Origin of the sequence: Streptomyces sp. NPDC097640 (genome assembly GCF_040302705.1) — a bacterium.
GTDB lineage: Bacteria > Actinomycetota > Actinomycetes > Streptomycetales > Streptomycetaceae > Streptomyces.
Window position 1 is genome coordinate 170,809 of the sequence record NZ_JBEOSB010000019.1, and the last position, 51,670, is coordinate 222,478.

Annotated in this window: 45 protein-coding genes (1 of these 45 cut by a window edge); 19 read left to right on the top strand and 26 right to left on the bottom strand. The window is 72.0% G+C overall.

The genetic code is table 11. The features are described from left to right. From ABTY62_RS28415 to ABTY62_RS28460, 10 genes are all read right to left on the bottom strand, one after another. On the bottom strand, window positions 1-233 hold the 5' portion of the coding sequence (locus ABTY62_RS28415) for an aminopeptidase P family protein (RefSeq protein WP_352132248.1). Its footprint begins 1,300 nt before the window's first position; the window shows 233 of its 1,533 coding nt (coding positions 1-233); its start codon is at window positions 231-233; its stop codon lies beyond the left edge, outside the window. Further along, a complete protein-coding gene (locus tag ABTY62_RS28420; protein WP_352132249.1) occupies window positions 230-1,183 on the bottom strand; it encodes an ATP-binding cassette domain-containing protein in 954 nt (317 codons plus the stop codon). Before ABTY62_RS28420 ends, ABTY62_RS28415 begins: the two co-directional genes overlap by 4 nt. Continuing rightward, a complete protein-coding gene (locus ABTY62_RS28425; RefSeq protein WP_352132250.1) occupies window positions 1,180-2,082 on the bottom strand; it encodes an ABC transporter ATP-binding protein in 903 nt (300 codons plus the stop codon). The genes ABTY62_RS28420 and ABTY62_RS28425 overlap by 4 nt, the downstream gene beginning before the upstream one ends. Next, complete coding sequence (locus tag ABTY62_RS28430; RefSeq protein WP_352132251.1) at window positions 2,079-3,074, bottom strand: ABC transporter permease; 996 nt, start codon at window positions 3,072-3,074, stop codon at window positions 2,079-2,081. The genes ABTY62_RS28425 and ABTY62_RS28430 overlap by 4 nt, the downstream gene beginning before the upstream one ends. Continuing rightward, a complete protein-coding gene (locus ABTY62_RS28435) occupies window positions 3,074-4,033 on the bottom strand; it encodes an ABC transporter permease (protein ID WP_352132252.1) in 960 nt (319 codons plus the stop codon). The genes ABTY62_RS28430 and ABTY62_RS28435 overlap by 1 nt, the downstream gene beginning before the upstream one ends. A gap of 5 nt (window positions 4,034-4,038) precedes the next feature. Next, a complete protein-coding gene (locus tag ABTY62_RS28440) occupies window positions 4,039-5,736 on the bottom strand; it encodes an ABC transporter substrate-binding protein (protein WP_352132253.1) in 1,698 nt (565 codons plus the stop codon). 149 nt (window positions 5,737-5,885) lie between these two features. Continuing rightward, the gene (locus ABTY62_RS28445; protein ID WP_352132254.1) at window positions 5,886-7,919 is read right to left on the bottom strand and encodes a glycoside hydrolase family 127 protein; all 2,034 of its coding nucleotides are present in this window, start codon (window positions 7,917-7,919) and stop codon (window positions 5,886-5,888) included. Between the two features lie 142 nt (window positions 7,920-8,061). Then, a complete protein-coding gene (locus ABTY62_RS28450) occupies window positions 8,062-8,784 on the bottom strand; it encodes a maleylpyruvate isomerase family mycothiol-dependent enzyme (RefSeq protein WP_352132255.1) in 723 nt (240 codons plus the stop codon). Continuing rightward, window positions 8,781-9,617, bottom strand: a complete 837-nt coding sequence (locus tag ABTY62_RS28455) for a fumarylacetoacetate hydrolase family protein (protein WP_352132256.1) — start codon at window positions 9,615-9,617, stop codon at window positions 8,781-8,783. Before ABTY62_RS28455 ends, ABTY62_RS28450 begins: the two co-directional genes overlap by 4 nt. Then, window positions 9,614-10,729, bottom strand: coding sequence for a cupin domain-containing protein (locus ABTY62_RS28460; protein ID WP_352132257.1), 1,116 nt, complete (start codon window positions 10,727-10,729; stop codon window positions 9,614-9,616). The genes ABTY62_RS28455 and ABTY62_RS28460 overlap by 4 nt, the downstream gene beginning before the upstream one ends. 48 nt (window positions 10,730-10,777) lie before the next feature. Here ABTY62_RS28460 and ABTY62_RS28465 point away from each other — a divergent pair, with 48 nt between their 5' ends. After that, a complete protein-coding gene (locus ABTY62_RS28465) occupies window positions 10,778-11,521 on the top strand; it encodes an IclR family transcriptional regulator (protein WP_352132258.1) in 744 nt (247 codons plus the stop codon). A 24-nt stretch (window positions 11,522-11,545) separates the two neighbouring features. On the opposite strand, the gene ABTY62_RS28470 is transcribed toward ABTY62_RS28465, so the two are convergent. After that, window positions 11,546-12,670, bottom strand: coding sequence for a helix-turn-helix transcriptional regulator (locus ABTY62_RS28470; RefSeq protein ID WP_352132259.1), 1,125 nt, complete (start codon window positions 12,668-12,670; stop codon window positions 11,546-11,548). 99 nt (window positions 12,671-12,769) lie between these two features. Here ABTY62_RS28470 and ABTY62_RS28475 point away from each other — a divergent pair, with 99 nt between their 5' ends. Next, window positions 12,770-13,348, top strand: a complete 579-nt coding sequence (locus ABTY62_RS28475) for a DinB family protein (RefSeq protein WP_352132260.1) — start codon at window positions 12,770-12,772, stop codon at window positions 13,346-13,348. Window positions 13,349-13,350: 2 nt separating this feature from the next. Beyond that, window positions 13,351-14,451: a winged helix DNA-binding domain-containing protein gene (locus ABTY62_RS28480; protein WP_352132261.1), complete on the top strand. Its 1,101-nt coding sequence runs from the start codon at window positions 13,351-13,353 to the stop codon at window positions 14,449-14,451. A 1-nt stretch (window position 14,452) separates the two neighbouring features. Here the strand turns inward: ABTY62_RS28480 and ABTY62_RS28485 are convergent, their stop codons facing one another. Continuing rightward, window positions 14,453-15,832: a rhodanese-like domain-containing protein gene (locus tag ABTY62_RS28485; protein WP_352132262.1), complete on the bottom strand. Its 1,380-nt coding sequence runs from the start codon at window positions 15,830-15,832 to the stop codon at window positions 14,453-14,455. Between the two features lie 45 nt (window positions 15,833-15,877). Next, on the bottom strand, window positions 15,878-16,549 hold the full coding sequence (locus tag ABTY62_RS28490; protein WP_352132263.1) for a TetR/AcrR family transcriptional regulator: 672 nt from the start codon (window positions 16,547-16,549) through the stop codon (window positions 15,878-15,880). A gap of 110 nt (window positions 16,550-16,659) precedes the next feature. Between ABTY62_RS28490 and ABTY62_RS28495 the strand changes: the two genes are divergently transcribed. Next, the gene (locus tag ABTY62_RS28495) at window positions 16,660-18,096 is read left to right on the top strand and encodes an MFS transporter (RefSeq protein ID WP_352132264.1); all 1,437 of its coding nucleotides are present in this window, start codon (window positions 16,660-16,662) and stop codon (window positions 18,094-18,096) included. A 20-nt stretch (window positions 18,097-18,116) separates the two neighbouring features. On the opposite strand, the gene ABTY62_RS28500 is transcribed toward ABTY62_RS28495, so the two are convergent. Then, entirely contained in the window at window positions 18,117-19,562 is a 1,446-nt protein-coding gene (locus tag ABTY62_RS28500; protein ID WP_352132265.1) for an MFS transporter, read from the bottom strand. A 158-nt stretch (window positions 19,563-19,720) separates the two neighbouring features. Here ABTY62_RS28500 and ABTY62_RS28505 point away from each other — a divergent pair, with 158 nt between their 5' ends. Continuing rightward, on the top strand, window positions 19,721-20,527 hold the full coding sequence (locus ABTY62_RS28505) for a helix-turn-helix transcriptional regulator (RefSeq protein ID WP_352132266.1): 807 nt from the start codon (window positions 19,721-19,723) through the stop codon (window positions 20,525-20,527). A 25-nt stretch (window positions 20,528-20,552) separates the two neighbouring features. Here the strand turns inward: ABTY62_RS28505 and ABTY62_RS28510 are convergent, their stop codons facing one another. Beyond that, complete coding sequence (locus ABTY62_RS28510; protein ID WP_352132267.1) at window positions 20,553-21,410, bottom strand: DUF5134 domain-containing protein; 858 nt, start codon at window positions 21,408-21,410, stop codon at window positions 20,553-20,555. A gap of 131 nt (window positions 21,411-21,541) precedes the next feature. On the opposite strand from ABTY62_RS28510, the gene ABTY62_RS28515 reads away from it, so the two are divergent. The 5 genes from ABTY62_RS28515 (at window position 21,542) to ABTY62_RS28535 (ending at window position 26,661) form a co-directional block, all read left to right on the top strand. Continuing rightward, entirely contained in the window at window positions 21,542-21,991 is a 450-nt protein-coding gene (locus ABTY62_RS28515) for a hypothetical protein (protein WP_352132268.1), read from the top strand. Window positions 21,992-22,083: 92 nt separating this feature from the next. Further along, the gene (locus ABTY62_RS28520) at window positions 22,084-23,607 is read left to right on the top strand and encodes a multicopper oxidase family protein (protein WP_352132269.1); all 1,524 of its coding nucleotides are present in this window, start codon (window positions 22,084-22,086) and stop codon (window positions 23,605-23,607) included. Window positions 23,608-23,687: 80 nt separating this feature from the next. After that, window positions 23,688-24,131 carry a hypothetical protein gene (locus ABTY62_RS28525; RefSeq protein ID WP_352132270.1) on the top strand — a complete coding sequence of 148 codons (444 nt, stop codon included), beginning with the start codon at window positions 23,688-23,690 and terminating at the stop codon, window positions 24,129-24,131. Window positions 24,132-24,244: 113 nt separating this feature from the next. Further along, the gene (locus ABTY62_RS28530) at window positions 24,245-25,363 is read left to right on the top strand and encodes a PLP-dependent cysteine synthase family protein (protein ID WP_352132271.1); all 1,119 of its coding nucleotides are present in this window, start codon (window positions 24,245-24,247) and stop codon (window positions 25,361-25,363) included. After that, the gene (locus tag ABTY62_RS28535) at window positions 25,360-26,661 is read left to right on the top strand and encodes an MFS transporter (RefSeq protein WP_352132272.1); all 1,302 of its coding nucleotides are present in this window, start codon (window positions 25,360-25,362) and stop codon (window positions 26,659-26,661) included. The genes ABTY62_RS28530 and ABTY62_RS28535 overlap by 4 nt, the downstream gene beginning before the upstream one ends. Before the next feature lie 74 nt (window positions 26,662-26,735). On the opposite strand, the gene ABTY62_RS28540 is transcribed toward ABTY62_RS28535, so the two are convergent. From ABTY62_RS28540 to ABTY62_RS28555, 4 genes are all read right to left on the bottom strand, one after another. Beyond that, the gene (locus ABTY62_RS28540) at window positions 26,736-27,650 is read right to left on the bottom strand and encodes a M56 family metallopeptidase (protein WP_352132273.1); all 915 of its coding nucleotides are present in this window, start codon (window positions 27,648-27,650) and stop codon (window positions 26,736-26,738) included. Beyond that, window positions 27,647-28,018 carry a BlaI/MecI/CopY family transcriptional regulator gene (locus ABTY62_RS28545; protein ID WP_352132274.1) on the bottom strand — a complete coding sequence of 124 codons (372 nt, stop codon included), beginning with the start codon at window positions 28,016-28,018 and terminating at the stop codon, window positions 27,647-27,649. Before ABTY62_RS28545 ends, ABTY62_RS28540 begins: the two co-directional genes overlap by 4 nt. Before the next feature lie 144 nt (window positions 28,019-28,162). Next, window positions 28,163-30,439: a heavy metal translocating P-type ATPase gene (locus ABTY62_RS28550; protein ID WP_352132275.1), complete on the bottom strand. Its 2,277-nt coding sequence runs from the start codon at window positions 30,437-30,439 to the stop codon at window positions 28,163-28,165. A gap of 69 nt (window positions 30,440-30,508) precedes the next feature. Then, window positions 30,509-30,775 carry a heavy-metal-associated domain-containing protein gene (locus ABTY62_RS28555; RefSeq protein ID WP_311728997.1) on the bottom strand — a complete coding sequence of 89 codons (267 nt, stop codon included), beginning with the start codon at window positions 30,773-30,775 and terminating at the stop codon, window positions 30,509-30,511. Window positions 30,776-30,977: 202 nt separating this feature from the next. Between ABTY62_RS28555 and ABTY62_RS28560 the strand changes: the two genes are divergently transcribed. Then, the gene (locus ABTY62_RS28560; protein ID WP_352132276.1) at window positions 30,978-31,910 is read left to right on the top strand and encodes a DUF8832 domain-containing protein; all 933 of its coding nucleotides are present in this window, start codon (window positions 30,978-30,980) and stop codon (window positions 31,908-31,910) included. A 214-nt stretch (window positions 31,911-32,124) separates the two neighbouring features. Next, window positions 32,125-33,993 (top strand): glycoside hydrolase family 9 protein, encoded by a 1,869-nt coding sequence (locus ABTY62_RS28565; RefSeq protein ID WP_352132293.1) that lies wholly within the window; start codon window positions 32,125-32,127, stop codon window positions 33,991-33,993. A 101-nt stretch (window positions 33,994-34,094) separates the two neighbouring features. Here the strand turns inward: ABTY62_RS28565 and ABTY62_RS28570 are convergent, their stop codons facing one another. Continuing rightward, on the bottom strand, window positions 34,095-35,831 hold the full coding sequence (locus ABTY62_RS28570) for a DUF6055 domain-containing protein (RefSeq protein WP_352132277.1): 1,737 nt from the start codon (window positions 35,829-35,831) through the stop codon (window positions 34,095-34,097). Between the two features lie 231 nt (window positions 35,832-36,062). On the opposite strand from ABTY62_RS28570, the gene ABTY62_RS28575 reads away from it, so the two are divergent. Both ABTY62_RS28575 and ABTY62_RS28580 read left to right on the top strand, forming a co-directional pair. After that, window positions 36,063-36,509 (top strand): spore-associated protein A, encoded by a 447-nt coding sequence (locus tag ABTY62_RS28575; RefSeq protein ID WP_502997531.1) that lies wholly within the window; start codon window positions 36,063-36,065, stop codon window positions 36,507-36,509. Window positions 36,510-36,634: 125 nt separating this feature from the next. Then, window positions 36,635-37,042 carry a PPOX class F420-dependent oxidoreductase gene (locus tag ABTY62_RS28580; RefSeq protein ID WP_352132278.1) on the top strand — a complete coding sequence of 136 codons (408 nt, stop codon included), beginning with the start codon at window positions 36,635-36,637 and terminating at the stop codon, window positions 37,040-37,042. A 70-nt stretch (window positions 37,043-37,112) separates the two neighbouring features. Here ABTY62_RS28580 and ABTY62_RS28585 read toward each other — a convergent pair whose 3' ends face one another. Further along, window positions 37,113-37,685, bottom strand: a complete 573-nt coding sequence (locus ABTY62_RS28585) for a rhodanese-like domain-containing protein (protein ID WP_311729001.1) — start codon at window positions 37,683-37,685, stop codon at window positions 37,113-37,115. Window positions 37,686-37,769: 84 nt separating this feature from the next. Here ABTY62_RS28585 and ABTY62_RS28590 point away from each other — a divergent pair, with 84 nt between their 5' ends. Next, on the top strand, window positions 37,770-38,057 hold the full coding sequence (locus tag ABTY62_RS28590; RefSeq protein ID WP_311729002.1) for a metal-sensitive transcriptional regulator: 288 nt from the start codon (window positions 37,770-37,772) through the stop codon (window positions 38,055-38,057). 9 nt (window positions 38,058-38,066) lie between these two features. Here the strand turns inward: ABTY62_RS28590 and ABTY62_RS28595 are convergent, their stop codons facing one another. Together ABTY62_RS28595 and ABTY62_RS28600 are read right to left on the bottom strand one after the other, a co-directional pair. After that, window positions 38,067-38,813, bottom strand: a complete 747-nt coding sequence (locus ABTY62_RS28595) for a sulfite exporter TauE/SafE family protein (protein WP_352132279.1) — start codon at window positions 38,811-38,813, stop codon at window positions 38,067-38,069. Beyond that, window positions 38,810-40,228 (bottom strand): MBL fold metallo-hydrolase, encoded by a 1,419-nt coding sequence (locus tag ABTY62_RS28600; protein WP_352132280.1) that lies wholly within the window; start codon window positions 40,226-40,228, stop codon window positions 38,810-38,812. Before ABTY62_RS28600 ends, ABTY62_RS28595 begins: the two co-directional genes overlap by 4 nt. A 275-nt stretch (window positions 40,229-40,503) precedes the next feature. On the opposite strand from ABTY62_RS28600, the gene ABTY62_RS28605 reads away from it, so the two are divergent. Further along, window positions 40,504-42,234 (top strand): right-handed parallel beta-helix repeat-containing protein, encoded by a 1,731-nt coding sequence (locus ABTY62_RS28605; RefSeq protein WP_352132281.1) that lies wholly within the window; start codon window positions 40,504-40,506, stop codon window positions 42,232-42,234. A gap of 80 nt (window positions 42,235-42,314) precedes the next feature. After that, the gene (locus ABTY62_RS28610) at window positions 42,315-43,490 is read left to right on the top strand and encodes a hypothetical protein (protein ID WP_352132282.1); all 1,176 of its coding nucleotides are present in this window, start codon (window positions 42,315-42,317) and stop codon (window positions 43,488-43,490) included. Between the two features lie 33 nt (window positions 43,491-43,523). On the opposite strand, the gene ABTY62_RS28615 is transcribed toward ABTY62_RS28610, so the two are convergent. Beyond that, window positions 43,524-46,223 carry a carbohydrate-binding protein gene (locus ABTY62_RS28615; protein WP_352132283.1) on the bottom strand — a complete coding sequence of 900 codons (2,700 nt, stop codon included), beginning with the start codon at window positions 46,221-46,223 and terminating at the stop codon, window positions 43,524-43,526. Further along, the gene (locus ABTY62_RS28620) at window positions 46,220-47,968 is read right to left on the bottom strand and encodes a DUF2264 domain-containing protein (RefSeq protein WP_352132284.1); all 1,749 of its coding nucleotides are present in this window, start codon (window positions 47,966-47,968) and stop codon (window positions 46,220-46,222) included. Before ABTY62_RS28620 ends, ABTY62_RS28615 begins: the two co-directional genes overlap by 4 nt. Before the next feature lie 113 nt (window positions 47,969-48,081). Between ABTY62_RS28620 and ABTY62_RS28625 the strand changes: the two genes are divergently transcribed. Then, window positions 48,082-49,125, top strand: a complete 1,044-nt coding sequence (locus ABTY62_RS28625; RefSeq protein WP_352132285.1) for a LacI family DNA-binding transcriptional regulator — start codon at window positions 48,082-48,084, stop codon at window positions 49,123-49,125. Between the two features lie 16 nt (window positions 49,126-49,141). Here ABTY62_RS28625 and ABTY62_RS28630 read toward each other — a convergent pair whose 3' ends face one another. Then, a complete protein-coding gene (locus ABTY62_RS28630; protein WP_352132286.1) occupies window positions 49,142-50,350 on the bottom strand; it encodes an ROK family protein in 1,209 nt (402 codons plus the stop codon). A gap of 149 nt (window positions 50,351-50,499) precedes the next feature. On the opposite strand from ABTY62_RS28630, the gene ABTY62_RS28635 reads away from it, so the two are divergent. Beyond that, window positions 50,500-51,513, top strand: a complete 1,014-nt coding sequence (locus ABTY62_RS28635) for a sugar ABC transporter substrate-binding protein (protein ID WP_352132287.1) — start codon at window positions 50,500-50,502, stop codon at window positions 51,511-51,513. Window positions 51,514-51,670: the final 157 nt, after the last annotated feature.

The following is a 51,670-nucleotide window of genomic DNA, read 5'->3' on the forward strand; positions in this document are numbered from 1 at the left end:
ACGGTCTGCGCGCTGCGGTCGGGGGTGTCCCAGCCCTCCGCCATGAACGCCAGGAAGGAGGGCAGCTCGGCCAGCCGGGGCATGCGCGGGTCCGGCTTCGCGGGCCGCGGCGCCGACTGCGACACGGGTTGCGGCGCGGGCTGCGAGTCCGACTGCGGGGCAGGTTGCGATACGGGGGCCTGGCCGTCGGTGGCGGGGGCGGTCAGGGAGCGGGTTGACAGGTCGTCGGTCATAGCAGCTCCTCGTGCGAGGCGGTGGTGGACGGGGGCTTCGGTCCCGGGGCGGAGCCGCCCCGGGACCCGGTGGCCGCCGGCGGCTCCCCGGGGGGAGCGGCGCCCTCGCGGCGACGGCGGTCCCATTCCGGGTCGATGCGGGGTATCGCGGCCAGCAGGGTGCGGGTGTACGGGTCCCGGGGGTGTTCGAAGACCTCCGCGCAGGGCCCGGACTCCACGATGATGCCCTGTTTCATGACCGCGATGCGATGCGAAATCCGGCGCACCACGGCGAGGTCGTGGGCGATGAACAGGTACGAGAAGCCGCTCTCCCGCTGGAGACGCAGCAGCAGGTCCATCACCTGTGCCTGCACCGACACATCCAGCGCGGAGACCGCCTCGTCGCAGATCACCAGCTTGGGCGCGACCGCGAGGGCGCGGGCGATGCCGATCCGCTGGGCCTGTCCACCGGAGAACTGCGCCGGATAGCGGTGCAGATGGTCCGGGTTCAGGCCGACCCGTTCCATCAGCTCGCCGGCGAAGGCCCGCCGCCCGCCGGGGATGGGGAGCCCCTGGTAGACCAGGGGCGCGGTGAGGATGCGCTCCACGGTGTGGCGGGGGTTGAGCGATGAGAAGGGGTCCTGGAAGACGACCTGCACGTCGTTGCGGAACCGGGCCAGGTCAGGACCGCGCGCATGGGTGACGTCCCGCCCCGCGAACTCGATGGTGCCGTCGGTGGGTTCCATCAGCTTGGCCACCAGCCGCGCGGTGGTGGACTTCCCGCTGCCGGACTCGCCCACCAGCGCCAGCGTCTCATGCGGAAACACCTCGAAGCTGACCGAGTCCACCGCGGTGAACACCGACTTGCGCCCCAGCGGACCGCCCCCGGCCCGCGTGGTGAAGCGCTTGGTGAGCTCGCGGGCGCGCAGCAGGGGCGATACGTCAGCTTGGCTGCCTCGGCTGCCGGTCACCGGGGATCCTCCTGTTCCGGGGCGGGATGGGCCGGTCGGGGTGTCGGCGACACGACGCCCGGCGCGGCCAGTTCGTCGTCGATGCGCGGGATGCTCTCCAGCAGCATCCGGGTGTAGGGGTGGCGCGGCGCGGAGAAGACCCGCTCCGTGTCGGCGTACTCGAGCTGCTCCCCGTCGCGCATCACCAGCACCCGCTGGGCGATCGAGGCGATCACCGCCAGGTCGTGGGTGATGAAGAGCATGCCGGTGCCGGTCTGCCGCTTCAGCTCGGCCAGCAGATCGAGGATCTGCGACTGCACGGTGACATCCAGCGCGGTGGTCGGCTCGTCCGCGATGAGCAGGGCGGGCTCGCAGATCAGCGCCATCGCGATCATGATGCGCTGACGCTGCCCGCCGGAGAACTGGTGCGGGTAGCGGTCGACCCGCTCGGCCGGGTCCGGGATGCCGACCCGGCCGAGCGCGTCGATGGCCATCCGGCGCGCTGCGCGGCGCGAGCCGCCGCGGTGGCACTGGTAGACCTCGGCGATCTGGAGGCCGACGGTGTAGTAGGGGTTGAGCGAGGACAGCGGGTCCTGGAACACCATGGACATCACGTTTCCGCGCAGCCGGCGCAGCTCCGCGTCCGGGCGGCCGAGCAGCTCGGTGCCCCGGAACCGGATGCTGCCGCTGGTCCGCGCGGTCCGCGGGAGCAGCCCCATGACGGCGAGCGCCGTCATGGACTTGCCCGAGCCGGACTCGCCGACGATCCCCAGGGTTTCATTGGGCCGCAGGGTGAAGGTGTTCTCGCGGACGACGTCCACCGGTCCGCGGGTGGTCGGGAAGGTCACGGTCAGGCCTTCCACGACCAGCAGGTCCGCGGAGTCGTCCGGTCCGGCCCGGTGGGCCGATGATTCGGTCATGACGAGGTGATCCTTACGCGCGGGTCCAGCGCGGTGTAGAGCAGATCGACCACGACGTTGCCGATCACGACGAAGAACGCCGCCAGCAGCGTGACCGCCATGATCACCGGCTGGTCGTTCTTCGCGATCGCGTCCGAGGCCATCTTGCCCACACCGTTGAGACCGAAGACCGTCTCGGTGATGAGGGCGCCGCCGAGGAGACCGGCGAAGTCCATCCCGAAGATGGTGACGATCGGGGTGAGCGCCGGCCGCAGCGCGTGCCGGCGGAGTATCAGCACCGGCCGGAGCCCCTTGGCGCGGGCCGTGCGCATGAAGTTCTCGGCGAGCGTGTCGATCACATTGGCCCGGGTCATCCGGGCGTACAGACACGCGTATCCGACGGCGAGCACGATCCACGGCATCAGATACGACTGGAACCACGCCCCCGGATCGTCGCCGAACGGGACCGCCGCAGGGAACGGCAGCAGCTGCCACTTGACCACCAGCAGGTACTGGAGCGCCAGGGCCAGCACATACGGGGGGATGCTGGAACCGCCGAGCGCCAGCGCCATGCTGCCGCGGTCCCACCACGTGCCCTCCTTGACCCCGCTCAGCAGCCCGCAGATGATCCCGCCGACCAGCCAGAGCACGGCCGCCCCGACGGCGACGGTGACGCTCACCGGAAGCCGCTCCGTGACCATCTCCCACACCGACTGGCCGCTCTGGAAGCTGTAGCCGAGACAGGGGGCGGGGCAGTGGACCTGATTGACGCCCGACCCGTAGTCGCGCCCGGCCACGATGCCGCGCAGGAAGTCCCACAGCTGCTCGAGGAAGGGGCGGTCGAGCCCGAGCGAGGTCCGGATCGTGTCGATGCGTTCCGGCGTGCAGGTCTTGCCGCAGACCATCACCGCCGGGTCCGGCGAGAGCTGGAAGAAGATGACATAGGTGAACACACAGACGGCCAGCAGGATGACCAGCACCCAGGCGAGCCGGCCCACGACATAGCGGAGCATCAGGAGGCCTCCCCCGCGTCCAGGGCGTGCCGCAGCCGGTCGCCCACCACGGTCAGGGCCAGCACGGTGCAGAACAGGAAGGTGCCGGGGATCACGAAGTACATCGGGTCCACCTGGTACCAGCTGACCGAGGCGGCGATCATCTGCCCCCAGGACGCGGTCGGCGGGGTGACCCCGACACCGAGGAAGGAGAGCCCGGCCTCGGTGCCGATGTATCCGGGCACCGCGAGCGTGGTCATCACGATGATGGTGCTGCGCAGATTGGGCAGGATCTCCGAGAAGATCAGCGCCCGGCTGCTCGCCCCGGAGGCCCGTGCCGCCTCGACGAACTCCCGCCCGGTCAGGGTCAGCGTCTGGCCGCGCACCACACGCGCCAGATACGGCCAGCCGAAGACGCTCAACACGATCACCAGCAGCACCGGACGGTTGCCGGCCGGCAGGGCGGACAGCACCGCGATCATGAAGATCAGGGCCGGAAAGGCCATCAGAAAGTCCATCAGCCGGGAGATGGCCTGGTCCACCCACCGGCCGTAGAACCCGGCCAGCAGACCGAGCACCAGGCCGATGACGGTGGTCAGCAGCGTGGCGGAGACGGCGATCAGGAGCGAGATCCGGGCCCCGTAGGCGATCCGGGCCAGGATGTCCCGGCCGTTCTGCGGCTCCACGCCCAGCCAGTGGTCGGAGCTGATGCCGCCGAGGGACCCCTTGGGCAGGCCGCCCAGGTCCTTGTCGACGGCCGCGCTGTCGAAGGTGTCCGGGCCATGCCCGGTCAACGCGCTGATCAGCGGCGCGCACAGGGCCATCAGGACGAGCAGGGCGAGAAACGCGGAGCTGAGGACGGCCCCGGGGTCACGCCGCAACTCGCGCAGTACGCGCCGTCCGGTGCCCCCGCCCGGCGCGCCGCCGGGCGGTCCCGTGGGCAGCCCGGGCTGCGCCTCGTGCAGGGAGGTGGTCGCCATACGGGCTACTTCTTCGGGTCGGCGAGGCCGACGCCGACCAGGTCGATGCCGCCGCTGTACGAGATCGAGGTGTGCGCGCCCGCGATGTTGCTGCCGACCACCAGCACGGTCTTGGAGTAGTTGAGCGGCACGATCGGGGCGAGCTTCATGATCTCGGCGTCGAGCTTGCCGTAGGCCTTGTTCTGCGCGGTTTCGTCGTCCATGGCCGCGATCTCGTCGATGCGCTTCTCGATCTTCTTGTCGTTGAGCATGGAGAGCACCGAGTTGCCCTTGTCGGAGATGAGGCGTCCGTCGAAGAGCGGCGGCAGGAAGGTGGTGCCGCCCGGCCAGTCCGGGCACCAGCCGGTGAGCGCCGCGTCGTGCTGCTGCGAGGGCGTGCCGATGACCTCGTAGAACGTCGAGGTGTCAATGGTGTTGATCTTCACCTTGATGCCCACCCGCTTCAGCCCCTGCTGGACGGCCACCGCCACCGCCTGCTCGGTGGGGTTGGCCCGGGCGTCCACCGTGAGGGTGAAGCCCTTGGACTGGCCGGCCTCGGCCAGCAGTTTGCGGGCGGCGGCCGGATCGCCGGTGCCGTCCTTGGAGGGATACACATCCGTGGCATCGCGGCCGGGAATCGACGGGGGCTGGATGGAGGTGGCCGCGGTCGCCAGGGAGGAGCCGCCGAGCGCGTCCACCGTGGTCTGCTTGTTGACGGCGTACTCGATCGCCTGGCGCACCCGGACGTCGCGGAGCGGCCCCTTGGTGGTGTTCAGGCTCATGTACGTAGTGCAGCCGGTCACGCCGGAGAGCGTGCGCTGCTTGAGCTGCGGTGTGCGGAGCCGGGCGATGGTGGCGGGCTGCACCTTGGGACCGACGGCGTTGATGTCCTTGCCCTGCCCGGCTATCAGGCGCTCGTCGATGGTCGCCGCGTCCAGCCCGAAGGTCCAGACGAAACTGTCCGGGCGGGCGGCGCGCACCGTGTCGGTGGAGCGCTTCCAGTGCTTGTTGCGGACCAGTTCGAGCGACGAGCCCCGCCGGTAGCTCGCCACCCGGTACGGGCCGGAGGCGATCGGCTTGGTGTCGAAGACGGCCTTGGCGCCGGTGCCCTTGGGGAAGGGGGTGAAGTTCGGCTGTGCGACCACGCTGGAGAACTGCGGATAGGACTTCTTGAGATGGAAGACGATGGTGCGCTTGTCGGGGGTCTCGATGGTGTTCAGATCGCCCGACCGGTAGGGGCCCTCGTAGTCGGCGGGCGCGGCGATGACCTGCTTGGCGTAGGGCGAGCCGATCCCGGCGTCGGGATCCCAGGCCCGCTCCACGCCGAACTTGACGTCCTGGCTGGTGATCGGGGCGCCGTTCTGGAAGAACAGCCCCTTCTTGAGAGTGAAGGTCCAGGTTTTGTTGTCATCGGACGGGCGGCCGGTGTCGGTGGCCAGATCGCCGACGATCTTCGTCCCGTCGTTGTGCGGACCGGTCGCCTCCCGGGTGGTGAGGGTGCGGTAGATCAGGCGGTAGAAGTTGTTGACCCCGCCGTCGAAGCCGCGTGCCGGATCGAGGTGCGAGAAGTCGGGCTTCTCCAGGAAGTGCACCGTGCCGCCGGTGGCGGGGTCCGCGGTGGGCTTGGCCTGGCCAGAGGCGGCGGGTCCGCCTCCGCTACAGGCGGTGAGGGTCAGGGGAATGGCGGTGCACAGGGCGGCACAGGACAGGACGGCTCTTCTCATGGGGCCTTCTCCGGAAGTGAGTGACGCGCGGACAAGGGGACGCACACGTGGGGGAGGTGCGAGTAAAGGGGGGTACGGGTGACGTGCCTGCGGCCTGGGGGCCGGGGTCCAGGAGGACCAGAGGATCAGGGGAACCAGGGGGAGGCTGGTCAGACGTTCCTGATCCACACGCGCATGGGGCCGGGCTCCCGGTTGCCCCACGCGAAGTACGGAACGAGCAGCATGTCAGCGGCGCTGGTGCTGGTATCGGTGTCGGGGGAGGCTTCTCGCGGTCCGTCCGTGAGCACGGGATACAACTCCGGTGACCGCGGCGGCGCGACGTCCGCCGCCACCCGGATCAGCACCGCACCCTCCGGCCCACCGCCGTCGGACTCCGGGGCGACGACGGTCTCGGCGGCCGCGAGGTGCTCCGCGCCGATCACCACGTCGTCGACGTCGGCCGGGCAGTCCTGCTGCTCCACGCAGTAGACCAGCGGGCCGCGGGCCACCGCGACCGCGCCACGCGTCGCGTCCAGGTGGGGATGGGAGACGTGGCCGCGGACCGGCATGGGCAGGCTCAGCCGCAGCTCGTCACCCGGGCGCCAGAGCCGTTCGACGGTGAGCCAGCCGTCCACCGCGGTCCCGGCCGGCACCTCCTCGGACACGGCCTCGTCGCCCACCGTGAGCCCGGTCCGCCCGGCGTCCGCCCAGCCGGGCACCCGGAGCGAGATCCGGTACGGCCGGTCGGGCGCCCGGCGCACGGTGAGCCGCACCTCGCCGTCCCAGGGATAGCCGGTCGCCATGTCCAGCGCGACCTCCGTCCCGTCCACATGAGCCTGCGCATACCCCGCGACCAGCAGTTCTCCGGCGCGCTCGGCGACCAGGAAGTCGGCGAGCTGGGCCATCCAGCGCACCACGTTGGGAGGACAGCAGGGACAGCCGAACCAGGCCCGGCGCAGTGCCTCACCGCCCTCCTCGGCACCGCTGCGCTGGTCGTGGTCGGCGCGCCGCTGCAACGGGTTGTCGTAGAAGAAGGCGCGCCCGTCCGCCGCGGGGCCCACCGCGAACGCGTTGTACAGGACGCGTTCCAGGACGTCGGGGTAGTGGGCGTCACCGGTGGCCAGGAACATCCGCCAGGCCCACTGCATGGTGCCGATGGCGGCACAGGTCTCGCTGTAGGAGCGCTCGGAGGGGAGTTCGTAGCGGTCGCCCACGGCTTCGTCGGAGTGGCGGCTGCCCAGCCCGCCCGTCACATACAGCTTGGTGGCCACCATGTCGTCCCACAGCCGCCGCAGCGCGTCGAGCAGTTCCCGGTCGCCGGTCTCCCGGTACACATCGGCGGCGCCGGCGGCCAGGTAGGTCATCCGCACCGCGTGTCCGGTGACCGACGGGAGTTCGCGCAGCGGCACATGGTCCTGGAAGTACTGGGAGCCGAAGACCCGTGACACCACGGTGCCGCGGCCGCGGCGGTCCACGAACAGCCGGGCCTGGGTCAGATATCTCTCGTCGCCGGTCTCCCGGTAGAGCTCCACCAGAGCCATCTCGACTTCGGGGTGGCCGCAGACCGCCTCCTCGCCCGTCGGGCCGTAGCGCTCCACCACCAGGTCCGCGAAGCGGATGGCCACATCCAGCAGGCGTCGGTCGCCGAGCTGCCGGTGGGCGGCGACCGCGGCCTGTGCGAGGTGGCCGAGGTTGTACATTTCATGGCCCCATGCAAGATCTTCCCAGGGGGCCTTGGCACAGTCGGGGTCCTGGAAGAAGGAGTTGAGGTAGCCGTCCGGGGCCTGGACACGCTCCAGCAGCCCCACGGTCTCCTCGTAGAAGTCCCGCATCACCTGCCCGTCCAGGTCGCCGCCCTCGTCCGGCCGCGCCAGTTCGTAGGCCAGCCCCTCCAGGGTCTTGTAGAGGTCGGTGTCCAGAAACGGATACCGGCCTTGATAGGGCCTGACCTGCTCATTCTCCGCGAGCTTCGTGGGCAGCAGACGACGGAGGTTCTCCAGGTTGCCCGCCTTCTCGAGCTGTTCGAGCGTGTGCGGCACGGTGGCCTCGCGGTTGCGCCGCTGCCAGTCGGCCAGCAGCCCCCCGGTGATCCGCACCCGTGAGCCGCCCAGGGGTGTCACCTCTCCGGGGGCCAGCGGAGCCACCGCGCCGGTCCGTCCGACGGCGTCACGCGGGGATCGGTCCAGGGAATCCCGATCATCCATTCGCATCTCCAGTGCTGTGTAGCATTGCACTGAACCATAAACAGTGATGCGGGACATGCCAAGGTGTTCGACGGAAGAGAAACTTCCGTGAAACCCGGAGGCAGCCCGGCCGGGTTCGCCCAGCGGCCGGGCACGCCTCGGGTCACAGCCAGGGCGGCAGTTGCGGCAGCGGCGCCCCCGTGGCGATGTGCAGACCCTGGGCCCGCCCGCGGCCGGTGAGCCACCGCGCGAGATCGGCGGCGCGTCCCTCGACGCGGACCGCCGCGCCACCGGCCTCACCGGTGTCGCCACCGGTTTCGCGGTCGGTGGCCCGTACGTCCAACTCGACCCCCTGCGCGCCGCGCCGGCGGGTCAGGGCGTCGCCGATCAGCGCGTCGAGCAGATCGTCGGGGAAGGCCGTGAAGTCGCCGCCGTCCGGCAGATCGCACGCGTGGATCCACACCTCGCGACAGCGCAGCCAGGGGATCGTGGCCGCGGGCACGGTCCGGCCCTGGGCCGTGACCACCTCGGCCCGCCACCCCTCGTCGGTGATCTTGCCGAGCGCGGTGCCCAGGTGTTCCTGTTCCTCCTCGACGAAGTCGCGCAGCCGGCTCGCGGGCCATCGCGCGCCGGACTCGATCTCCTCGGCGCGGGCGGACGGGCTCGGGTACATCGGCGTCGGCTCCCCGGTGGCCGCCCAGTGCGCCAGCCGGGCCAGCGCCGTCGCGTTGTGGCCGACGTGGGACAGCAGGTGTCTGCCGGACCAGCCGGGCAGGGTGCTCGGCCCGTCCAGCCGCTCGTCGCCGATGGCTTCGAGGCGGGCGGTGAAGTACTCGTGTCCCTGCGCCATCCAGCGCAGATACGTCGCCGGTGCGGTGGCGCTCATGACGCGGTGTCCGGTGCCGCGCGCCGCACCGGGGTGACCAGCTCGCCGATGCCCTCGATACGGGTGACCAGGCGCTGGCCGTCCCGCAGATAGCGCGGTGGCTTGCGTGCGTGGCCCACCCCTCCGGTGGTGCCGGTGGCGATCAGGTCGCCCGGGTTGAGGGTGACGATGGTCGACACATAGGCGATCAGGTCGGCCGGGTCGAAGAGCAGATCGCCGATGGTGGACTTCTGGACGACCTCGTCGTCGAGGGTGCAGCTGATCTCGGCGTCGGGGGCCAGCTCGTCCGGGGTGACCAGGCAGGGGCCGAGCGGAGTGGTGTCCTCCCAGGTCTTGCCCTGGAGCCACTCGCGGGTGCGGAACTGCCAGTCGCGCAAGGTCACATCGTTGAGGATGGTGTATCCGGCGATGGCGGCCGCCGCGGTGGCGCGGTCGGCGCGCCGGACACGCCGGCCGACGACCACGACGAGCTCGGCCTCCCAGTCCACCGCGTCGGACTCGGGCGGCAGGGTCAGCGGGTCGTTCGGGCCGATCAGCGCCTCGGGGAACTTGGCGAAGAGCGTGGGGAACTCGGGCAGATCGCGGCCCATCTCCGTGATGTGCGTACGGTAGTTGAGCCCCACACAGACGATCTTGCCGGGGCGGGGGACGACCGGGGCGAGCCGGGCGGGTTCGATCGGCAGGAGGTCGCCGGTGGCGGCTGCCGCGACCGTCCGCCAGTCCGCCCGGGTGAGCAGCTCGCCCACGTCGCCGGGGCCGATGTCGACCTGGCCGTCGGGCTCGACACGGACCGTGCGGAACCCGCCCTCGGTGCGTACGGTCGCCAGCTTCATGCTCGGTCGCCTTCCTGGTGGGAGCGGTGGAGATGCAGTCGTTCGAAGATCGGCGCGTCGGAGAACCGGAACAGGTCAAGGCCCCGCTCGGTCGCCACGGTGAGCGGCTGCCACGAGGGGACGACGAACAGGTCGCCGCGCTCGACGGTCCAGCGGGACGCGCCGACCGTGACCTCGCCGGTGCCGTCGAACACCTGGAACACCGAGGAGCCGACCTCGCGCCGGGTGGCCGTCGCGGTGTCCGGCGCCAGCCGGTGGAACTCGGTGCGCAGCGTCGGCATGACGTCCCCGCCCGTGGTCGGGTTGGTGTAGCGCACCGCGGCGTGGCCGGGCTCGACGGTCACGTCGTGGCCCTCGCGTTCCAGGGCCAGCTGCTCGCGGAGCGCGTCGTCGGTGTGTTCCCACCGGTAGGCCAGCAGCGGGGTGGCCGGGGTGGGGTGCAGATGGGTCAGCGGGCGCAGCCCGGGGTGGGACCACAGCCGCTCGGAGGACGAGCGCGGCGGTGTGCCGCGGGTCTCCGGCTTGTCGGGTCCGAAGGCGAAGAAGGTCGCGTCCGTGTAGTGCTGGAACGGGATGTCCAGCCCGTCGATCCAGGCCATCGGGCGGTCGCTGTGGTTGAGGTGGGCGTGCCAGTGCCAGCCGGGCTGCGGCAGGAAGTCGCCGCGCCGCATGGCCACCGGGTCGCCGTCGACCACGGTCCACACCCCCTCGCCCTCGACCACGAAGCGGAAGGCGTGCTGGGTGTGGCGGTGGACCGGCGCGTCCTCGTGGGGGTTGAGGTACTGGATCGCCGCCCACAGCGTCGGCGTCGCGAACGGCTGACCGCCGAGCCCCGGGTTGGCCAGCGCGATGGCGCGGCGTTCGCCGCCCCGGCCGACCGGGACCAGCCGCCCCGCCCGCTCGGCCGAGGGAAGCAGGTCGTTCCAGCGCCACAGGTGCGGCAGGGCCCGGGAGGAGGGGTGGGCCGGCATCAGCTCACCGATCCCGGTCCACAGCGGGACGAGGAGCTGCTGCTCGAACTCCCGGTAGAGCGCCTCCAGTTGGGGTGTGCGTTCCGGCTGATCGGCGGCGTCGGTGGCCTGGACGCGCACCGGTGAGGGGAGCGGTGTCATGACTTTGATCGTGCCGACGTTCTCAGGGATGGGATATGTTTTTCTGCTGTGAAGAACGAACCGCCCTATCCGATCACCTCCGTCGACCACGCCCTGCATCTGGCGACCCTGCTCCAGCAGGAGGGGCCGCTCCGGGTCAGCGACGCGGCGGAGCGGCTGGGGGTGTCGCCGTCCACCGCACACCGACTGCTCGCGATGCTGGTGTACCGGGGGTTCGCCGAGCAGCGGCCCGACCGCCGCTATCAGGCCGGGGACGTACTGCGCCCGGCCGCCGCGTCCCGGGCGCCGGTGGCGCTGCTCCGCCAGGTGGCGCTGCCGCATCTGCACGATCTCGTCGACCACGTGCGCGAGTCGGTCAACCTCGTCGTCCTGGCGGGCACCGAGGCCCGGTTCATCGCCTCCGTGGAGTGCGACCAGGTCCTGCGCGTCGGCAGCAGGGAGGGCCGTACGCTGCCGGCCCATCTCACCTCGGGTGGCAAGGCCGTTCTCGCCGCGCTGCCTCCCGAGGAGGTGGCGGCGCTGTACGGGGGGTCCGACGACGTCGGGCTCCCGCGGTTGCGCCGCGAGCTGGCCCTCGTCCGCAAGCGCGGTTTCGCGATCAACGACCAGCGCACCGAGACCGGGCTGACCGCCCTGGCCACGGCGATCCGCGACGCCTCGGGAGCGCCCGTCGCCGCGGCGGCGATCGCCATGCCGACCGCCCGCTTCCACCGGGACCACGTCTCCGGCTGGGTCGCCGCCCTGAACCGGGCCGTCTCCCGCGTCGAGCGGGAGCTGCGCTCCGCGGCCTGACCGGCCCGGTGCCGGGCGCACCGCTCACTGCCCCAGTTCCTCGCCCCGCTGATCGCGCCGCTCTTCCTGACCATCGGCGGGGGAGACGGCAACTACCCGGCCACGGCGCCGATCCGCGGAGAGCGCCGACGTGGAGTGCTCTGACGTGGAGTGCGCTGACGCGGCGTCGGCGTAGCGGCGGGCCAGGCGCGCGAAGGCGTCCTTGAGCTCGGCCGGCCCGATGACCTCGATGCCGGCGTCGAACCTGCCGATGGCGGCGGCCAGCGCGGGCCATGACCACGAGCCCAGCACGAGCCGGCAGCGGTCCGGGCCGAGTTCCTCGACGACCCCGTCGTGGGCGTGGCCGGACACCTCGCGGGCGGGCAGGTCGAGGATCACCTCGCCGCGGCAGGGCCAGCCGCCGGACCCGTCGGAGCCCCGGAACCGGCCCGCGACGAAGGCGGCCACGTCCCCTCCGGGCAGTTCGCGCGGGGTGAAACGGGGCCCCGTCGGGGTGCGCGGGGCGATCCGGTCGACGCGGAAGGTGCGCCAGTCGTCGCGGTCGAGGTCCCAGGCGACGAGATACCAGCGCCCGCCCCAGGTGACGAGGTGGTGTGGCTGCGCCCGGCGCGGCGGAGCCGCGGCGGCGAGCCCGGCGTCGGCGGCTCCCGGCGGATACACGGGGGCATAGTCGAAGCGCAGCACCTCGCGGGCGCGCACGGCCGCGCTGAGCGTCATGAGCACCCGGGGGTCGACCTGCGGATTCGGCCGGGCCCCGGGGCTCTCGACGGCGGTGACCCGCAGGGCGTCGACACGGTGGCGCAGCCGCGCGGGCATCACCTGCCGGACGGTGTTCAGCGCGCGGGCCGCGGCCTCCTCGATGCCGACACCGGCGGTGGCGGCGGCGGTCCGGAGCGCCACGGCGAGGGCCACGGCCTGGTCGTCGTCGAACAGCAGGGGCGGCAGTTCCGTGCCCGCCTCCAGCCGGTAGCCCCCGTCCGGGCCCTTGGTGGTGAAAATCGGGTAGCCGAGCTCGCGCAGGCGGTCGATGTCGCGGCGCACGGTGCGCGGGCTGACCTCCAGCCGCTCCGCCAGCAACTGGCCCGGCCAGTCCCGGCGCGCCTGGAGCAGGGAGAGCAGGGACAGCAGTCGCGCTGAGGTTTTCGGCATGAGGCCCATGGTGCCCGGAGAAGCGGCCACACCCTGACCGCTTCCCCTGCCACGGTTGTCCCTGCCGGAACGAGAACGACCAGAAGGAACCCGAACACCGTGACTGCCACCACCACGCCCCCCGCAGCCCTCGACGGCGAGCGGGCCGACCTGCTCGCCGAGCTCGCCGCCGCGCGATCCGCTCTGACCAACACGGTGCGCGAGCTCGGCGACGAGCCGGCCGCCAAGCGCCCGACGGTCAGCGAGCTGAGCCTGGGCGGGCTGATCAAACACGTCGCGTCCATCGAGGAGGGTTGGCTGCGCTTCGTGGTCGAAGGCCCGTCGGCGCTGCGTTACGACCTGCCCGACGGCGTCACCTGGGCGGATCTCGCGGGCGGTACCGCACGCGAGATCCCGCGGTGGGCGATCGACCACCGGGACAACTTCCGGATGCTCCCCGGCGAGACACTGGCCGGGATCCTCGAGGGCTACGAGCGGGTCGCCGCCCGGAGCGAGGAGATCATCGCCACCGTGCCCGACCTGTCGGCGACCCACCCGCTGCCGGAGGCGCCCTGGAACGAGCCGGGCGCGGTGCGGAGCGTGCGCCGGGTGCTGATGCACGTCATCGCCGAGACCGCCCAGCACGCCGGACACGCGGACATCCTGCGCGAGGCCCTCGACGGGCGGAAGTCGAGCTGACGGTGACCGTTCTGGACAACCGGGCCCTGGGCCGCGCGACGCTGGCCCGGCAGTTGCTGCTTGATCGCGCCGACCTACCGGCCCTGGACGCCGTCGCCCACCTGTGCGGCATGCAGGCGCAGGAGCCGCAGGAGCCGTTCGTCGGGCTCTGGTCGCGGCTGCGCGCCTTCGATCCGGCGGTCCTCTCGGAGCTGCTGACGGGGCGGAGCGTGGTACGGACCCATCTCATGCGCCGCACCGTCCATCTCCTCACCGCCGACGACGTCCTGGGCTGGCGCTCCCGCCATGACGCCATGCTGCGCCAACGGGTGCTCGGGACCTACCGCCGTGAGTTCGAGGGGATCGACCTCGACGAACTCGGCGAGGCGGGCCGGGCGGTGATGGCCGACGGCGAGCCCCGCACGATGGCCGAGCTGGTGCGGGTGGTCGCCCCGCACCGGCCGGCGCCGCAACCGCGGGCGCTGGGCGAAATGCTGGTCGCGGCACTCGTCCCGGTGGTGCAGACACCGCCTCGCGGGCTGTGGCGCACCAAGGCGGGGGTGCGCAACGTCCTGCTCTCCTCCTGGCTGGGGCGGAAGCCCGACCCGCTCGCCCCGGATGGCTCCGACCCGGTCGGCCAGGCGCTGGTACGGCGCTATCTGGCCGCGTACGGCCCCGCGGCCTCGGCGGATCTGCGCGCCTGGTGCGGGCTGGCCGGACTCCCCGCCGCGGTGGCCGCGATCCGCGAGGAACTGGTCACCTTTCGCGACGAGCGCGGCCGCGAGCTGCTCGACCTCCCCGGCGCGCCTCGCCCCGACCCCGACACCCCCGCTCCGGTGCGGTTTCTGCCCGCCTTCGACAACGCGATCCTCGGCTACCACGACCGCGGCCGGATCATCGACGACGCCCACCGCGGCCTGTCGGTCGCCGGCGAGCGTGTCGTGCTGGTCGACGGGCGCGTCGCCGCGACGTGGAGTGTCACGGCCGACACCGTGGTCGTCGCCCCGCTCCGCGGTTTCTCCCGGGCCGAACACGCCGCGGTCGCCGAGGAGGGGCGGGAACTGGCGGGGTTCCTCTCGGACGACGAAAGCCACCGCGTGCACGTCGCCTCGTCCCCGGGCTGATTCAGTGTGATCCCGCCCGTTCGGGCCGCGCGTGTTCGAAGGTGTCGTCGACGAGTACGACCTGATGTCCCGCGGCGGCCAGCAGGGAGGCCGCGATCGCGGCCCTGAAGCCGCTGTGACAGTGCACCCAGATCTCGGTGTCCGGCAGGGCGGGAAGGGCGCGGGGCAGCTCGGGCAGCGGTATGTGGCGGGCGCCGGGCAGATGTCCGCGCCGCCACTCGCCGCCGCTCCTGACGTCCAGCACCTCCACCGGCCGCCCGGCCAGGGCGGTGGCCAGGGTGGCGAAGTCCGTGCGCGGGTAGGAGGCCAGCCACCGGGGGCCCGCCCATGCCGGCGGGTTTCCGGTGGCGACGGCCGCGGGATGGTCGAAGCCGATCCTGAGCAGCTCCCTCCGGGCGGCTTCGAGCTGTTCGGCGTCGGTGGCCAGCAGGGTGAGCGGTCCGTCGAACGGCACCAGCCAGCCCAGATAGGTGGCGAAGGCGCCGTGGGCGTCGATGTTCACGGCGCCCCGCAGATGGGTGTGCGCGAAGTCCGCCCGCGGCCGTACGTCCACCACCCACTCCCCGGCCGCGATGCGATTGGCCACCTCGGTCAGGCCCGCGGGGCTGGGGGCGCGGAGGCCGGACACGGGGGCCGGCCCGGCGGCATTGATCGCGGCCATCCGGCGGTAGTACGCGGGGAAGAGCTCGAGACCGGCCAGGGCGCCGGAGACGAAGGCCTCCTCGTCCAGGGTGAACACGGGATTGGTGGCGCGCTCCGAGCCGATCGTCGAACGCTCGACCGCGCCGGCCGTCGCCGCGGCACAGAAGCTCCCGAAGCCGTGGGTCGGCAGGATCACGGTGTCATCGGGCAGCACCTCGGCCAGGTGGCGGGCCGACCGGTACTGGCGGCGGGCCAGCGGCTCGGCGAGCTCCGCCCCCATCAGGTCCGTGCGCCCGGTCGTCCCGTACAGCACCGAACCGCCGGTGCAGACGAGCCGCGGCATCCCGTCGCCGGGCGCGAACGCGTACGCGAGGTGATGGTCGGTGTGGCCGGGGGTGGCGATCACCTGGATCCGCAGCTCCCCGGCCCGGAACTCGTCCCCGTCGCCCGCCCGTACGGCGTCGAAGCCCAGCTTCGGACCCGTCGGGACCAGATAGTCGGCACCGCGGCGGCGGGCCAGCTCCAGACCGCCCGTGACGTAGTCGTTGTGCAGATGGGTCTCCACCACCGCGCCGAGCCGAAGCGCCCCCGCGTCGAGCGCGGCCGTGATCCGCTCGATGTCACGCTGCGGGTCCACGGCGACCGCGACCGCGCCATCCGTGATCAAGTAGCTGCGATTTCCCAGGCTGGGCGTGGCGAGCTGGATGACGCCCGCCTCGGCCGCCGGGCTCCTGGCCACGTCCGTTCCCTTCCGTACCCAGCACAACGCTGGACACTTCGGGCGTCAAATCGACGGCCGGGCGGGTCGCGGTGCGTAGTGGCCGAGGAACATGTCGACGCCGCCGGCGATCAGGCGGTCGGTGAGGCCGTCGTCGACGTCGGCGCCGTAGGCGCTGAAGACGAGGTGCGGGAAGACCAGGAGCGAGTAGAGCTGGAGCAGGGCCACCTCGATATCGGGGATGGCGAGCCGGCCGTCCTCGTCCAGTCTCCGGAGCGCTCCCGCCACGGCGGGGTGGTGGTGCTCGGGGCCGGACTGGTGCCATACGGCGCCGAGTTCGGGGAAGCGGTGCAGCTCCCGGGCGACCACGTTCCGCAGGGCGAGGATGTCCGGGTCGGCGTGGATGCCGTCCACCCAGGCCCGGGCCACGGTGACGAGTGCCGCCCGCAGGTCGTCCGAGTCGGCCAGTCCGTCGATCGCCGCGACCAGATCGCTGCTGAGCGGCGCGTCAAGCGAGTCCTTGACGACCCCGATGAACAGGGCTTCCTTGCTGCCGAAATGGTTGTAGACGGTCACCTTGGACACGCCCGCCCGCGCGGCGATCAGATCGACGCTCACCTCGAAGCCCTCGCGCAGAAACAGTGCGCGGGCGGCCGTCACGATGGCCCGCCGCTTGGCTTCGGCGCGTGGCCCGGCGGGCGGCTGCTTCGCGGGTGTCCTGACCGTCTCGGGGCTCATGGCATGAGTCTACCCGGCATCTGAACTGTACGGTTGAGTTCAGTTGAACTGAACCGTACAGTTCATGTGTCCGCGCATCGCGTGCGTCAGGCCCGTACGGAGGAATCGTCATGAGCCACTCTCACCACACCGCCCACGCGCAGCATCCGCCCGCGCCCCACGAGGAAGTCCCGCCGCGCCGCTGGCTGATGCTGGCGCTGCTCTGCCTGGCCCAGTTCATGCTCATCCTGGACGTCACCGTCGTGAACGTCGCTCTGCCCGACATGGCCGCCGACCTCGATCTCGGCCGCGAGACGCTCACCTGGGTCGTCACCGCCTACACGCTCTGCTTCGGCGGGCTGATGCTGCTCGGCGGCCGCCTCGCGGACGCGCTCGGCGCCCATCGCACGGTGCTCGCCGGGCTCGCGGTGTTCACCGCGGCGTCCCTGCTCACCGGGGTCGCCACGGGCGCCACCACGCTGCTCGCCGGGCGGATCTGCCAGGGCGTCGGCGCCGCGCTGCTGTCGCCCTCCGCCCTGTCCGTCGTCACCACGACGTTCCAGGGCGAGGAGCGGAACAAGGCCCTGGGGGTCTGGGCGGCGATCGGCGGCACCGGGTCGGCCTTCGGGGTCCTGCTCGGCGGCGTCCTGACCGACGGGCCCGGCTGGCAATGGGTCTTCTACCTCAACGTCCCCGTCGGTGTTCTCGCTCTCGCCACCCTGCCCGCGCTGCTCCCGCGCCGGGCGCCCCAGCCCGTCCGGCTCGACGTGCCCGGCGCCGTGCTGGTCACCGCGGGCACCGCGTCGCTCATCTACGGCCTGGTGAAGGCGGGGGACGCGGGCTGGGGCGATGTCACCGCCGTACTGCCGCTGCTCGCGGCGCTCGTCCTGTACACGGTGTTCGTCGTCGTCGAACGCGCCGCCCGGTCCCCGCTGATGGACCCGCGGATGTTCACCCGGCGCCCGGTGGTCGCGGGGGCGTTCCTGATGCTCGTCGCCACCGCGCTGCTGATCGCGTTCTTCTTCCTCGGCTCGGTCTATCTCCAGGGGACACGCGGACTCGACGCGCTGAAGACCGGACTGGTGTTCCTGCCGGTGGCCGTGGCCACCGGCCTCGGCGCCCACCTCGGGTCGCGGTTCGTGGGCCGGATCGGCAGCCGTCCGACGGCCGTGGCGGGCATGGCGGTGGCGGCGGCCGGGACCGTGCCGTTGGCGTGGCTGCCGGCCGACGGCAGCGTGTACGCGAGGCTGCTGCCCGGGCTGGCCGTCGCCTCGCTCGGCATCGGCGCGGTCTTCGTCACCGCCACCACCACCGCGCTCGCGATGGTCGCCCATGAGGAGGCGGGGCTCGCCTCCGGTGTCGTCAACACCTTCCACGAGGTGGGCGGTTCGGTCGGGGTGGCCGTGATGTCCACGGTCGCCGCGGCCGGTATCGAGCGCGGAGCGATCGACGGCTTCACGGACGCGTTCACGCTCAGCGCGATCGTGGCCGCCGCGAGCCTGCCCGTCGCCCTGCTCCTCGTACCGCGCGGCAAGCCGCAGCCGTCCGGCGGCCCCCACGTGCACTGACACCAGGAGCGGAGCACACCTCACGCCCGGTCGGCCTCGAGCGCGGGTTCTCGTCGGTGGTCCTTGCCGAGCAAGGCGGCCACGAGGACGGCACCGAGTGCGAGCAGGGCGGCCGCGACGGTCAGGGCGAGGGAGAAGCCCTCCGTGGCGGCGCGCTCGGGGCCCCGCTCAGCGGTCAGGGCCTCGCTGCGCCGGGTGGCCAGGGAGACCAGGACCGCCAGCCCCACCGCGCCGCCGACCTGTTGGACCGAGCTCAGCAGGGCCGAGCCGAGCCCGGCGTTCTCCTCGGTGGTGCCCGTCACCGCGGCGACGGTGAGAGCGGGCAGGCTCAGTCCGCAGCCCAGGCTGGTGACGAGCATGCCCGGCAGCACCCCGGAGGCGTAGCCGTCGCTCGGCGCCACGCCGGAGAGCAGCAGCAGGCCGGCCGAGCAGATCAGGAACGACCCGACGAGGGTCCGGCGCACCCCGAACCCGATGACGGCACGGGACGAGAGCCATATCCCCGCGAGGATGCCGGCGCCGTAGGGCAGATACGCGACTCCGGCCGTGAGCGGGTCGTAGTCGAGCACGGTCTGGAGGTGGACCATCAGCAGGAACGCCATCGCGAAGAAGGCCGCGGAGAACAGCAGAGTCGCGGCGTTGGCGACGGCCCGGGTGCGGAAGGAGAGGAACGCGAGCGGCACCAGTGGCTCGGCCGTACGGGACTCCACCGCGAGGAACGCGAGGGCCAGGACGACGGCGAGTACCACGGACGTGACGGAGAGCGGGTCGCCCCAGCCCGACTCCCCGGCCCGGGTCAGACCGTAGACCAGGGACAGCAGGGCGCCGGTGCCCAGGACCGCTCCGGGGACGTCCGGACGTACCCGGCCGGGAGCCCGGCTCTCGGCGACCAGCCGGGGGAGGAGCGCGAGGGCCACGGCGGCCACCGGCAGGTTGATCAGGAAGATCCAGCGCCAGGACGTGAGACCGGTCAGGGCGCCGGAGATCACCAGGCCCATCGTGCCGCCCAGCCCCGCGATGCCGCCCCACACACCGAGCGCCTTGGCCCGCTCCTCGGTGCCGGGGAACAGGAGGGTGATCAGTGACAGCGCGGCCGGGCCGGCCATGGCCGCGCCGGCACCCTGGACGAACCGCCCGGTGACGAGTTGCCAGGGCTCCTGGGCCAGCCCGCAGAACAGGCTCGCGGCGCCGAACAGCGCCACGCCGCCGAGGAAGACGCGCCGGCGTCCCAGCAGGTCGGCCGCGCGGCCGAACAGCAACAGCAGCCCGCCGAAGGAGAGGTAGTACGCGCCCGCCACCCAGGCCAGCCCCGCGGCGCCGAAGCCGAGATCGTTCCGGATGCTGGGCAGGGCGACGTTCACCACCGTGTCGTCCAGGACGAGCATGAACTGCACGAAACACAGCACGACGAGCGCGAGTCGGCGACGGTTCGCGGCCGTGGTCCGGGCATGAGGCGTGGTGGTCATGACGGCCGTCCCGCCGGGTTCGGCTGCGGACGCGTATCGGGGCGGCGCGCTGGGCGCGAAGGTGCGATCGGCATACGACGACGCTATGCACGAGCCGAGTTGGCCACCATCCGCCATGAGGCCATGTCATATCGCGTTGAGGCCATACGCTGTGCCGCATGACCGAGGAAGTCTCGCGTGCCGTCCCACCGGGGGTCGGCGCGATCGTCGTCGGGAAGTTTCCGCTGTTGTCGGGGGAGTGGATTTCCGCGCACAGCCATCCGGAACACCACATGCTGGCCTGGACGCGGCGCGGTGTGCTCGGCGTCGCCGTGGACGACACCTACTGGGTGCTGCCGCCGACCCGGGCGCTGTGGGTGCCGGCCGGGGTGGTCCACCGGGCCGGCGCGACCCGCGAGGCGGTCCTGTGCAGCGTCTACGTCGCGCAGGCGCGGTGCGGTCTGGACTGGACCGAACCCATGCCGGTCGGTGTCGACGGGCTGCTCGCCCACCTGATCACCTACCTCGGTCGCGAGGACCTCGCCGACGACGCGCGGCTGCGCGCCGAGGCGGTCCTGCCGGACCTGCTCCGTCCGTTGCCCGCCCTGCCCATCGACGTGCCGCGGCCCGTCGACGACCGTGTGCGCGCCGTGGCCGACGCCCTGCTCGCCGATCCCTCCGACCGCCGCGGTCTGGAGGCGCACGCACGGGCCGCCGGTGTGAGCCGACGCACCCTGACCCGGCTGTTCGTCCAGGACACCGGCATGAGCTTCGACCGCTGGCGCACCCATGCGCGGCTGCGTGCAGCGCTGCCCCTCCTCGCCGAGGGCCGGCCGGTGTCCCGTGTCGCACACGCGGTGGGATACGCGACCCCGAGCGCGTTCCTCGCCGCGTTCCGCCGGACCGTCGGCACCTCTCCGAAGCGCTACCTCAGCGGCGAGGTGTCCTTCGACGCGGCCGCCATGAGCGCCGCTGACGACACATGACCCACGCCGCGCGAGGTGAGGCCCGTCACGCCACCATCATGAGCAGCATCGCGGACATGGCTCCGCCCATGCCGATATGAGCGGCCAGGGCCGCGTCAGGCGCCGCGCCGAGCCTGCGCCGACGGCCGTGGCTTCCCCGTTCCGTCGCCCTGGCCCGGTCCCACACCGAGAGGGTCAGCGACGCCAGGAACACCACGACCGTGTCCGGCATGGCGAGCAGCCAGCGACCCCAGCCGCGACCCCAGCCGCGACCCCGGCCGCCCTCGCGGCCGACCGGACGCCCGCGGCCGGTGCCCCGGACCCGGGCCCACACGGACGCGCCGATCGACAGCAGGAAGTACACGGCGAGCCCCGCGATCACGAAACGCCAGACGGAGCCCGAAGAATGGGCGGTGGTGGTGTCGGCGGCGGTCATGCCCGGCATGCTCATCCCGGGCATGTCGCGTGGCGCCGGCTCCATGCCGGGCATGTTCTCCATCCCCGGCATCCCGGCCATCGAAGAACCGCCCAGTGCGAGCACCGGCCCTGAGGATGTGGTCGTCATGGCGAGCGTCATGATCGCCATTCCGGCGCTGCCGACGATGAGGTGTACCCAGTGGCGGCCGTGGCTCCAGCCGCACTCACGCGTGTGTTTGACGGCCATGGCCACGCCGCCGAGCCCCAGGAGGGCGAACACGGTGGCCCACCACATGCCGTATCCCGCGTACCAGGCCGTCGTCGCGGGCAGTGCCATGACGGCCATGCACACGCCCATCAGCAGATCGCTCCCCGCCGCGAAGCGGGTCTCGCCGCTGGTGGTCGCTATCCGGACCATGCTGACGGCGGCCACCAGTGCGGCGATCGCCGCCACGGACCAGCTCAGAGCCACGGTCTCCATCGTCATCCCTTCCCGCTCCCCTCAACTACTGATGTCCTTAGTACGTAGTGACTTAGGAGAATGTTCAGCGGGTGGGTCCGTCTTACCCCCGCGGGGTATATTGGCGGCGGCACCCACCGGAAACACGGACGGAAACGATGACGACAGCCGGTACTCGGCGGATCCGCGCCCGTGGTGGCGCGGTCCGCTGGACGCGGGTCGTCGTCATCGCGCTGTTCGCCGCGCTCGTCGTGCTCGTCCACCACGAGACGGCCGCCGTCTCCGCCCAGGCGCACGCGACCGCCATGAGCGGGATGCCGGGCATGGGCCACGCGCCCGCCACGGCGACGCCATTGGACGCGACGGGGCACGGCAGCGCCGCGTGGCCCGCCGCTCCGGTCGCGGACAGCGATGTCGGCCCCTGTCCGGGCATGGCCATGCAGCACTGCGCGACCGCCGGTGTCGACGTGGTCAAGATCGCCCCGCCCGCCGAACTCCGTGTCGACGTCGGCCGCGACACCCGCGCCACCCCGGCCGGGCGCGATGTCCCCGGCACCGTGAGCCGCGCCCCGCCCGACCTCTCCGTCCTCTCCCGACTGCTCCTGTAGGCCGCCCCACGGCCGTCCGCGCGCCCGCGCGCGAACAGCCGTGCCCGCACGCGACCGAACAGAAGGCATGTCGAGAAGAGGACACCATCCCCATGAACAGCATCAACCGTCGCTCCGTCCTGCTGGCCGGGCTCGGCGTCGCGGGCGCGGGAGCGCTCGCCGCGTGCAGCGGCTCAGGCGAGGGCTCCGGGAGCGCCCCCGAGTTGGTCCAGCCGACCGGCGCGGCGGTCGCCGCCGCCGAGAAGAAGCGCGCCGGCACCGGCCGGGTGCACCGGCCGACCCTGACCGCCGCGCCCGCCACGCTGGACCTCGGCGCCGGTGTCATGGCCCGGAGCTGGGCCTTCTCCGGCCGGACCCCCGGAAAGGAGCTCCGGGTGTCGGTGGGCGACACCCTGGCCGCCGAGCTCTCCAACCAGCTGCCGGACCGGACCGCCACGTCCATCCACTGGCACGGCATCGCCCTGCGCAACGACATGGACGGCGTGCCCCCGGTCACTCAGACGGCCGTGCGGGCCGGAGCCAACCACACCTACCGCTTCATCGCCGACGCCCCCGGGACCTACTTCTTCCATCCGCACGTCGGCGTCCAGCTCGACCGCGGACTGTACGCCCCGCTGATCGTCGAGGACCCGAAGGAGCCGCTGTCGTACGACGACGAGTGGGTCGTGGTCCTGGACGACTGGGTCGACGGCGTCACCGGCACGCCCGACCAGGTCTTCGCCGAGGTGAAGCGCGGCATGGACGGGATGCACATGGGCGGCTCCGGCGGCATGTCGATGAAGTTCATGCTGATGGGCGCCGAGAGCGAACTGCTCGGCGGTGACGCCGGTGATGTGAACTACCCGCACCATCTGATCAACGGCCGGGTGCCGGCCGATCCGGCCGTGTACCGCGGCAAGCCCGGCAAGCGGGTTCGCCTCCGGATCATCAACGCGGGCGGGGACACCGCCTATCGCGTGGCGCTCGGCGGCCACCAGCTGACCATCACCCACACCGACGGCTTCCCCGTCGGGCATCAGCGGGTCGACGCCCTGCTGATCGGCATGGGGGAGCGCTACGACGTCCTGGTCACGCTCGCCGACGGCGTCTTCCCGCTCGTCGCGCTCGCCGAGGGCAAGGACGCGGCCGGCCTGGCCCTGATCCGTACCGGCTCCGGCGCCGCGCCGAAGGCGACCGTACGGCCCCGGGAACTGAACGGCGCGATCGTGGCGGCGTCCCGGCTCCGCGCCGCGGACGAGGTCCGGCTGCCGTCGAAGAAGGCCGACCGGGTGCACCGCGTCGAGCTGACCGGCGGCATGGCCAAGTACGACTGGGCCATCAACGGCAAGGCCTTCGACATGCACGACCCGACGGCCGCCCCGATCATGGTCGAGGAGGGCAGCCGGGTCCGGCTGGACTTCGTCAACAGCACGGAGATGTGGCATCCGATGCATCTGCACGGCCACACCTACCAGCTCGGGAATGCCGGCCCGCGCAAGGACACCGCGATCGTGCTGCCGAAGCAGCGGCTGTCGGTGTACTTCGATGCCGACAACCCCGGCCAGTGGATGCTGCACTGCCACAACGCCTACCACGGTGAGGCCGGGATGATGGCGCTCGTGGCCTATCGGGCCTGATCCTGAGGCCCATCCGCCGGCAATTCACTCAAAAGTGGATGATGCGTGCATAGCGTGCCCATGTGGCTACTATCGGTCCCATGTTCCGGGGTGTGGCGAAAGAGCCGGGGAAGCGCGGCTCGTTGGCGGGGTTGCTCCTGGGCCTGGCGCTGTTCGCCGTGGCCCATGTGTTCGTCTGCGCCCTGCACGCCCCTGACGGACACCGTGGTCCGGTGTCCGTCAGGGAGTCCGGTGCCGTCGGCCAGTCCGTGGACATCGACCGCTGCGGCGAAACCCGGGCGTCCGACCACCGCGCCCCGGAGGCGGACGGTGGCTGCTGCGGCCCCATGGCGCACCCGTGCGACGGCCCGGCCCGCGTCGAGCCGCTGTCCTTGTGGATGCTGCCGCTGGGGCTTCCGGTCCTGGGGGCGGCGGGGCTGAACGCCTGCTCCGGCCACGCTCGTTCGGGGATCCGCTCCGCGATGGCATCCCCTCCGCGCCGCGGCGCCGAGGTGCTCCGGATGGCGTGCGTCAGTCGTATGTGACCGCTTGCGCGCGGCGGTACGGCCCCGGGAGGTAGCCAACCCTCCACGGGGCCGGCCGTCACGCGGTCAACGACGACCTGACACTTTTCACGCTCCGCGGAGAGAACACGACGATGCGATCCTCGACCACGACCGACCCCTGTTCGCTCACCGCCGGGTCCGCCATCTCCGGACTGGTCGGCAACACCCCCCTGCTGCGGGTGTCCGCGCCCCTCGCCCCGGCCGGGCGCGGCTTCTGGGCCAAGCTGGAGGGCTTCAACCCAGGCGGCATCAAGGACCGCCCCGGGCTGCACATGGTCGAACGGGCCCGGGCCCGTGGCGATCTGCGGCCCGGCGGCCGGATCATCGAGTCCACCAGTGGCACCCTGGGGCTGGGACTCGCCCTGGCCGGCATGGTCCACGGCCACCCGGTCACCCTGGTCACCGACCCGGGCCTCGAGCCGTCCATGACCCGGCTGCTGACCGCGTACGGCGCCCAGGTCGATGTCGTCGCCGAACCCCATCCCGCCGGCGGCTGGCAGCAGGCCCGCCGCGACCGCGTCCAGCGCCTGCGGGACCTGCACCCCGGATCGTGGTGTCCGGACCAGTACAACAACCCCGACAACGTCGCCGCCTACACCCCGCTCGCGCTCGAACTGGCCGCCGAACTCGGCCATATCGACGTCCTGGTGTGCAGCGTCGGCACCGGCGGCCACTCCGCGGGCGTCTCCCGCGTCCTGCGCCGGCTCTACCCCGCGCTGAGGGTCGTCGGGGTCGACACCACCGGCTCGACCATCTTCGGCCAGCCCGCCAGGCCCCGTCTCATGCGCGGGCTGGGATCCAGCATCTACCCCCGCAACGTCGCCTACGAGCTGTTCTCCGAAGTGCACTGGGTGGCGCCGGCGGAGGCGGTGTGGGCCTGCCGCCGGCTGGCCGTGTCCCACTACGCCACCGGGGGGTGGAGCGTCGGAGCGGTCGCCCTGGTGGCCGGATGGCTCGCCCGGACCAGCACCGCGGACACCCGGATCGTGACCGTCTTCCCCGACGGCCCGCAGCGCTACCTGGGGACGGTCTACGACGACGACTACTGCGCCGCCCACGGTCTGCTCGGCTCACCCCCGGCACCGGAACCGGAGGTCATCGGCAGCCTCGACGAGAAGGAGGTCATCCGCTGGACCCGGTGCACCACCGTGGTCGACCCCCTCTCCCGCCCCCGCGCCCCGCGGAACACCGGTGCGGAGGAGGTCCGGTGAAGGCGCTGTTCACACAGGCGCGCTCCTACGAGCGCAGCGTCCGGCTGCTGATGGTGAACCAGTTCACCATCAATCTCGGCTTCTACATGCTCATGCCCTACCTGGCCGCCCATCTGTCCGGAACCCTCGGACTGGCCGGCTGGCTGGTCGGGCTGATCCTGGGGGTGCGCAACTTCAGCCAGCAGGGCATGTTCCTGGTCGGCGGCACCCTGGCCGACCGGTTCGGCTACAAGCCACTGATCGTCGCCGGATGCGTGCTGCGCACCGCCGGGTTCGCGGCCCTCGGGCTCGTGGACTCCCTGCCCGCGCTGCTCGCCGCCTCGGCGGCCGCCGGGCTCGCCGGAGCGCTGTTCAACCCCGCCGTACGGGCGTATGTCGCGGCGGACGCGGGGGAGCGCCGGGTGGAGGCGTTCGCGCTGTTCAACGTCTTCTACCAGGCCGGTATCCTGCTCGGCCCGCTGGTGGGCATGGTGCTGACCGGCATCGACTTCCGCGTCACCTGCCTGACGGCCGCGGCCGTCTTCGCCGTCCTCAGCGTCGTCCAGATCCGGGCGCTGCCGTCCCGCCGGGCCGATGACGCCAAGGACGGCCGGGACGCCGCGCGCGAGACGGTGCTGTCGCAGTGGCGGGACGTGGTGGCCAACCGGCCGTTCCTGCTCTTCTCCGCCGCCATGATCGGCTCGTATGTGCTGTCGTTCCAGGTCTATCTGGCCCTGCCGCTCGAGGTGCGCCGCCTGGGCGGCCAGGGCGCGGGCGGGACCGCGGCGGTGGCGTTGCTGTTCGCCGTCTCGGGCCTCGCCACCATCCTCGGGCAGACGAAGGTCACGGCCTGGTGCAAGGCGCGGATGGCGCCGGGGCGGGCGCTGGCCTGGGGGCTGTTCACCATGGGCGCGGCGTTTGTGCCACTGCTGCTGGCGACCGCCGTTCCGGAGCCGGCGGGCGGGGTGGACCGGTGGCTGCTCGCGGCCGTTCCGCCCGCGCTCTCGGCGCTGTCACTCGCCCTGGGGACGATGATCGCCTACCCCTTCGAGATGGACACCATCGTCCGGCTCTCGGGCGACCGGCTCGTGGCCACCCACTACGGGCTCTACAACACCATCTGCGGGGTGGGCATCACCCTCGGCAACCTGCTCACCGGCGCCGCGCTGGACGCGGCCCGGGCGGCGGGGATGTCCGCGCTGCCGTGGTGCGCGCTGCTCGCGCTGGGCGTGGCGTGCGCGGCCGCGCTGTACGGGCTGCACCACACCGGCCGCCTCGCGGCGATGCCCGCTCCCCGGGCGCGGCCCGCGGCGGCCTGAGGGGGCCACGGACGGGAAACGGGCGGCGGACGGTTCCCGGCACCGTCCGCCGCCCCTCGACCGGCCGGTGGGAACTATCCGAGGACCGGGGGGCAACCGACCAGGAAAGGGAGCACCGGAACCGCCGTCACGCCGACGGCCATCGCGGCCGACAGCGCCGGATGGGGGCGGCGCCGCGGAGCCAGTACGCGCCGGAGCCGTATGAGTACGTCGGCGCCGCCCATGGCGAACGCGCCCCGGGGTGTCCTCGCGGCGGCCATGTCGCACATGGCCGCCGCGAGCACCGCGCGCGGCTGGCGGCGCAGGGCGCGGTCGTCAGCGACCATCTCCAGGAGGATCGCGGTCTGTTCCCTGGCGTGCCGGGCCAGCGGCAGTCGGCGGAAGGTGCGGGCGAACGCCTCGGCGGCGGCCAGGGCCAGGTGGTGGCGGCCGGCGATATGGCCGCGCTCGTGTTCCAGTACGGCGTCGAGCTGGTCCGCGGTGAGCAGGCTCAGGGCGCCCCGGCTGACGACGACCCGGGAGCGCAGGCCGGGCAGGCTGTAGGCGGTGGGCAGGTCATGGTCCAGGACGGTGGCCCGCAGCGCTGCCGAGTGGCGGCCGACGACGTCCAGGACGCGCAGATGGCGCGAGCGTCGCCACCGCGCGTGCGCCACCTCCAAGGCGAACGATCCCAGGAGAACCAGCGATACGGCGGCGGGCACGGCGATGGCGAGGGCGTCCGCGATGCCCGGGGTCGACACGCCGCTCTCCGGGGTGTCGGCCGGCCCGCAGGCGTGCAGGAAACCGGCCGCTCCCGGGTGGCGGTGCGGGGCCGGGAGGGCCAGGTGATAGGCGGCAAGAGCCACCGCGGTCGTGAACGACACGGCCAGCGCGTGCCAGGCGAAGACGGCGAGCGCGGGCGAGCGGTGGGCCCAGCCGCGCAGCATCAGCCGGGGTGCGAGGAGGCCGACCGCCGCCGCGTAGCCGATCAATGCCGGGACCGCGGTCATGTGTCCGTGTGCCGTCCGGCGGTCCTCAGGGCCTCGCGCAGCGCGGCCACCTCGGTGGGTGACATCTGCCCGACGAAGTGGGCGAGCGCTGCCGGACGGTCCTCGCTCGCGCCCAGGGCGTCCTCCATCATGGCCGCGGAGTACTCCTCGCGGGTGCGGACCGGCTCGTACAGCCAGGCTCTGCCCTGCTTCTTCTCGCGCAGGAGCCAGCCTTTCGCATGAAGGATGTTGGCCACGGTCAGCACAGTGGTGTAGGCGAGGGGCCGCGTCCTGTTGATGTCGTCCACGATGTCGCGGACCGTCGCCGGGCGCTTCCACTTCCACAGGCGGTCCATGATCTCCGCCTCCAGTTCCCCCAACCGCCGCATGGCCGTTCCTCCCTCTCCGGCACCCCGTACGAAGGGCCATCGTAGGGCGATCTTCTCGTCCTTCATGCCCGAGGCCGACATGCCGAGCGCGGCCCGCTGCTGCTCCGTGAGGCCGTTACCGCCGGGCGGATCGCCGTCGCCGGCTCACCTGTCCGCCGGCTGGAAGCCCCGCAGCCGGAGGCTGTTGCCGACCACGAACACGGAGGAGAAGGCCATGGCGGCCCCGGCGATCATCGGGTTGAGGAGCCCGGAGGCCGCGAGGGGGAGCGCGGCGACGTTGTAGGCGAAGGCCCAGAAGAGGTTGGACCTGATGGTGCCCAGCGTCTTGCGGGAGAGGCGGATGGCGTCCGCCGCCGCCCTGAGGTCGCCGCGCACCAGGGTCAGATCGCCCGCCTCGATGGCGGCGTCGGTTCCGGTGCCCATCGCCAGCCCGAGGTCGGCCTGGGCGAGCGCGGCCGCGTCGTTGACCCCGTCGCCGACCATCGCCACCGAACGGCCCTCGCCCTGAAGCCGCTTGACCACATCCACCTTGTCCTGCGGCATGACCTCGGCGATCACCTGCTCGGGGGCTATGCCCACCTCCGCGGCGACCGCCTCGGCGACGGTCCGGTTGTCGCCGGTCAGCAGGATGGGGGTGAGGCCGAGGGAGCGCAGCCGGCTGATCGCCTCCGGGCTGGTGTCCTTGACGGCGTCCGCCACCTCGAGGACGGCACGCGCCTCGCCGTCCCAGGCGACCGCGATGGCGGTGCGCCCGGTGGCCTCGGCCTCGGCCTTGGCGCGCTCCAGTTCGGCGGGCAGCGAGATGGCCCATTCGGCCAGCAGCTTCTCGCGGCCGACCAGCACGGCGTGGCCCTCGACGACGCCCTGGACACCGAGGCCGGCGAGGTTGGCGAAGTCCTCGGGGGTGGGCAGGGCGCCCACCCGGGCGGTGGCGCCGGCGGCGACGGCCTGGGCGATGGGGTGTTCCGAGGAGTGCTCCAGGGCGCCCGCGAGCCGCAGGACGTCCGTCTCGTCCGTGCCCTTGGCGGTGTGGACGGCGAGCAGGGCCATCCGGCCGGTGGTGACGGTGCCGGTCTTGTCCAGGACGATGGTGTCCACCTTGCGCGTGGTCTCCAGGACCTCGGGGCCCTTGATCAGGATGCCGAGCTGGGCGCCGCGCCCGGTGCCGACCATGAGCGCGGTCGGGGTGGCCAGGCCCAGGGCGCAGGGGCAGGCGATGATGAGGACGGCGACCGCGGCGGTGAAGGCGGCGGACAGGCCCGCGCCGTTGCCGAGCCAGAAGCCCAGGGTGCCGAGCGCCAGGGCGATGACGACCGGGACGAAGACCGCGGAGATCTTGTCGGCGAGCCGCTGGGCGGCGGCCTTGCCGTTCTGCGCGTCCTCCACCAGCTTGGCCATGCGGGCGAGCTGGGTGTCGGCGCCGACCCGGGTTGCCTCGACGACCAGGCGGCCTCCGGCGTTGAGCGTGGCGCCGGTGACGCCGTCCCCCGCACCGACCTCGACGGGCACGGATTCGCCGGTGAGCATGGAGGCGTCGACCGCGGAGGACCCCTCGACGACCGTGCCGTCGGTGGCGATCTTCTCCCCGGGCCGGACCAGGAACCGGTCGCCGACCTTCAGCTCGCCGACCGGGATCAGCTCCTCGCGGCCGCCGCGCAGGACGGTGACCTCCTTGGCGCCCAGCTCCATCAGCGCCCTGAGCGCCGCCCCCGCCTTGCGCTTGGACCGCGCCTCGAAATAGCGGCCGGCCAGGATGAAGGCGGTGACGCCTGCCGCGGCCTCCAGATAGATGTTCCCGGCGCCGTCGGTGCGGGCGATGGTGAACTCGAAGGGGTGGGTCATGCCGGGCGTACCGGCCGTGCCGAAGAACAGGGCCCACAGCGACCACAGGAACGCCGCGCTCGTGCCCACGGAGATCAGGGTGTCCATGGTGGCCGCGCCGTGCCGGGCGTTGGTCCAGGCCGCCCGGTGGAAGGGCCAGGCGGCGTAGGTCACCACGGGCGCCGCCAGCGTCAGCGACAGCCACTGCCAGTACTCGAACTGGAGCGCCGGGACCATGGCCATCGCGATCACGGGGACGGCGAGCGCGACGGCGGTGGTCAGCCGCTGTCGCAGCGGCCGCAGCTCGTCGGACGCCTCCTCCTCCGCGTCCGCGCCGCCGTCGGACGCGGACCCGGTGCGCCCGCGGTCCGGCTCGGGCTCCCGCGCGGTGTAGCCGGTGGCCTCGACGGTGGAGATCAGGTCGGCGACGGCGATGTCCTCCCGGAAGGTGACCTTCGCCTTCTCGGTGGCGTAGTTGACGGTGGCCTCGACCCCGTCCATGCGATTGAGCTTCTTCTCGATCCGGGCCGCGCATGAGGCGCAGGTCATGCCGCCAATGGCGAGTTCGACCTCGGCGGCGCCGGGCGTGGTGGTGGTCATGTGTGCTCCTCGCAGCTCACGGGATGGCGGGCGGGGCCGTGGCCGGTGGCCCCGCCCGGGTGGGGCGGGTCAGGCGTCGGCTCGGCCGGCGAAGGCGTAGCCCGCCTCGTCGACGGTCTTGGCGAGCAGCTGGTCGAACGCCTCGTCGGGCGCGGCGGAGCTCGTCACGGTCACCAGGCCGGTGCCGATCTCGACCTCGACGGCCTTGACGTCGTCCAGGGCGCCCACCGCCTTGGCGACGACGCCCTGGCAGTGAGCGCTGCCGACGCCCTCGACCCGGTACCGGGTGGTGGACGTGGTGTGGCAGCTTCCCTCGGGGGTGCAGCAGTCCGACATGGGATCCTCCGTCGTCGATCGAGATACCCTGGTGGGGTATCGCTGTGGCGTGTTCCTGTATACCCCCCACCCGTATCCTTCGCAAGGCTGTGGCCAACTTGACTTCATACCCCTGGGGGGTATGTTGAGGTCACGATATGCGGCTCCGCCGCGTGGGCACGGAGGCCGCGAGCACGAGCGGCCGGAAGACGAGGAGTGCGTCATGAACACCGGACTGCGGATCGCCGCGTTCGCCGCCGCGCTCGCCGCGACCTTCGGCACCGCGTACGGCGTGGGCAGCGGGGTCGGCGAGATCTCACCCGAGCCGTCGGGCGGGGCTCACCAGGGACACTCGGCCCCCTCGCACGGCGAGAGTGGTGACGGAGGTCACGAGCAGGGCCATGTCGGAGGCCAGGAGTCCGCTCCGCCCGGGGGCCTCCAGATATCCGAAGGGGGCTACAGCCTCGATCTGAGGACTCCCCGCCTCGAGGCGGGCAAGCGCGCCGACCTGCGCTTCTCCGTCGTACGGGACGGGACGGGGCGCCCGCTCACCGCGTACGCCCGCGAGCACGACAAGGAACTGCACCTGATCGTCGCCTCACAGGACCTGGCGACCTTCCGCCATCTGCACCCGACCAGGGCGGCCGACGGCACCTGGTCCACCCCCGTGAAACTGCCCGAGGCCGGCGGTTACCGGGTCTTCGCCGACTTCAGGCCCAAGGGCGGAGAAGGGCTCACCCTCGGCGCCGACCTGGCCGTCTCCGGGGCATACGAGCCGGCGGCGCTGCCCGCGCGGAACACCAAGGCCACCGTCGACGGCTACGAGGTGGAGCTGGGCGGCGCGCTGACGCCGGGCCGCAGCGGCGAGCTCACCCTGACCGTCACCCGGGACGGCAAGCCGGTGCGGGACCTCCAGCCCTACCTCGGCGCCTACGGCCACCTGGTCGCCCTGCGCTCCGGCGACCTCGCCTATCTGCACGTCCACCCGAACGGCGAGCCCGGAGACGGAGAGACGAAGCCCGGCCCCGAGATCTCCTTCACGGCCACGGCGCCGAGCGCCGGCGCCTACCGCCTGTTCCTGGACTTCAAGCACCAGGGCAGGGTCCACACCGCGGCCTTCACGGTGCACGCTGCCGCGCCTACCTCAATTGAATGAGTCGGAATTCTCTCAATTGGTGTATTCGGATTTCGGCTAAGCGTACGAAGATGCAGGCCAGGTAATTTTCATAGCCTCCGAGGGATGGAAAAAGACGCCGCGGATTTCTCCGCGGTAATACGCCCCATTCCCTTTCGGAAGAGCTGAAGTCGTGATTCCTCCTGCCTCTCGCGTACGTCCCGCCCTCGATCAGCCCGGCCGCCGCCGCAAGCGCATGGTGGGCGCGGCGGTGGCCGCGGGCCTGGCGCTCGGCGCTCTGACGGCGCCCGCGGCGGGGGCCGTGGGCCACGGCCCCCAGAGCGGTGCCAAGACGGCCGGTGCCAAGACCGGCCCCAAGCTCGACACCGGTTCCCCGGTGCGGGTCAACCAGGTCGGCTACCTCACCCATGGCCCCAAGCAGGGCACCGTCGTCACCAGCGCCACCAAGCCCCTGAAGTGGACCCTGCGGGCCGCCGACGGCACCAAGCGGGCGCAGGGGACCACGACCCCCGCCGGTGTCGACCCGAGCTCCAGGCAGAACGTGCAGACCTTCGACTTCAGCAAGGTCACCGCCAAGGGCAAGGGCTACACCATCAACATCGACGGGAAGCAGAGCGAACCGTTCTCCATCGATGACAACATCTACAGCCCGCTGGTCCGTGACTCGCTGCAGTACTTCTACCAGAACCGCAGCGGCATCAAGATCGACGCCGACATCGTCGGCGGCAAGTACGCGCGCCCCGCGGGCCACGACAAGGCCGCCCTGCACGGGGGCGACACCAAGGTGCCGTGCCAGACGGGCGTGTGCGACTACCGCCGGAATGTCTCCGGCGGCTGGTACGACGCCGGCGACCAGGGCAAGTACGTCGTCAACGGCGGTATCTCCGTGGCCCAGCTGATGTCGGAGTTCGAGCGCACCAAGACCACCAAGGGCGCCGACGCCAAGCCGCTGGGCGACGGCAAGCTCCGGGTGCCCGAGCACGGCAACGGCGTCCCGGACATCCTCGACGAGGCCCGCTGGGAGATGGACTTCCTGATGCGCATGCAGGTGCCGAAGGGCAAGCCGCTCGCCGGCATGGCGTTCCATAAGGTGCACGACAAGGAGTGGACCGGGTTCCCGACGCGGCCGGACCAGGACAAGCAGCAGCGCGAGCTGCACGCGCCGTCCACCGCCGCCACGCTCAACCTGGCAGCCACCGCCGCCCAGAGCGCCCGCCTCTTCAAGCCCTACGACCCGCAGTTCGCCGCCCGCAGCCTGCACGTGGCCAAGACCGCCTGGGCCGCTGCCAAGGCGAACCCGAACATGATCGCCAGTGACCAGGACTCCACGGGCGGTGGCGCGTACGGCGACAGCAACGTCAGCGACGAGTTCTACTGGGCCGCGGCCGAGCTGTTCATCACCACCGGTGACAACGCCTACCGCACGGAGCTCCTCAAGTCGCCGCTGCACGGCGACGTCGAAGCGCTCTTCCCGCGCACCAGCGCCGTGTCCTGGGCGTCGACCGCCGGCCTCGGACAGCTCGACCTGGCCACCGTGCCCAACAAGCTCACCGCCAAGCAGCGCGCCGACGTGCGCAAGACGGTGATCCGGGCCGCCGACCGTTACGCCGCGGAATCGAAGAAGTCGGCGTACGGCGTCCCGTACGCGCCGAAGGACGGCAAGTACGAGTGGGGCTCCAACAGCCAGGTGCTGAACAACATGGTCGTGCTCGCCACCGCACACGACCTGACCGGCAAGACCCGCTACCGTGACGCGGTGCTGCGCGGCATGGACTATCTGCTGGGCGCCAACCCGCTCAACCAGTCCTATGTCACGGGCTACGGCGAGCGGAGCTCCCACAACCAGCACCACCGCTTCTGGGCGCACCAGATCGACCCCAAGCTGCCGCACCCGGCCCGCGGGTCGCTGGCCGGAGGCCCGAACTCCGGCCTGGAGGACCCGGTCTCCCAGAAGAAGCTGAAGGGCTGCGCACCGGCGATGTGCTACACCGACAACATCATGGCGTTCTCGACCAACGAGATCACCATCAACTGGAACGCCCCGCTGGCCTGGATCGCCTCCTACGCCAACAACCTGGGCAAGGACATGGCGGCCCGGGGCTGAGCCCCGGTCCGTCCGAGGGACACCACGCCGCAGAGGGCGGCCGCGCACCTGGCGCGGCCGCCCTCAGCGGTTGACGGGGCACGGGGCGATGGTCGATGGCGCTACGAGATGGTGATGGCCAGCTCGTCGTCGGTGAAGGTGCCGTGGGCGGGGTTGATGTCCGTTTCCCCGCCGCGGCCGTCGCAGCCCCGGTCCGGGTTGAACATCAGATAGGTGCCCGAGGAGCAGCCGATGGCGATCTCGGCGTCGCCGCCGAGGACCACGCTGCCGAAGAGATTGGCTCCGCCCTGGACGATGGCGTTGTCCTTGACCACGACGTTGCCACCGACGGTGGCGCCGGAGTTGACCCAGGACAGGCCGTCGATCCGGGCGTTGCCGGTGACGGTCGAGTTGCCGTACACCGCGGCGCGCGGCCCGACATAGGCGGTGGCGGCGACGTTGGCGCGGTTGTCGACCCAGCCGCCGCCGTTGGAGTGCCAGTGTCCGCCGCCGGTGGCGGCCGGCTTCTGGTAGCCCGGCTCATAGCCGGAGGGGATGGCGCCGCTGATCCGGAACTCGTACGGGTAGCGGTAGTTCTTGGTGTAGCCGTCCAGGTAGGCGTAGTGGTGCACGGTGGTCGGGGTGCCCGTGACCACCAGGTACACCTCCTTCTCACCGGCCTGGGTCTGGAAGCTGAGCTGACCATCGGCGCTGGTGGAGACGGGCCCGTAGCGCGGGGTGCCGTTCTTGACCGCGACGAAGCCGTAGGACCAGCCGGACCCGGCCGCCCCGTTGGCATGGCCCTTGAGGTGCAGTTTGATCAGCGCCCCGTCGCTGCTGGGCACCAGCTTGATCTTGTTGTAGCCGTAGTCGGACGGGGCGAGCGCGTCCGGGATGGCGTAGTGGCCGGTGGCCTGGTTGACCGCGTTCACCGGGACGCCGTTGTACGCGTTGATGAAGCCCGCGCCGTAGACGTTGTTGATGAACGGCATGATGTGGGACCGGTTGGAGTAGTCGTAGGTGACCTGGCGCTGCCCGTACTCGGCGACCCGGGTGTTCAGCTGCTCCTGGGTGAGGTTGTTGATCCGCCGGTAGGCCTCCAGCGGGTGCTCGTTGTTCTTCGCCTGGTTCCAGATGTCGGTGAAGGTCTTCATCCCGCCGTAGCGGTCGACCAGGTACTGCACCAGCATCCAGTTGCCGTAGTGGTGCCGGCTGGAGGAGTAGGCCAGGTTCTCGGTCCGCAGGAACCGGGTCAGATCGCCCGCGCCCCCGTCCGGATACACCTGCATCGCCATGTACTCGGCGCCGGTCTCCCAGAACGTCCCGGCCGAGGGGTCGGTCAGCCCGGCGCCGCCGCCCTTGCCCATGAACGTGTAGTTCTGGAACACATGGCCCAGCTCATGGGCCAGTCCCCAGGAGCCGGGCTGGGCCGCGCCGGGGGCGATGTTGATCACGCCGACCCGGCCGTCGGCCTGGCCGCCCGTGGCCCAGGCGTTGAGGTTGCTGTTGTTCCAGGTCTGGGTGATGATCACGTCGATCTTGTGCTGGGCCAGCAGGCCCGTCTCCGGCGTGAACTTCAGCGTGTTGACGTAGAAGGAGTACAACTGCTCCAGCTGGCTGAGGATGTTGTCGGGGTCGAACCGGTACTGCCCGGAGGCGTTCTTGGGATCGGTGCCCGACTTCTCCCCCCACAGCAGAATGAAATTGTTCGACTCCTTGGTTCTGTTCTGGGCCCACGGGACCTCGCCCGTGGCCGCCCAACTGGGCGGGATGTACACCGTCTTGGCCGCCGCTGCCGTCGGTCCCTGCTGGCGCGCGGCCGCCGGTGTCACGCCCAGTGCGACGGTGAGTGCCAGCATGGCCGCCGCCACGACTAATCGTCGCGGCCATGTCAATAACAGGGATCTCATGTCAGATCCTCCGTTCCGATGGGAATCCCGTGGGGCGAGGGAATGGTCCCACGGGAGCGCTCCCACGGCTATGGTCCGCGGATCGACGACGTCGTCCCGCGGTCGCGCCTACAACCATCCGACCCCCTCGCATGTCTCCTGGATGACGCAAACAGCGTCCAGAGGTAATAAGGGGGATACATGAAGCTTTCTCGCTATATGGCCGCCACCGCGGTCCTCGCCTCCGCCGTCGCCGGCACCGCGGCCCTGGCCCCGCAGGCGACGGCCGCCACCAGGGCAGCGGCGTACAACGGGGTCTGCGGGAGCGGCTACAAGGTGGTGAACTCGGCGCCGATCGGCCAGAAGGGCACCGTCTACCTGACGTACAACGCCACGAAGGGCAAGAACTGCGTGGTCACCGTCCGGAACGCCGCGGGTTCCGCGGTCCCGATGTTCGCCTACGTCTACACGGACGGTGGCGAGCCGCAGGAGGACTCCGGCTACTACACGTCGTACGCGGGCCCGGTGTACCTCGCCGCGCGCGGGAAGTGCGTGGACTGGGCCGGTGGCATCGACAACCAGACGACCTGGACCTACGGGAGCAACTGCGGGTCCCTGAGGGAGTACCGGGTGACCAAGGGCTGGTGACCGGCGGCCGGTTCGCCGCCGGGGCCGGGGAATGCCCGCATCCGTACGGGTGTTGAGGTGGTACGTTCCGGCCGGACACCCCCGGGGTGTCGCGGTACCTGCCCCCTGCGGAAAGGCTCTGAACTGTGGCGGCCAGCCTCTCGGACGGCTTGAAGAAGTACCTCGATGAATCACGCGCCTTCGCGACCGTGGCGACCATCTCACCGGACGGCCGCCCTCATCTGACGGTGGTCTGGGTCATCCGCGACGGCGACGACCTGCTGTTCTCCACGACCGTGGACCGGCTCCAGGGGAAGAACCTCAGCCGTGACCCGCGGATAACCGTGATGGTCAACCCGCCGGAGAACCCGTACGTCTACGCGGAGGTGCGTGGCACCGCCACCCTCACCCCGGACACCGACAAGGAAGTGCTGAACAAGGTGTCGCAGAAGTACACGGGCGAGGACTACGCCACCTTCAACCCGGCGTCCAAGGACGACGGTGAGCGTCTCGTCGTACGGGTCACCCCGACCAAGGTCGTGGGCAGGCTCTGACACACCGCACCCCCCGCGTCCCGCCCGATGGGCCGTGGGGGGTGTTCCGCGCTCAGCCGGTGTCCCGTGCTCAGCCCCGCCGCAGGGCGGCCAGCGTGGCGTCGAGGTCGGCGGGGCGGGGGCGGTTGTGGGGGAGCCGGGCGAGGAGCGCGGCCATGCCGCAGGTGTCGGTGAGCGCCGAGAAGACCAGACCTCCCGCGATGCCCGCCGAGACCAGTCGCCAGGCCGGGTGCAGCAGGCCGAGGCCCAGGCCGGTCAGCACGACGGCCCCGGCGGTGAACCGGACCTGGCGCTCCATGCTCCAGGTGGCGCGGGAGGCGGCCGTGGGGTGGTGCAGTTCATGGCCGCGGTCCGCCCAGGCGCCGGTCCCTCCGGTCAGGGTCGCGGCGGCCACCCCGTGCTCGGCGAGCGTCTCGCACGCCTTCGCGGAGCGGGCGCCGGACGCGCAGACCACCAGTATCCCGCCCCTCCCGGCGGCCTCCTCGATCGCGGGCAGGGCGCGGACGAGCTGGTCGAGGGGGATGTTGTGGGCGCCGGGCAGATGCCCCGAGGCGTACTCGCCCGGTGTGCGGACGTCGATGACCGTGAGGTCGTGCAGCCGGGCGCGGGCCTGGTCGGCGGTGCAGGCGTGGGGAGCGTTCATGGTGGATGCCATCCTGAGTGTTTGTCGACGATGCCCCGGGCGGGGAGTAAATTACCCCTAGGGGTATTTCGTGGAGGAGTTTTCGTGGAACTGGATCTCGCCAGCGCGGAGCTGAAGGCCGTGCTGAACCGGTTGCGGCGTGCCCAGGGGCAGATCTCCGGCGTGATCCGGATGCTCGAGGAGGGGCGGGACTGCGAGGACGTCGTCACTCAGCTCGCCGCCGCGTCCCGCGCCCTGGACCGGGCGGGCTTCGCGATCATCGCCACCGGGTTGCAGCAGTGTCTGACCGATGTCGAGGCGGGCGGAAACGCGGACGAGGACCGGGAACAGATGCGTGCCAGGCTGGAGAAGCTGTTTCTCTCGCTCGCGTGACCGTGACGCTCATACGATCACGTCGATCAGCATGAACGCCGCCACCGCCAGCAGCACCGAGGCGAAGACGCGTCGGAGCACGCGGCCGGAGACCCTGGCCGCGAGGCGTTTTCCGTCCCAGGCGCCGAGGATCGCGGTCCCGGTGAAGGGCGCGAGGACCGCCCAGTCGATGCCGTGGGCGCTGCCGCCGCGGGTGAGCAGCGCGGCAAGCGAGTTGGCGGTGATGACCAGCAGGCTGGTGCCGACCGCGGCCCGCATCCGCAGGCCGACGGCGCCCACGAGAGCCGGTACGGCGAGGAAGCCGCCGCCCACGCCCAGTACGCCCGTCACGGCGCCGAGACCGGCCCCGGCCGCGGCCGCCCGGCCCGGCCGCACCGGACGGTCGTCCTCCGGGGCGGGCGCGTGGCGGAACATACGCAGCGAGGCGGCGGCCGCGACAACCGCGAACGCCCCGGTCAGCAGGGTCGGTGGCAGTCGGCCGGCGACCAGTCCGCCCAGGGCCGCGGGCAGCAGCCCCGCGGCCGCGAAGAGCGCCCCCGTACGCCAGTGGACCTGGCCGTCGCGCGCATGTGCGTACAGCGCGGTCGCGGAGGTGGCGGTGACCAGGATCAGGCTCGCGGTGGTGGCCGCGGCGGGGGTGAAGCCGAGCAGATAGATCAGGGCGGGGACGGCCAGCACGCTGCCGCCGCCCCCGAGCGCGCCCAGCGCGAGGCCGACGACGGCCCCGGCGGCCAGGGCGAGGAGCGGTGCGCTCACGCCGTCGCGCCGCCGTCGCCCGGACCGCCGGAGACCACCGGGAGCCCGGCGTTCCGGGCGGAGTCGAAACCGTCGTCGACGGCCACGACGGACCGGTCGGCGGCGTCCAGCAGCGAGGCCGCGACGGCGGCCCGCGCACCCCCGGCGCAGTGCACCCACACGGTGCCCGGCGGCACCTCCGCGAGCCGGTCCCGCAGCTGGTGCAGGGGGATGTGCACCGAGCCCGCGAGATGCTCCCGGGCGCGCTCGGACGCGCGGCGTACGTCGAGGACGACCGTGGCCGTGTCCCGGTCCGTGTCCCGGTCCGTGTCCCGGTCCGCGGTCCGGGCGGCGAGCTCGGCGAAGGTGGCGCGCGGGAAGGAGCGCGGGCGCTCCCCGTCCCGCAGCCATCCCGCGAGGGGGCCGGTGGCGGCGGCAGCGGGCCGGTCGACGCCGACGCGCACGAGCTCGCGCTGGGCGGCGGCGAGCTGCCCGGCCGACTCGGCGAGCAGGGTGACCGGCTTGCCCCAGGGGATCAACCAGGCCAGATGGGTGGCGAGTTGGCCGTCGGCCGCGAAGTTGAAGGTCCCGGCGACATGGCCCTCGGCGAAGGCTATCCGGCCGCGCAGGTCGACGACCCATTCGCCGGCCGCCAGGCGTGCGGCGATCTCGTCGGCGTCCGCGCGGGCGGGCGGGGTCAGATCGACGGGCGCCGGTCCGGCGGCGTTGGCCGGGCCCATGTGCGCGTAGTACGCGGGTATGTCGTCGAGCCCCGACAGCAGCCGGGCGACGAAGGTGTCGGCGTCCTCGGCGACCGCCTCGTTGGTGGCGCGCTGCTCGCCGATCGTGGTCGTGTCGCCCGTGGCCGGCCCGGAGGAACAGAAGCTCCCGAAGCCGTGGGTGGGCAGCACGGCGGTCTCGTCCGGCAACTCGGCGGCGAGCCTGCGGACGGAGCCGTGCTGGGCCCGGGCCAGCCGCTCGGTCAGCCGCGGTTCCACCAGATCCGGGCGCCCGACCGTGCCGATGAGCAGGGACCCGCCGGTGAAGACGGCCACCGCCCGCCCGGCCTCCTCCAGCACATAAGCGGTGTGGTGCGGGGTGTGGCCGGGGGTGGCCAGTGCGCACAGCGCCAGCCCGCCGTCGATGTCCACGGTGTCGCCGTCGTCGACCGGCACCCGCTCATAGGCCACCCGCGCCCCGGCGGGGACCAGGTAGGCGGCGCCGGTGAGCCGGGCGAGCTCCAGGCCGCCGGTCACATAGTCGTTGTGCACATGCGTCTCGACCACATGCGAGACGCGCACTCCCCGCCGGGCGGCCATGGCGATGACCCGGTCGATGTCGCGGGGCGGGTCGACCACCACGGCCGTCTCGCGGCCGCCGGCCAGATAGCCGCGGTTTCCCAGCCCCGGCACGTCCACGGTGTCGATGAAGAACACCTGCGCTCTCCCTTCGTGTGTCATTTACCCCCCGGGGTATATCGCCGACCCTAGCAGAATTACCCCCGGGGGTATCTGGGCGACCGTCCCGGGGGCTAGAAAGCGCTGTCTCCGATAGGTGGTGACAAGGCCCGTGAAGTGTCCGCCGGAGGCGACAAAGCGGCAGTGCACAGACTGTGTTCGGCGAAACGGGCGTCTGATGTCTTGACAGGGATTGCTGACAGCGCTTTCCATGACTCGGCCGCAGCGCGGCACCCATCCCGAGGAAGGGGTCGATGATGACACCTGTACACCCAGCCGGGCGCGCCGGACGCGTCAGACGCGGGCGGCTGCTCGGCTCGCTCGTCGCGGTCGCCCTGGGCGCCCTCTCGCTGCTCGGGCAGCCCGCCACCGCCCTGGCCGCCGACGCGCCGGGCGGAACCACGTACTACGTGGACTCGCGCTCGGGGGACGACAGCGCCCCGGGCACCAGCGCCAGCACGCCCTGGCGGAGCCTCGACCAGGTCAACCGGACGACGTTCCAGCCCGGCGACCGCATCCTGCTCAAGGCCGGCGGGTCATGGCAGGGACAGCTGTGGCCCAAGGGGTCGGGGGAGGAGCACCGGCCGATCGCGATCGGCGGCTACGGCAAGGGGGCGAAGCCGCGGATCCAGGGGGAGGGGCGCGTCGATGACGCGGTCCGCCTGTTCAACCAGGAGTACTGGGAGATCCGCGACCTCGACGTCAGCAACGAGGTCCCCGCCACCGGCACGCCCGGCGAGAACCTGCGCGACCTGCGCGGCATCCATGTGTCGGGGGACGACTCGCGGCGGCTCGACCACTTCGTCATCGAGCGGGTCGATGTCCACGACGTCACCGGCGAGGTGAACTGGATCAGCGGCAGCGTCTCGAACAACGCCCCGGGAATCCACTTCAAGACGGGCTGGGACGGCTCCAAGAAGACCGGTGGCATCATCTTCGACACCACCGTGCCCGACATCACCGCGCCCCCCGCCGCCCCGACGGTCCTCAACGACATCCAGGTGCGCCACTCCACGGTGCGCAACACCTCGTTCGCGGGGATCGTGGTGAAGCAGTACACGGGTGACGGGAAGGACGCGGACGGCAACACCATCGCCACGCCGACCGGTTGGGGCACCCGCACCTCGGCGGGCGACACCACCTTCACCCCGCACACCGACGTCACCATCCGGGACAACTACATCACCCAGGCAGGCACGGCCTACGGGTGCAACGGGGTGTATCTGACCAATGTGCGCGGCGCCCTGGTCGACCACAACGTCGTGGACGCCACGGGGACCTCGGGCATCGAGACGTACTACTCCGACGACGTGGTGATCCAGCGCAACGAGGTGTACCGGACGCAGCAGAAGGCCGGGGGCGCCGACTCCAACGGCATCGACGCGGACAAGGGCACCACACGGGTCGTCATCCAGTACAACTTCGTCCACGACAACGGCGACGGCCTCCTGCTCTGCCAGTTCGCGTTCGGTGATGTCGTGGTCCGCTACAACATCCTCAGCGGCAACTCCCGGTACCCGATCTATCTGCACTCCGACAAGGCGGCCACCGCCGAGGTCTACAACAACACGGTGTCCAACACCACCAGCCGCTATGTCGTGTACGGCTACGGCTCCTCCCTCGCCGCGCGCTACGACCTCCATGACAACGCCTTCTACTCGTCGGTCGCCGACGCGTCCCTGACGACCAGCCCGACCATCACCTACTCCCGCAACTTCTACGGCGGCGCCACGCTGCCGGTCCCCGCCACCGACACGGCGGCCCGCACGGGCGACCCGCTGTTCCGGGACCCGGCCGTATCGGGTCCGTACGGCACCGCCGCCACCGGACCGCAGCTCGAGACGGCCCTGGGCCTCGCCCCGGCCAAGGGCTCACCGCTGATCGACACCGGCGCGGCCACCGCGGACAACGGCGGCCGTGACTACATCGGCACCCGGCTCTACCAGGGCTCCCCGGACCTCGGCGCCGTCGAGTACCGGAGGTGACGGCCGTGCCCGGCCGGTGGCCGCGCCACCGGCCGGGCACACCGCAACGCGGGCCGGCAAAGACTGGTAGAGAGGGGAAGGTGACCCATGACCACCCCGAATCCACCCCGCGCGCCCGGCCCGGCCGGACCCGCGACCAGTGGCGCTCTGTACGGGCGGACCTGAACCGGCGCCGGGCCGACCTGACCGCCCGCGCCGCCGAAGCCTTCCCCGCCCACCGGCGGGTGGCCGGCACCCCCCTCCTCGCCCGGCCCGGATGGATCCCCGACCGGCCCGTCCCGCTGGAGCGGGTGCGGCCGGTGTGGACCGGCGGGACCCCCGCCACTGAGGTGGACGGGCGCAGCCCCGCGCTCGACCCCATCCGGCCGCTGCGCGAAGACGGCACACCGTATGCCACCTACTCCGACGCCGTCGGTGAGCTGGCGCGCCCCCGCCTGTTCGAAAACCGCGCGTGTTACCGGCTGCTCCGGGTGAGGGGCGGTGACGCGCCCACGCTCACCTTCGGCCGCGGCCACTACTTCGACGTCATCGACATCTGCGAGGCAGCGGCACACGAGTTCGCCGCGGCCTCGCATGGCGGCGACACGGCCCGCACGCCGTTCCGCGCTCTCGTCGGCGACCCGACCGATCTGACGCGCCGCCCGGTCATGGCGGCCGTCAGCACTCTCCTTCTGCGCCAGGACCCGGCCCATCACGCAGAATTCGTCCTCCACTGGCGCGATCCGGCGAAGGTCGCCACCGGGGGCGGGCTCCACCAGGTGACGCCGGTCGGCATGTTCCAGCCGTCCCACGACGCCCCGTGGAACGAGGCCAACGACTTCGGTCTGTGGCGCGCGATCGTCCGGGAGCTCAGCGAGGAACTGCTGGGCACGAGCGAGGACTACGGCAGCGACACCACCCCCATCGACTACGACGGGTGGCCCTTCCACCGGGCCCTGGGCGAGGCGCGCGCCTCGGGCGCGGCACGTGTCCACTGGCTGGGGCTCGGCGTGGACGCGCTGACCTTCGTCACCGACCTGCTCACCGTCCTCGTCCTGGACGCCGAGGTCTTCGACGAGCTCTTCCGGGACCTGGCCGCGACGAACGACGAAGGACATCTCGTCGGCGTCGAGGACGGCACCGGCCGCTCCCTGGGCGTCCCCTTCCGGGCCGACCACATCGCGCGGCTCACCACCGTCGAACCCATGCAGCCCGCCGGTGCCGCCCTGCTCAGGCTCGCCTGGCTCCACCGGGACACACTGCTGGGACGGGCCTGACCCGGCCCGTCCCAGCCATGTGTCCCGCGGGTATCAGCGGCGCAGCGTCAGCCAGTCGAGGGCCGCGACCCGGGGGCCGCCGGTGGCGACGAGGTAGACGTCATGCGTGCCGGTGACGGTGCGGGGGAGTGCCACCGACCGCTCCCGCCAGGTGTCCGTGCCCCCGGTGTCCCGCACGGGCAGCGTGGCCGCCACCCGGCCGTCCGGGGCGTCCAGGTGCAGCTCCAGCGAGCAGCCGCGTCCGCAGCCCGCGGAGGCCAGCCGTACGGTCAGCCGGTCCGCGCCCGCGCCGAACCGCACCCCGCGGAAGCCGATCCGGTCGCCCGACCCCAGCACGCCGGTGGCCGCGTCGCCCCGTTCCGCCCCGCGTACGGAGGTGGCCTGCTCGGCCTGGAGGGTGGCCGCGGCGTCGGGGCCGTCGGCGTAGAGCCGGATCTCGTTCACGGCCCAGGGCTGCTCTCCGGGGGCCGTGAGCTCGACGCGCAGATAGCGGGCGGTCTGCTGCGGGAACACCGCGTCCTGGGTGAAGGAGCGGCCGCCGACCCGGGCGAGGGGCGCGCCCCAGTGGCTGCCGTCGTCGCTGACGGACACGGTGAAGCCGTACGGGTGGCCGGTGGCGTCCAGCCCGGCGTCGAGCGACAGCCGGCCGAAGGTCTTCGCCGCGCCCAGGTCGAGCGTGAGCGACTGGCCCGGGGCCTGTGCGGCGGCGCCCTTCCACTGGGTGGTCTGGACGCCGTCCACGGCGGCGGAGGCGTCGGACCCGTCGGAAGCCGTGGCTTTCCAGCCGTCGTTGCGAACCCGGGACTGGCAGCCCGGCAGGTCGCAGCCGGACGACCAGATCGGCGCGCCGTACTCGTACGCCCCCTGGTCGGGGCCCGCGCCCCGGACCCCGGCGGTCACCCCGTCCACGGTCTCCCCGGCGTCGATGGCGGGCGAGCCCGCGCGCGGCCACAGCTCGCCGTTGCGCGCGTCGGTGTAGCCCGGGTCGGCGGGCGGCAGCAGGTTGCTCCGCACTACCGGGGCCGGGTCGCCCGGCCCGCTGATCTCCATGGGCGCGAGCGCCACGTCGTTGCTGACATAGGTGCCCGAGGCGTCGGTCGCGCCGCTGAGCCGGACGGCCGTTGCGACCCCGAGGCCGTAGGACGAGTTGTGGTCGCGGTTGCCGAGGCTCACGCTGCTGTGGCCGTTGAAGAAGGTGCCGCGGGAGCCGGTGTTGTACGCCACGTTGTGGTGCAGCAGGAAGTTGCCGGAGGAGTTGTCGATGTAGTAGCCGACCTGGCCGTCGGCGTCGTGGACGGTGTTGTGGTCCACGCTGGTGCCCTTGGCGTCCAGGTTGCAGCACACATAGAACGGGCTGCCGTCACGGGAGGTGCGCATGGCCTCGGACAGGTCGTTGTACGCGATGCGGTTGTCGTGGAAGGGCACCCCGTTGAGCTGCCACGCGGTGTCGATGCTCGCGCGGCCGGTGCGCCGGATGGTGTTGCGGGTGACGGTGTGTCCGCTGCCGTTGACCTCGATGCCGGGGGTGTAGCTGCCCATCCAGCCGACGTCGTGGATATAGCTGTTGGTGACGGTGTTGCCGTTGCCGCGCAGCAGCACGCCGGTGCCCGCGGAGTACCCGATGTCGCTGTCGCGCAGGGTGTTGCCGCTGCCGAGGATCTGCACCCCCGAGTCCAGCACCCGGGAGGCGACGATATGGCCCTCGAAGGGCGGGATGGCCAGCTCGTCGTCGCGCGGCATGGGCAGCGTCGAGAACTCGGAGATGTAGCGGGCCCGCAGCTTCTCGACGAGCACACCGGTGCTGTTGGCGCCGGTGCGCAGCGAGGTGCCCCACAGGTCGAGCCCGCGGACGGTGACATACGAGCTGTCGCTCAGGTCCACGCCCCAGCTCTGGTACTTCGCGGTCACGGTGTGGCCCGCGAGGCCCCCCTTGGGCTCCACCAGGTACAGCCGCCTGGCGTCCTTGTCGTAGTACCACTCGCCCGGCTGGTCGAGCGTGGACTTGGCGCCCACCAGGTAGTAGTTGCGGTAGTTCTGGTTGCCCATGCACAGCGGGGTGCAGCGGTAGTTGCCGCCCTTGAAGTCGAGCGCGCCCGGGGCGGTGGCGATCACCGTGCCGGTCTGCTGGCTCCACGGGTTGGACCCGGCCCACAGATGGACGGTGGCGCCGGTGAAGTCGCCGGCCGGCAGGTCGGGGTCGTCGATGTGCTGATCGGTGGAGGTCCGCTCGGCCACGGCCCAGGACGGGTTGAGCGGATCGGGCCCGGAGTTGGGCCAGCGGCCCTCCATGGCCCGCTCGCCGTCGATGAACAGGGCGTTCTCGGTGGCGGGCAGCGGCAGGTCCACGTCGGCGGCGACCAGCCCGTCCCCCGCGTCCTGCCAGCCGGTGACGGTCCTGGTGCCGTCGACGGTGACGGTGCCGTCCCCGTACGCGGCGATGGTGACCGGCGCGCCCCTGGTGCCCGAGGGCGGGGTGACGCGCTCGCGGTAGCGGCCGCGGTGCACCAGACAGGTGTCCCCGGGGCGGACCAGCTCGGTGCAGCGGCCGATGGTGCGCAGCGGGTGTTCCGCGCTGCCGCTGTCCCGGTCGGCGCCCCAGGTGGCGACGTGGTACGTGTGGCCGCGGGGTGCGCCGGGCGTGGTGTCGGCGGCCGCGGCCCCCGGGAGCGAGAGCGTGACCAGGGCCGCCGCTGCCGCGGCGCCCATGGACACGAGCCTGAGCGCGGATCTCATGTGCGTCCTCCAGTGTTCGGGTGTGCGGGTGGGCGTCTCCAGGCGGCCTCGCCGTCCGGCCCCGGGGCGGTGCCGAGGACGGCGCAGCGCAGCCAGTGCTCGCCGGGCGGAAGGTGTCCGGTGAGCGTGGGCAGGGCGGTGCGCCGGGCGAGCACATTGGTGCCGGGCAGACAGTCGACGACCTGTCCGGTGCGCTGTCCGTCGCTGTCGATCAGCCCGGTCAGCCCGGCCGGTCCCCAGGCGCGGGCCCGCCCGGCGCAGCCCTGCCGGGTAAGGCCCGGGTCGCGGTCGATCGCGAAGCCGCCCTCGGCGGTGTGCAGGGCGCGCCCGGTGCGGATGCGATGGGTGCGCAGATGCCAGGGCGGGGCGGCGGTCAGCCAGGTGGTGATCTCCACGTCCGGCCAGGGGCGCCACACACAGCGGACCGTGTCCTCGTCCACCTCGGTGGAGCCGGGCTCCTCGCGGACGCGGTAGTGGGCGCCGTCCTCGCTGAGGGCGAGCATCGAGTCGTACGCCCCCTGCTCCAGGCCCAGCGGACCCGCGGGCAGGCTGAAGCCGAACCGGGTCGAGTAGGCGAACTTGGCGTACTTCTCCGCCCCGTGGCGCACCCACGCGTGGTGCTGACGGCCGGCCAGCAGGGTGACCTCGCCGCCCGTGCGCATCAGCACCGCGCCCGCGTGGGGCTGGGCGCTGACCGGGGCGAGGGCGGGGGCGGGCAGTTCCGGCGCGGTCCAGAAGGGGTGGTCGGCGGGGAGCGCGAGCGGCAGCAGGGACTTCATCGCCCAGTACGGGGAGCCCGGGGCGTTGTACTGCTCGGCGAGCGCGGGCTGCGGATAGCCGTACCCGATGGACAGCAGCCCCTCGCCCAGGGCCTCCGGGCGCCGCTGCCACCAGCGCAGATGGCGCAGCAGATGCCCCTTGACCACGCCCCACGGCAGCGCCTCGACCCCGGCGTACGGCAGCGCGGCCCAGAACGCGGCCTGCGCGAAGCGGTAGGTGAGGCTGCGGCCGTACGGGACGGCGGCCCCGTCGTCGGCGAACCAGTGCCGCAGGTCCGCCGCGAACAGCGAGGCGCGCATCCGGAAGCGCACCGCGCGCTCGGGGTCGCGCTCACCGGCCAGCGCCGCGTACAGCAGCCCGTAGAAGTGCATGGCCCAGGGCACGTAGTAGTCGCGGCGCTCGGTGGGCCCGTCCGCGTACCAGCCGTCGCCGAGGGCGAAGGACTCCAGCCGGTCCAGCCTGGCCTTGATCGGGCCGCGGTCGTAGGACACCCCGACCCGGTCCAGGCCGAGGCCGATCAGGACGGGGAAGAACAGCCAGTTGTTCTCGGTGGTCGGGCGGTCGAGGGCGGAGCGCAGCCAGCGCGCGACCCGGTCCCGCTCGGGCCCCTTGAGCGGATCCCACAGCCGGTCGGGGGCGAGCGCGAGGGCGAAGCCGATCGCGGCCATCTCCACGATCCGCTGGTCGTGGGGGCCGGGTTCGCCCCAGTACTCGGGGTGGTCCGGGTCGGTGCCGGCGGCCAGGCCGCGCGCCCAGTAGCCCCAGTGCTCGAAGGCCCCGCCGCCCGCGGCGAGCGGCGCAAGACCCCACAGGGGCCGGGCGAAGGACTCCAGTTCGGCGGCCGTGTCGTCGTGGATGGCGGTGTTGACGCCGAGCCTGAGCCTGGCCCGGCCCTCGCTGAAGTGCGGCAGCAGCGGCTCGGTGAGCCGGCGCGCGAAGCCCTGCAACTCGTTGCGGTCGGTCATCCCTCGAAGACCACCTCAGTGCCTGAGAGTTGATGTTGCGATAGTTTTCGCAACACCGAGATCGTCCCGAAAGGTAGGAGAAACATCGGATGGGGTCAACGGCTGGGGACGAAATGGCTGGGGCGACTTTGGCCGAGATAGCGAAAGAGGCGGGCGTTTCCGTGTCAACCGTCTCAAAAGTGCTGCACGACAGATCCGATGTCTCATCGAAGACCAGAGCGAAGGTCCAACGCCTGCTGGAGCGCTACGGCTATCTCGCCCGGCACCGGGCCGCGGCCCCGGCGCTGCTGCGCGGCGGGCTGATCGACTTCGTCATCAACGAGCTGGACAGCCCCTGGGCGGTCGAGCTGATCCGGGGCGCGGAAGAGGTCCTGCACGGGGTCGGCATGGGCCTGGTCGTCTCGGCCACCCACGGCCGCACCAGAGCGGCCCGCCAGTGGCTGGACTCCCTGGCCACCCGGCCCACCCGTGGCGCGATCCTGGTCGTGCCCGAGCTGACCACCGCGCAACACGAGGAGCTGCGCCGCCTCTCCCTCCCCTTCGCGCTGGTCGCCCCGGTCGACGAGCCCGCGCCCGGCGTGCCGTGGGTGGGCGCCACCAACTGGCCCGGCGGGCTGGCCGCCACGCGCCATCTGATCGCCCTGGGCCACCGTCGTATCGCGATCATCAGCGGTCCGCCCCGGCGCCTCACCTCGCGCGCCCGTGTGGACGGCTACCGCTCGGCGCTGGAGGAGGCCGGGCTGCCCTTCGACCCGGAGCTGGTGCGCTACGGCGACTTCACCCACGACCTCGCCCACCGGCACGCCCTGGACCTGCTCGCCCTGGACCGGCGGCCGACCGCGATCTTCGCGGGCAGCGACCACCAGGCCCTCGGCACCTTCCGCGCGGCCGCCACCCTGGGCCTGCGCATCCCCGAGGACCTCAGCGTGGTCGGCTTCGACGACCTGCCCTTCGCCGACTGGGTGACCCCGCGGCTGACGACCGTGCGCACCCCGCTCGCCGACATGACCGCGCTCGCTGCCCGGATGGTGCTTCAGCTGCTGGCCGGCGAACAGCCCGAGACCACCCGGGTCGAGGTCGCCACGGAGCTCGTGGTCCGCGAGAGCAGTGGACCGCCCGGCGGCGCCCGGCCCTCGGCCGGCTCGACGTCGTCGTAGCCGGCCGGCCCGAACCCTACGAGGCGGTGCCCTCCACGAGTTGCACCACCCGCTCCGGCGCGTAGAGGCCGTCGGTCAGCAGCTGGGACAGGCCGAGGATGCCGGCGTGCGGGTCCAGTTCGCTGCGCACGATCTGGAGGTTGCGGGTGGCCAGCGGCAGCGAGCGCCCGTACACGACCTCACGGATTCCGGCGAACAACTGCTCGTCGGTGTGGGCGAGTTGGCCGCCGATGGCGATGACGCTGGGGTTGAACATGTTGACGGCGTCGGCGATGGCCCCGCCGAGGATGCGCGCGGCGCGGCGCGCGAGCCGCACGGCGGTGGCGTCGCCGGAGCGGATGAGCCGCACGGCGTCGTCCACCGTGGTCACCTCGTAGCCGGCCTCCTTCAGGTCCCGGACCAGCGCCCAGCCGCCCGCGTACGCCTCCACGCAGCCGGTGTTGCCGCAGCGGCAGACCGGCGGCTCGGTGACATCGTCCACGGTCACCTGGATGTGACCCACGTCACCCGCCGCCCCGTCGGCCCCCCGGTGGATCCGGCCGCTGGCGATGAGTCCGGTCCCCACCCCGGTGCCGATCTTGACCATGAGCAGATGGGCGGTGTCCGGGTAGCGCAGCCGCTGCTCCCCGTACGCCATGGCGTTGACATCCTTGTCCACCAGCACCGGGCAGTCGTAGCGCGGGGCGAACCAGCCGGGGATGTCGTAGCGGTCCCAGCCGGTCATGATCGGCGGGCTGACCACGCGCCCGGTGGCGAAGTCCACCGGGCCCGGCACGCCGAGGCCCACGCCGAGGACGTCCGTCTCGTCGTGCCGTGTCTCCTTGAGCAGCCGGCCGAACAGCTCGTCGACCAGGGCCAGTACGGCCGTCGGTCCGGCCGTCACATCCGAGGTGGCCTCGCGCTCCGCCCGTACCTCCCCGCCCAGATCGCACACGGCGGTGCGCAGACCGGTGGCGCCGACGTCCGCGACCAGCAGCACTCCGCGGTGGCGGTTGACGACGAATCGGCTCGCGGGGCGGCCGCGGGTGCGCGCGTCCTCCGGTGCCGGGACGAGGAGTTGGGCGCCGAGGAGGCTCTCCAGGCGCTGGTTGACGGTGGTCCGCGAAAGGCCCGTCAGCCGTACCACATCCGCCTTGGTGAGGCCCTCGTCGACATCGCGGAACAGGGCGAGAACATCGCCGAGAGCGACCCCGGTCCGGAGAGCGCCTGCGTTGATGGTGTCCACCCGCACACTCTAGCGATGGGCTTGATGCGACGGAAGATGCTCGTCTTGTGACGGAAAAAGTTGAAAGAAGGGTTGCTTGATCTCATAACCGGGGCTACGTTCAGCCGCATCACCATCGGAAGGGACGCCTGATGCGGAGAAAAGCCACCGTGAGAAGAGGGAGCGTTGTCGCCACCGCCGCCGCTGTCGTGGCCGGAGCCCTGGCCCTGAGCGGCTGCGGATCCGGTGACACGGGCGCGTCGGGCAGCACCAAGGTCGCCGCCGTGATCAAGGGGCTGGACAACCCGTTCTTCCAGAGCATGCAGCAGGGCATAGAGACCCAGGCCAAGTCGGCCAAGATGTCGACGACCGTGCAGGCCGCCAACTCGATCACCGACACCACCGGCCAGGCCGACAAGCTGAACGGGCTGGCGGGGCAGGACTACGGCTGCTTCATCGTCAACCCGATCTCCGGCTCCAACCTCGTCCAGGGGCTGGCCAAGCTCGCCGCGGCGAAGAAGACCATCGTCAACATCGACAACCCCGTCGACGCCAAGGCGGCCAAGGCGGCGGGCGCCACCCCGGCCACCTACATCGGCACCGACAACGTGGCGGCCGGCGAGACGGCCGGCCGGCGGATGACCGAGCTGCTGCCCAAGGGCGGCAAGGTCGCCGTCATCGGCGGCATCGCCGGCGATGTGACCAGCAACGCCCGCGTCGAAGGGTTCAAGAAGGGCGTGGACGGCAAGCTGACGGTGGCTCAGACCGTCGCCGCCGACTGGGACCGGCAGACCGCCCTCACCAAGGCCACCGATGTCCTGCGCGCCAACAAGGACCTGTCCGGCTTCTTCGTGGCCAACGACGACATGGGCCTGGGCGTCGCACGCGCCGTGGCCAACGCGGGCAAGACCGGCAAGGTCAAGGTCATCAGCGTGGACGGGGTCAAGGACGCGCTGAAGGCCGTCGAGTCCGGCACCCTGGACGCCACCGTGGCCCAGTACCCGTACGCCATCGGCCAGATGGGCCTCGAGGCCTGCCAGGCCGCCGCCAAGGGCAAGAAGCTGCCGGCCGACGTCAAGGCACCGGTCGAGCTGGTCACCAAGGACAACGCGGGCAAGGCCCTGGCCGCCACCCCGAAGCCCTTCGGCACCTACGACGACCCCTTCAAGAAGCTCCTTCGCTAGGGCCGCCCCCTAGCAGCGACGAATCCGGCGGGGGGGGGGGGGGGGGGCGCCCCCCCCCCCCCCCCCCCCGGCCCCCCCGGGCCCCACCCCGCCCCCCCCCCCCCCCCCCGCACAAAGAGCCACACCCCCCCGGGTACACAGGTTGTGTGTGGGAGGT

Excerpts from the sequence above, each read along its gene's own strand:
- ABTY62_RS28425 (WP_352132250.1), bottom strand. The coding sequence starts at position 2,082 with ATGACCGAATCATCGGCCCACCGGGCCGGACCGGACGACTCCGCGGAC.
- ABTY62_RS28430 (WP_352132251.1), bottom strand. The coding sequence starts at position 3,074 with ATGCTCCGCTATGTCGTGGGCCGGCTCGCCTGGGTGCTGGTCATCCTG.
- ABTY62_RS28435 (WP_352132252.1), bottom strand. The coding sequence starts at position 4,033 with ATGGCGACCACCTCCCTGCACGAGGCGCAGCCCGGGCTGCCCACGGGA.
- ABTY62_RS28440 (WP_352132253.1), bottom strand. The coding sequence starts at position 5,736 with ATGAGAAGAGCCGTCCTGTCCTGTGCCGCCCTGTGCACCGCCATTCCC.
- ABTY62_RS28445 (WP_352132254.1), bottom strand. The coding sequence starts at position 7,919 with ATGGATGATCGGGATTCCCTGGACCGATCCCCGCGTGACGCCGTCGGA.
- ABTY62_RS28450 (WP_352132255.1), bottom strand. The coding sequence starts at position 8,784 with ATGAGCGCCACCGCACCGGCGACGTATCTGCGCTGGATGGCGCAGGGA.
- ABTY62_RS28455 (WP_352132256.1), bottom strand. The coding sequence starts at position 9,617 with ATGAAGCTGGCGACCGTACGCACCGAGGGCGGGTTCCGCACGGTCCGT.
- ABTY62_RS28460 (WP_352132257.1), bottom strand. The coding sequence starts at position 10,729 with ATGACACCGCTCCCCTCACCGGTGCGCGTCCAGGCCACCGACGCCGCC.
- ABTY62_RS28470 (WP_352132259.1), bottom strand. The coding sequence starts at position 12,670 with ATGCCGAAAACCTCAGCGCGACTGCTGTCCCTGCTCTCCCTGCTCCAG.
- ABTY62_RS28490 (WP_352132263.1), bottom strand. The coding sequence starts at position 16,549 with ATGAGCCCCGAGACGGTCAGGACACCCGCGAAGCAGCCGCCCGCCGGG.
- ABTY62_RS28495 (WP_352132264.1), top strand. The coding sequence starts at position 16,660 with ATGAGCCACTCTCACCACACCGCCCACGCGCAGCATCCGCCCGCGCCC.
- ABTY62_RS28500 (WP_352132265.1), bottom strand. The coding sequence starts at position 19,562 with ATGACCACCACGCCTCATGCCCGGACCACGGCCGCGAACCGTCGCCGA.
- ABTY62_RS28505 (WP_352132266.1), top strand. The coding sequence starts at position 19,721 with ATGACCGAGGAAGTCTCGCGTGCCGTCCCACCGGGGGTCGGCGCGATC.
- ABTY62_RS28510 (WP_352132267.1), bottom strand. The coding sequence starts at position 21,410 with ATGACGATGGAGACCGTGGCTCTGAGCTGGTCCGTGGCGGCGATCGCC.
- ABTY62_RS28515 (WP_352132268.1), top strand. The coding sequence starts at position 21,542 with ATGACGACAGCCGGTACTCGGCGGATCCGCGCCCGTGGTGGCGCGGTC.
- ABTY62_RS28520 (WP_352132269.1), top strand. The coding sequence starts at position 22,084 with ATGAACAGCATCAACCGTCGCTCCGTCCTGCTGGCCGGGCTCGGCGTC.
- ABTY62_RS28525 (WP_352132270.1), top strand. The coding sequence starts at position 23,688 with ATGTTCCGGGGTGTGGCGAAAGAGCCGGGGAAGCGCGGCTCGTTGGCG.
- ABTY62_RS28530 (WP_352132271.1), top strand. The coding sequence starts at position 24,245 with ATGCGATCCTCGACCACGACCGACCCCTGTTCGCTCACCGCCGGGTCC.
- ABTY62_RS28540 (WP_352132273.1), bottom strand. The coding sequence starts at position 27,650 with ATGACCGCGGTCCCGGCATTGATCGGCTACGCGGCGGCGGTCGGCCTC.
- ABTY62_RS28545 (WP_352132274.1), bottom strand. The coding sequence starts at position 28,018 with ATGCGGCGGTTGGGGGAACTGGAGGCGGAGATCATGGACCGCCTGTGG.
- ABTY62_RS28550 (WP_352132275.1), bottom strand. The coding sequence starts at position 30,439 with ATGACCACCACCACGCCCGGCGCCGCCGAGGTCGAACTCGCCATTGGC.
- ABTY62_RS28555 (WP_311728997.1), bottom strand. The coding sequence starts at position 30,775 with ATGTCGGACTGCTGCACCCCCGAGGGAAGCTGCCACACCACGTCCACC.
- ABTY62_RS28560 (WP_352132276.1), top strand. The coding sequence starts at position 30,978 with ATGAACACCGGACTGCGGATCGCCGCGTTCGCCGCCGCGCTCGCCGCG.
- ABTY62_RS28565 (WP_352132293.1), top strand. The coding sequence starts at position 32,125 with ATGGTGGGCGCGGCGGTGGCCGCGGGCCTGGCGCTCGGCGCTCTGACG.
- ABTY62_RS28570 (WP_352132277.1), bottom strand. The coding sequence starts at position 35,831 with ATGCTGGCACTCACCGTCGCACTGGGCGTGACACCGGCGGCCGCGCGC.
- ABTY62_RS28575 (WP_502997531.1), top strand. The coding sequence starts at position 36,063 with ATGAAGCTTTCTCGCTATATGGCCGCCACCGCGGTCCTCGCCTCCGCC.
- ABTY62_RS28585 (WP_311729001.1), bottom strand. The coding sequence starts at position 37,685 with ATGAACGCTCCCCACGCCTGCACCGCCGACCAGGCCCGCGCCCGGCTG.
- ABTY62_RS28605 (WP_352132281.1), top strand. The coding sequence starts at position 40,504 with ATGATGACACCTGTACACCCAGCCGGGCGCGCCGGACGCGTCAGACGC.
- ABTY62_RS28615 (WP_352132283.1), bottom strand. The coding sequence starts at position 46,223 with ATGAGATCCGCGCTCAGGCTCGTGTCCATGGGCGCCGCGGCAGCGGCG.
- ABTY62_RS28620 (WP_352132284.1), bottom strand. The coding sequence starts at position 47,968 with ATGACCGACCGCAACGAGTTGCAGGGCTTCGCGCGCCGGCTCACCGAG.
- ABTY62_RS28625 (WP_352132285.1), top strand. The coding sequence starts at position 48,082 with ATGGCTGGGGCGACTTTGGCCGAGATAGCGAAAGAGGCGGGCGTTTCC.